Annotated in this window: 47 protein-coding genes and 1 pseudogene (2 of these 48 cut by a window edge); 18 read left to right on the forward strand and 30 right to left on the reverse strand. The window is 38.9% G+C overall.

Annotated features, from left to right (window positions below; translation table 11 throughout):
• Positions 1 to 4969 carry the 5' portion of a hypothetical protein gene (locus IPM92_13165; protein ID MBK9109279.1) on the reverse strand. 23 nt of this gene lie to the left of the window's left edge, so only the first 4969 of its 4992 coding nucleotides appear in the window; its start codon is at positions 4967 to 4969; its stop codon lies beyond the left edge, outside the window.
• Between the two features lie 137 nt (positions 4970 to 5106).
• Between IPM92_13165 and IPM92_13170 the strand changes: the two genes are divergently transcribed.
• Positions 5107 to 6144: a glycosyltransferase gene (locus IPM92_13170; protein MBK9109280.1), complete on the forward strand. Its 1038-nt coding sequence runs from the start codon at positions 5107 to 5109 to the stop codon at positions 6142 to 6144.
• Positions 6054 to 6779 carry a 16S rRNA (guanine(527)-N(7))-methyltransferase RsmG gene (rsmG, locus tag IPM92_13175; GenBank protein ID MBK9109281.1) on the forward strand — a complete coding sequence of 242 codons (726 nt, stop codon included), beginning with the start codon at positions 6054 to 6056 and terminating at the stop codon, positions 6777 to 6779. Before IPM92_13170 ends, rsmG begins: the two co-directional genes overlap by 91 nt.
• Positions 6780 to 7416: 637 nt before the next feature.
• Here the strand turns inward: rsmG and IPM92_13180 are convergent.
• A complete protein-coding gene (locus tag IPM92_13180; protein MBK9109282.1) occupies positions 7417 to 9678 on the reverse strand; it encodes a T9SS type A sorting domain-containing protein in 2262 nt (753 codons plus the stop codon).
• Positions 9679 to 10013: 335 nt separating this feature from the next.
• Positions 10014 to 11300, reverse strand: a complete 1287-nt coding sequence (locus tag IPM92_13185; GenBank protein MBK9109283.1) for an ester cyclase — start codon at positions 11298 to 11300, stop codon at positions 10014 to 10016.
• 467 nt (positions 11301 to 11767) lie between these two features.
• Between IPM92_13185 and IPM92_13190 the strand changes: the two genes are divergently transcribed.
• Together IPM92_13190 and IPM92_13195 are read left to right on the forward strand one after the other, a co-directional pair.
• Positions 11768 to 13480, forward strand: coding sequence for a hypothetical protein (locus tag IPM92_13190; GenBank protein MBK9109284.1), 1713 nt, complete (start codon positions 11768 to 11770; stop codon positions 13478 to 13480).
• Between the two features lie 141 nt (positions 13481 to 13621).
• On the forward strand, positions 13622 to 13993 hold the full coding sequence (locus tag IPM92_13195) for a cupin domain-containing protein (protein ID MBK9109285.1): 372 nt from the start codon (positions 13622 to 13624) through the stop codon (positions 13991 to 13993).
• Positions 13994 to 14418: 425 nt separating this feature from the next.
• Here the strand turns inward: IPM92_13195 and IPM92_13200 are convergent, their stop codons facing one another.
• The 4 genes from IPM92_13200 to IPM92_13215 form a co-directional block, all read right to left on the reverse strand.
• Positions 14419 to 15348 carry a transposase gene (locus tag IPM92_13200; protein MBK9109286.1) on the reverse strand — a complete coding sequence of 310 codons (930 nt, stop codon included), beginning with the start codon at positions 15346 to 15348 and terminating at the stop codon, positions 14419 to 14421.
• Positions 15349 to 15643: 295 nt separating this feature from the next.
• Positions 15644 to 16915 carry an amidohydrolase family protein gene (locus IPM92_13205; GenBank protein ID MBK9109287.1) on the reverse strand — a complete coding sequence of 424 codons (1272 nt, stop codon included), beginning with the start codon at positions 16913 to 16915 and terminating at the stop codon, positions 15644 to 15646.
• Between the two features lie 5 nt (positions 16916 to 16920).
• Positions 16921 to 19935, reverse strand: a complete 3015-nt coding sequence (locus IPM92_13210; protein MBK9109288.1) for an amidohydrolase family protein — start codon at positions 19933 to 19935, stop codon at positions 16921 to 16923.
• A 162-nt stretch (positions 19936 to 20097) separates the two neighbouring features.
• Positions 20098 to 21120 carry an AI-2E family transporter gene (locus IPM92_13215; GenBank protein ID MBK9109289.1) on the reverse strand — a complete coding sequence of 341 codons (1023 nt, stop codon included), beginning with the start codon at positions 21118 to 21120 and terminating at the stop codon, positions 20098 to 20100.
• A gap of 172 nt (positions 21121 to 21292) precedes the next feature.
• On the opposite strand from IPM92_13215, the gene IPM92_13220 reads away from it, so the two are divergent.
• Positions 21293 to 22339, forward strand: coding sequence for a glycosyltransferase (locus IPM92_13220; protein MBK9109290.1), 1047 nt, complete (start codon positions 21293 to 21295; stop codon positions 22337 to 22339).
• 33 nt (positions 22340 to 22372) lie between these two features.
• Here IPM92_13220 and IPM92_13225 read toward each other — a convergent pair whose 3' ends face one another.
• Positions 22373 to 24010, reverse strand: coding sequence for an NAD+ synthase (locus IPM92_13225; GenBank protein ID MBK9109291.1), 1638 nt, complete (start codon positions 24008 to 24010; stop codon positions 22373 to 22375).
• Between the two features lie 376 nt (positions 24011 to 24386).
• Between IPM92_13225 and dnaX the strand changes: the two genes are divergently transcribed.
• Together dnaX and IPM92_13235 are read left to right on the forward strand one after the other, a co-directional pair.
• Positions 24387 to 26090, forward strand: coding sequence for a DNA polymerase III subunit gamma/tau (dnaX, locus tag IPM92_13230; protein MBK9109292.1), 1704 nt, complete (start codon positions 24387 to 24389; stop codon positions 26088 to 26090).
• A 6-nt stretch (positions 26091 to 26096) separates the two neighbouring features.
• Positions 26097 to 27158 carry a quinone-dependent dihydroorotate dehydrogenase gene (locus IPM92_13235; protein ID MBK9109293.1) on the forward strand — a complete coding sequence of 354 codons (1062 nt, stop codon included), beginning with the start codon at positions 26097 to 26099 and terminating at the stop codon, positions 27156 to 27158.
• Between the two features lie 191 nt (positions 27159 to 27349).
• On the opposite strand, the gene IPM92_13240 is transcribed toward IPM92_13235, so the two are convergent.
• On the reverse strand, positions 27350 to 28225 hold the full coding sequence (locus tag IPM92_13240; protein ID MBK9109294.1) for a flavin reductase family protein: 876 nt from the start codon (positions 28223 to 28225) through the stop codon (positions 27350 to 27352).
• Between the two features lie 161 nt (positions 28226 to 28386).
• On the opposite strand from IPM92_13240, the gene IPM92_13245 reads away from it, so the two are divergent.
• The 4 genes from IPM92_13245 to IPM92_13260 all read left to right on the forward strand — a co-directional run bounded on the left by IPM92_13245 (position 28387) and on the right by IPM92_13260 (position 31203).
• Positions 28387 to 28911, forward strand: coding sequence for a TlpA family protein disulfide reductase (locus IPM92_13245; protein ID MBK9109295.1), 525 nt, complete (start codon positions 28387 to 28389; stop codon positions 28909 to 28911).
• A gap of 66 nt (positions 28912 to 28977) precedes the next feature.
• On the forward strand, positions 28978 to 29544 hold the full coding sequence (locus tag IPM92_13250; GenBank protein MBK9109296.1) for a nucleotide exchange factor GrpE: 567 nt from the start codon (positions 28978 to 28980) through the stop codon (positions 29542 to 29544).
• A gap of 23 nt (positions 29545 to 29567) precedes the next feature.
• Entirely contained in the window at positions 29568 to 30719 is a 1152-nt protein-coding gene (gene dnaJ / locus IPM92_13255; protein MBK9109297.1) for a molecular chaperone DnaJ, read from the forward strand.
• 19 nt (positions 30720 to 30738) lie between these two features.
• Entirely contained in the window at positions 30739 to 31203 is a 465-nt protein-coding gene (locus IPM92_13260) for a gliding motility lipoprotein GldH (protein MBK9109298.1), read from the forward strand.
• 563 nt (positions 31204 to 31766) lie between these two features.
• Here IPM92_13260 and tnpA read toward each other — a convergent pair.
• Together tnpA and IPM92_13270 are read right to left on the reverse strand one after the other, a co-directional pair.
• Positions 31767 to 32225: an IS200/IS605 family transposase gene (gene tnpA, locus IPM92_13265; protein ID MBK9109299.1), complete on the reverse strand. Its 459-nt coding sequence runs from the start codon at positions 32223 to 32225 to the stop codon at positions 31767 to 31769.
• A gap of 190 nt (positions 32226 to 32415) precedes the next feature.
• Complete coding sequence (locus tag IPM92_13270; GenBank protein MBK9109300.1) at positions 32416 to 32754, reverse strand: single-stranded DNA-binding protein; 339 nt, start codon at positions 32752 to 32754, stop codon at positions 32416 to 32418.
• 176 nt (positions 32755 to 32930) lie between these two features.
• Here IPM92_13270 and IPM92_13275 point away from each other — a divergent pair, with 176 nt between their 5' ends.
• Both IPM92_13275 and IPM92_13280 read left to right on the forward strand, forming a co-directional pair.
• Positions 32931 to 33344 (forward strand): hypothetical protein, encoded by a 414-nt coding sequence (locus tag IPM92_13275; protein ID MBK9109301.1) that lies wholly within the window; start codon positions 32931 to 32933, stop codon positions 33342 to 33344.
• Entirely contained in the window at positions 33341 to 33826 is a 486-nt protein-coding gene (locus tag IPM92_13280; protein ID MBK9109302.1) for a DUF1905 domain-containing protein, read from the forward strand. The genes IPM92_13275 and IPM92_13280 overlap by 4 nt, the downstream gene beginning before the upstream one ends.
• Before the next feature lie 12 nt (positions 33827 to 33838).
• Here IPM92_13280 and IPM92_13285 read toward each other — a convergent pair whose 3' ends face one another.
• The 5 genes from IPM92_13285 to IPM92_13305 all read right to left on the reverse strand — a co-directional run bounded on the left by IPM92_13285 (position 33839) and on the right by IPM92_13305 (position 38318).
• Entirely contained in the window at positions 33839 to 34060 is a 222-nt protein-coding gene (locus IPM92_13285) for a DUF2892 domain-containing protein (GenBank protein MBK9109303.1), read from the reverse strand.
• A 64-nt stretch (positions 34061 to 34124) separates the two neighbouring features.
• Complete coding sequence (locus IPM92_13290) at positions 34125 to 35210, reverse strand: hypothetical protein (GenBank protein MBK9109304.1); 1086 nt, start codon at positions 35208 to 35210, stop codon at positions 34125 to 34127.
• A 66-nt stretch (positions 35211 to 35276) separates the two neighbouring features.
• Positions 35277 to 36830, reverse strand: a complete 1554-nt coding sequence (locus tag IPM92_13295) for an Rne/Rng family ribonuclease (protein MBK9109305.1) — start codon at positions 36828 to 36830, stop codon at positions 35277 to 35279.
• Between the two features lie 381 nt (positions 36831 to 37211).
• Complete coding sequence (locus IPM92_13300; GenBank protein ID MBK9109306.1) at positions 37212 to 37982, reverse strand: hypothetical protein; 771 nt, start codon at positions 37980 to 37982, stop codon at positions 37212 to 37214.
• A 9-nt stretch (positions 37983 to 37991) separates the two neighbouring features.
• Positions 37992 to 38318 carry an integration host factor subunit beta gene (locus tag IPM92_13305; protein ID MBK9109307.1) on the reverse strand — a complete coding sequence of 109 codons (327 nt, stop codon included), beginning with the start codon at positions 38316 to 38318 and terminating at the stop codon, positions 37992 to 37994.
• A 214-nt stretch (positions 38319 to 38532) separates the two neighbouring features.
• On the opposite strand from IPM92_13305, the gene IPM92_13310 reads away from it, so the two are divergent.
• Both IPM92_13310 and gmk read left to right on the forward strand, forming a co-directional pair.
• Positions 38533 to 39408, forward strand: coding sequence for a YicC family protein (locus IPM92_13310; protein MBK9109308.1), 876 nt, complete (start codon positions 38533 to 38535; stop codon positions 39406 to 39408).
• A complete protein-coding gene (gene gmk, locus IPM92_13315) occupies positions 39408 to 39971 on the forward strand; it encodes a guanylate kinase (protein MBK9109309.1) in 564 nt (187 codons plus the stop codon). The genes IPM92_13310 and gmk overlap by 1 nt, the downstream gene beginning before the upstream one ends.
• Here the strand turns inward: gmk and IPM92_13320 are convergent.
• From IPM92_13320 to IPM92_13335, 4 genes are read right to left on the reverse strand one after another with little or no spacing between them, the layout of a single operon-like run.
• Positions 39964 to 40530, reverse strand: a complete 567-nt coding sequence (locus IPM92_13320; GenBank protein ID MBK9109310.1) for a class I SAM-dependent methyltransferase — start codon at positions 40528 to 40530, stop codon at positions 39964 to 39966. The two genes, gmk and IPM92_13320, sit on opposite strands and share 8 nt — an antisense overlap.
• A 16-nt stretch (positions 40531 to 40546) precedes the next feature.
• The gene (locus IPM92_13325; GenBank protein MBK9109311.1) at positions 40547 to 41680 is read right to left on the reverse strand and encodes a glycosyltransferase family 4 protein; all 1134 of its coding nucleotides are present in this window, start codon (positions 41678 to 41680) and stop codon (positions 40547 to 40549) included.
• 1 nt (position 41681) lies between these two features.
• On the reverse strand, positions 41682 to 42860 hold the full coding sequence (locus tag IPM92_13330; GenBank protein MBK9109312.1) for a glycosyltransferase family 4 protein: 1179 nt from the start codon (positions 42858 to 42860) through the stop codon (positions 41682 to 41684).
• Complete coding sequence (locus IPM92_13335) at positions 42857 to 44509, reverse strand: alginate lyase family protein (protein MBK9109313.1); 1653 nt, start codon at positions 44507 to 44509, stop codon at positions 42857 to 42859. The genes IPM92_13330 and IPM92_13335 overlap by 4 nt, the downstream gene beginning before the upstream one ends.
• A gap of 1048 nt (positions 44510 to 45557) precedes the next feature.
• Here IPM92_13335 and IPM92_13340 point away from each other — a divergent pair.
• Together IPM92_13340 and IPM92_13345 are read left to right on the forward strand one after the other, a co-directional pair.
• Positions 45558 to 46274, forward strand: coding sequence for a DUF3667 domain-containing protein (locus tag IPM92_13340; GenBank protein ID MBK9109314.1), 717 nt, complete (start codon positions 45558 to 45560; stop codon positions 46272 to 46274).
• A gap of 998 nt (positions 46275 to 47272) precedes the next feature.
• Positions 47273 to 47845, forward strand: coding sequence for a dihydrofolate reductase family protein (locus IPM92_13345; protein MBK9109315.1), 573 nt, complete (start codon positions 47273 to 47275; stop codon positions 47843 to 47845).
• Positions 47846 to 47921: 76 nt separating this feature from the next.
• On the opposite strand, the gene wecB is transcribed toward IPM92_13345, so the two are convergent.
• From wecB to IPM92_13365, 4 genes and pseudogenes are all read right to left on the reverse strand, one after another.
• Positions 47922 to 49022, reverse strand: a complete 1101-nt coding sequence (gene wecB / locus IPM92_13350) for a UDP-N-acetylglucosamine 2-epimerase (non-hydrolyzing) (GenBank protein MBK9109316.1) — start codon at positions 49020 to 49022, stop codon at positions 47922 to 47924.
• 48 nt (positions 49023 to 49070) lie between these two features.
• On the reverse strand, positions 49071 to 49793 hold the full coding sequence (locus IPM92_13355; protein MBK9109317.1) for an acylneuraminate cytidylyltransferase family protein: 723 nt from the start codon (positions 49791 to 49793) through the stop codon (positions 49071 to 49073).
• A 154-nt stretch (positions 49794 to 49947) separates the two neighbouring features.
• On the reverse strand, positions 49948 to 50250 hold the full coding sequence (locus IPM92_13360; protein ID MBK9109318.1) for a helix-turn-helix transcriptional regulator: 303 nt from the start codon (positions 50248 to 50250) through the stop codon (positions 49948 to 49950).
• Positions 50234 to 50578 (reverse strand): annotated as a pseudogene (locus IPM92_13365) (type II toxin-antitoxin system RelE/ParE family toxin). The gene IPM92_13360 and the pseudogene IPM92_13365 overlap by 17 nt, the downstream one beginning before the upstream one ends.
• Positions 50579 to 50827: 249 nt before the next feature.
• Between IPM92_13365 and IPM92_13370 the strand changes: the two are divergent.
• Positions 50828 to 51124 (forward strand): transposase, encoded by a 297-nt coding sequence (locus tag IPM92_13370; GenBank protein ID MBK9109319.1) that lies wholly within the window; start codon positions 50828 to 50830, stop codon positions 51122 to 51124.
• A 1181-nt stretch (positions 51125 to 52305) separates the two neighbouring features.
• Here the strand turns inward: IPM92_13370 and IPM92_13375 are convergent.
• The 6 genes in view from IPM92_13375 to IPM92_13400 are tightly spaced (at most 42 nt apart) and all read right to left on the reverse strand, a layout consistent with a single transcriptional unit that may run on beyond the window.
• On the reverse strand, positions 52306 to 52884 hold the full coding sequence (locus tag IPM92_13375; GenBank protein MBK9109320.1) for an N-acetyltransferase: 579 nt from the start codon (positions 52882 to 52884) through the stop codon (positions 52306 to 52308).
• Positions 52884 to 54005 (reverse strand): DegT/DnrJ/EryC1/StrS family aminotransferase, encoded by a 1122-nt coding sequence (locus tag IPM92_13380; GenBank protein ID MBK9109321.1) that lies wholly within the window; start codon positions 54003 to 54005, stop codon positions 52884 to 52886. The genes IPM92_13375 and IPM92_13380 overlap by 1 nt, the downstream gene beginning before the upstream one ends.
• A 42-nt stretch (positions 54006 to 54047) precedes the next feature.
• Positions 54048 to 55352, reverse strand: a complete 1305-nt coding sequence (locus IPM92_13385) for a UDP-glucose/GDP-mannose dehydrogenase family protein (GenBank protein MBK9109322.1) — start codon at positions 55350 to 55352, stop codon at positions 54048 to 54050.
• 10 nt (positions 55353 to 55362) lie between these two features.
• Positions 55363 to 56652, reverse strand: coding sequence for a nucleotide sugar dehydrogenase (locus IPM92_13390; GenBank protein ID MBK9109323.1), 1290 nt, complete (start codon positions 56650 to 56652; stop codon positions 55363 to 55365).
• A gap of 2 nt (positions 56653 to 56654) precedes the next feature.
• A complete protein-coding gene (locus tag IPM92_13395) occupies positions 56655 to 57191 on the reverse strand; it encodes an ArsR family transcriptional regulator (protein ID MBK9109324.1) in 537 nt (178 codons plus the stop codon).
• A 15-nt stretch (positions 57192 to 57206) separates the two neighbouring features.
• Positions 57207 to 57671, reverse strand: partial view of a hypothetical protein gene (locus IPM92_13400; protein ID MBK9109325.1) — the 3' end only. The gene runs 618 nt beyond the window's last position; the window shows 465 of its 1083 coding nt (coding positions 619–1083); its start codon lies beyond the right edge, outside the window; the stop codon is at positions 57207 to 57209.

The raw sequence follows: 57671 nt of genomic DNA on the forward strand, positions 1-57671 counted from the left end.
CAAATTCCTTTGTAAAAAATTGATCTGTTCCATTATCATACTTCTCTATAGCTTTTTTCTGACGATCCTTCACCCTGAATCTGTATAAATAAACGCCGTTCGCCAATTTCTCTCCAAACTGATCTGTGCCATCGTATTCAAACTCCGTCATATGTGTTCCTATTTGCAAGGCGCCGATTTCTTCTTTACTGATTTCTCTGACTACTTTTCCAGATACCGTCATAATCTGAATTGAATAATACTCCGGAATCTCATCACCGGTAAGTGTATACACAAATCGGGTTCTGCTCGAAAATGGATTCGGGTAATTTACAAAATTGGAAACAGAAGATTTTGTGATGATGGTAAAATCAATAATGTAGTCAAGATCTGATGCTGGATTTCCAGAGGCATCATATCCCTTTACATACAAAGTATAGATTCCATCTTTTGTAAAGCGCCCGTGAATAATGGCTTTGAGCTTATTCTCAGCACCTGCTGCGGGAACAAATTCTACATTATTCTGAGAAAAATAAATGCGTTGTGGATTTCCTCCGGGTTCTTTTAATCGCATTTCCAAAACGGAAGTGTCGTTGAGCAAAAGATCCTTGTTTTCATCCTGAATGCTAATTTCTATCACTGCCTTGCTGGAGACGATATCAAGATTAATAATTCGGTTTCTGTCAAAGGTCACATCCATATAAGGCTGTCTCCTATCTCTTCTGATAAAAAATGGAATGACTGCTGTATTATTAAATGAGTATAGTTCTGCCTGATCGCTATCAGGATTCAATTCGATAAATAGTTTATAAGAACCATATACACTGGACGTATTAAAAGAAAATGGAATTTTAAGTGTAGTCAATGATGCCAGTGGCAGCAGCCTTTTATAACTGATGGTTTGCTGATTGGTCTGACTGACTAATGTAAATTTCACCAACAAACTGTCAAAATCAGCTTCCCCTATATTTTGTGCCAAAATTTCAATATCAAAAGGATCGCCTTGATTAATGGTATCATTTGATTTTTTAAACCATAATGCCGGATGAAATGCTGCATCGGGTAAAGAAACATGCGTCACTCTCCAGTAATCCAAAACAGAAGAACTTCTGCTGCTGGTATCTTTTGATTTCCATTCGAGCATCAGTTGCGGGTAATCTCTAGTCTGAATATTACTTAAATCCTGAACAGCATCGGTAAATGGTCCACGAAGCAATGTTTGGTTTCCATTGGGACTTATTCCATAAATGTTGATTTCTTGTTGGTCTTCAGCGGCATTAAATAAATTGTAATTCCAGCTAAATTGCGACCAGGCCTTTGCTGGTCCTATGATTCGCGATTGCATAGATCCTTCCGTTTGCGGAATGCTGAAAATATGCGAAATTTCATTTTCATCTGTAAAATTTCCTATACTTTCTTTGACTTCAAAATCACTTCTGCCCTTCCGATAAACAAGAATATAGGGCACAGAATTAAAAGACTTCAAACTTCTTACCTGCTTTGCACCAAAAGACTCCAAAACAGAAAACATGTTTCTAACTCCGTCAGCTTCCCATAATTCCGGAAAATAGGAATTCTGATATTGACTCAAAGTGCTCAATACGACTACATGATCAACTGGAATAGAATTTTCCAGAAAATCCATTAGAATCGCCCGCTGTTGTGCTGTTTCGGTCTGGAATATATAAAATGGTTTTCCACCATAACGACCATCCTGGTAACTATTAAAATCACCTCCCGTCACATTCACCCACAGGCGCCCGGATATTGGATTAAACACATTGACCACCACTCCACTGAAATTATTATTGTAATTCCAATAATCATAATCAGAACTAACATCCGTTCCTACATATAATCGCGGTCTGATAAAACTTGGCAATTCAATATATCCATTGTTTGCCCTAATTTCAACATATGCAGCAGAATATTGAAATTGCCTGTCGGGCTCATTCAATTGCATTTTGTACAAATCATTTTTTTTATGTTGAAAAAAATGCGACTGATTCCAGCCGGGAGTACTTCCAGGCAAATATATAAATGAAGAATTGCGCCATGCAAATTGTCCGGCACCAATACTATCGGGTGAAACTCTCCAATAATACGCTACATTTTCCATGAGGCTTTGAGAAGGAGTCCAATGAATTACTCCTCCTGTCTGTTTAACAACATGCGATTGTTTGTGACTGCTGTTAAAATATTCTGTAGTGTCAAGTTCAAAATAATAATCGATTTCCTCCGCCAGGGTATTTCCATTACATGCTATTAATTGCGGTGAATTTGATTGTATAATGGCAAATTCTTTCGGATATACAGGTTTGGCTTCGTTGCCAAAAACAAAAAATGAATATCCCATTTGTCCATTAACTTCCAAATCATTATTGTTTTCTGCCTCAGGCAATGGACCTTCCTGAACGAGATTCTTTCCATCCAATTTTATATAAAGTCGGTTATAACCCACCGCAGTATCGCCCGAAACCGGCAACAACATACTTATCTGACTTCTCCAGCTTGGTTTGGCAATTTGTTGATCAAAGACAATTCTCCTGCTGCCATTTGGCAATTCCCTTTCAACAGTCAACTGGATGCTATCTTTTTCATAAGCACCTAAACTAACAACTTCAAAACGCAGTTCAAATTCTTTCTGCGTACTAAATACCAATGAAGGTTCTGTGCTTAAGGATCTCGAATCTAAAGTATAATCCTGTGCTTCATTAAAATTGAGCTTCACGGCCGGATCGCCATTAAAGGTCACAGAGTAGGCCTGAGTTAACAATCGTTCGCCTCCATTGCTTATCATTTGCAATATCGTTTCTTGAAGTGCTTCACCTGTTGATTTTCCATATTTTTTTCCTCCCAATTGTCTGTAAAATTCATTTCCGAAAATTCCCAATATATCCGGATAGCCCGCAGTGGTGTTGGCGACATAAACTATAGAACCTCTCTCTGGAGCGAGATTATGGTCTTCGCTGATGGACCGGTTATTGGCAAATAATGATCCGGCATAACAACCCATCGCCATGAATAAATGATAGCGATCTTTATTCATATAGGAATCTACATTTTCCAAATTAAAATCGAGACGAATGGCCGCAGAGTGGCCCATAAATGAAATAATAGCACTCCCTTCGTTGATGTATTTTCGCAACAATTCACTATTGGCAACTTCGATGGTATTACTACTTTGTTTATAAAAAGTCTTCACATCTGCGCCACTTAAATTACTTTCGATGACATTTTCCATACCTGCCAGCTGACTACTTATCAGCGCATAAATTTGGGGATCTCCACCCGATAAATGAATAACCCGTTTCAACCATTCCCGATTTTCTAAATTGTATGAGCTTGTTGTCGTAAAAGCTTCGTGAGATTTGATTTTATCTAAATACGCTTTTATTTCCGAGCCATTAATCACCGGCAATCTGCCAAAGGCACAAAATGGTTTATTTTGTTGATCACAAACAAGACTTATATCTGAAGCGGGCGAACAAAAAGTAGGAACCAGAAAATAGTCTGTGTTCAAGCCACTTTGTCTGTAATATGGGTATTCAAGTCCTTTCCCTAAAATCAAAAAATACTTCATATCCGGCCAGATCGTTCGTACATATTGACTAAAATTTTTAACAGCCAGACTATGGGTATGAATTCCAAATGCAAATGCATCATAGAGCTCTTCAATATTTACCAAAGCCACCTTGTAAGATCCGCCTTCTGCTGAAGAACGGTAACGCGCATATTCCTGAACATAATTGATTCCATTGACCGGTGACTCCAATTTTGGATGGTATAAGATCACATAGTTAAAGTTTCCACTATTAAATGATTTAATTTCCGTTTCATGTAATCCTGAAATCGGTTTTTCCTCTGCAGGATTCCAAATCACAAATTCCCGGTCATTAGAAGATGGTGGAATTGTGATGCGATAGACTCCATTGGTTTCTCTAATGCTTTTGAGGTAAATATTATTGGTAATATCATAAATTACAATTTCCGTCCCACCATCAAAATTTTCTAACTCCAGATATTTTCGAATAAGGCTCTTCCCGATTTTTAAATGGGCCATTCGTTGTTGATTAAAATCAAACTTCCTTGGATAGTTAAGTTCTATTAATGAAACGGCCAATTTGTCTTCCGGACTGGCTTCGCCATTGATATTTAGGGTAAATTCATTTTTTAATTCAAAAGCAGGAATTAATATTTCTTTAGTTCTAATTTTATAGCCTGCAAAAATTTCCGTTCCAAAAGAAACGCCATCAACTGTAAATGCGGGCCGGTGTGCGGTATTATCATCTCCGTAGCCGGTAATTCGAATCAGAATTTGTGCATCAGGACCATCAGAATAATAATTATCGAAATTTAGATTAAAGTTCCTGTTTCTAAAAATATCGGATGTGTATCCTTGTGCATTATCAAATAAAGGATATTTTTGATCACTACCAAAACCTGTACTTCTTTTAAAAGAAATTTCACTGAAAATTAGCTTTTTATTCTGAATATAATACTCATCTTTTGGCAATGGTGCAGAAAGGTCATTTAATACAAAAGTTACATCCAGTGGATCCGGATCAATATCATAAGTAAGGAAATAAACAGAAGTATCATTAAACATACTGTATTCCGGATTCATGAGTAAATCAGCTTGTTGAAATAGTGCTTCATCCAACTCAGCGCGATTTTTCAAACCATAAATTAACAGATAATCATCAGATCCCATCAGGCCCGTTGTAGATCTTATCATTGGCTTCTGTTCTCCAAATTTATACAATCGCATATGGGATGCGGGGATTGTAGCCACCGGAAAACCTGATTGTTGAAGCATTGAATAGCTGATTTTGTAGATTCCATCAGCTGGAATATTCAGCTTCCAATATTTCTGATTGGGTTTGTGCCATTCATTGCCATAGATTTCATTGCCTTTAAATGTCATTTGGGCATTAAGCCCGAAACTAAAGATAAATGCAAGGATGAAAAAATTACTCGAGCGAATCATAGAAGAAATTTAATTATGCATTATAAATTAAGCACAAACATATTAAATAAATATGTAATATTAAAAGATTCCGGACTATTTTTTTACCTTTAACACTGTGCCTTCATTTACTTACAGCTGCTCTTATTTCGGCTTTTTTGATCCAATTAGCTTATTGGTTATTGGTATTTGGGAAAATTCATCGCCAAAGAGAAAAACAAGGGGCAATTGTTTGCGAGCCGGTAAGTTTGGTTATTTGCAGCCATAAGGGACTCCAGGATTTAAAAAAGCACCTCCCTCATTGGCTTCAACAAGAGTATCCGGAATTTGAAATCATCCTGATTGACGATGGCTCAGATGATGGTACCGAGGCATATGTTAAGAGCTTGATTCAGAATTATCCGCAACTTAAATACCACTATTTACACAAAATCCAATCCGGTAAAAAATTGCCCTTACTAAGTTCTGTTGGCTTTGCTAAATATGATTGGCTGGCACTGACCGATGTAGATTGTGAACCTGCCGGTAAATTATGCTTAAAAGCAATGATGAAATCGCTTCAAAAAGATACAGATCTGGTGATCGGATATGCTCCTTACAAACCAAAAGCCGGCTTATTAAATGCATTTATCCGCTATGAATCTTGTCTAAATGCAATCCAAATGTTTGGAGCAGCAGCTTATGGATTAGCATATGCTGCAGTTGGTAGAAATTTAGTCTATAAGAAAAAACTATTGACCCCTCAAGCCATCTGTTTAGAAGTGCCCTATGGTGACGATGATTTGCTGCTCCAACATTACGCTCATCATATAACTGCCGGCTACTGTATTGATCCAAATGGCTTTACTTACACTGACGCTGAAACCCGATATATCGATTATTTTCGTCGCAAAAGCAGACATTATGCAACATCGCGGTCTTATAAGCTTTCCTCCAAAATATATTTAACACTCTATTTTCTGAGCTTGATTTGCTTTTACATGAGTGTAATAATTTTAGGATTTTCGACCAATTTAAATCTCGCCTTGAGTCTCTTCCTTTTAAAATACATCATATGCTGGCCAATGTTTTGCAATTTGGCAAAAAAATTCCATGAACCCGGATTATGCAAATTATTTCCATTATTGGAATTATTATATGTTTGCCATATTCTTTTACAATTTCCTCTCCTATTAAAAAAAAGAAAACACTGGTAATTATGGATAAAATCTCTCAATATTTTGATAATTTAAATGCGGACCAGCTAGCAAAATTTATTCAGTTAAAACCATTGTATCAAAGCTATAATGAAAAAGTAAATCTCATTTCGCGGAAAGATATGGATGCCTTCTACCTTCACCATGTCCTGCATTCTCTGAGTCTTTCGGCATTTATTTCATGGACTTCAAAATGCAAAATCCTGGATCTTGGCACAGGTGGTGGTTTTCCTTTGATTCCTCTGGCCATATTATACCCTGAAGTAGAATTTACAGGCATTGATGGCACCGGAAAAAAAATCAAAGCCGTGCAATTTATCGCAAATGAACTCCAACTAAATAATGTTCAGGCCTTTCCGACCAGAGCAGAAGATTTTGACGGCCGCTTCCATTATATTATCAGTCGGGCTGTGTGTACTTTATCCCTATTAAGTCAATACAGCAACGATCTCCTTTATAAAAAATCAATCTGCCCGCTTCCCAATGGCATTATCGCATACAAAGGTGGAGATCTCAAAAATGAAATCAACGATATTCAAAAACAACACTATTATGAAATTTGGGATATCCATTCAAAATTTCCTGAACCCTATTTTATAGAAAAAAAACTGGTTTATTTGCAAGGGAAGGAATAAATAGTTCCTGGTTGATAGCTGTTGGTTGATAGTTGAACAGGACACCTCTCGCTGAGTTTGAATAAAACAAAAATAAATCAATTTATCATCCGTCTGGAAAACAAAGTTTTCCTATCACCTCAGCGTATCCCGCTTTGAAAAAATTTGGGGTGTATATATTACACTAATAAAGCGGGAGGAGACTACGCAGAGCGAAGAAATCACTTATTCTTAAAATCTTGATTCGGTAGGGAGTTGGTTGTTGCATATAACTACTACTAACGTTCGTTAGTTTATGATACAATTATTTCACCAAATACTTTAGTTTCAGTACATTCAGTTTTACCCGCTTCTTTTTTTTATTTCACAAATCTCCTTCTGCAATTTCTCCAATTCTGTTTATTCTGATTCAGATAGAAAAGAAGTTGCCAGAGTACAGTTCCTACTTATTAAATATTACGGATACAAACAACGATGATCGCGTTAGAAATTGGATGGAATGCTTATTTACCGTGAAATAAGTCATTTATTGATTTAAATGAAATATACAAGACTTCACTTTAGTCTTTCAGGTATTCCCTTCCAAAAAAAAACAGTTTATCACATGTTTAAAACATATGATAAACTGTGTAATCGTTTTTGAAATGGCCTTATTTTCTCAATGTTTCATCCACTTTAATTGGCGTTTGAGTTCATTTGATTTTAACTCAAGGATATACATTCCCGGTGCAAGATCAGAGAAATCAAAAGTATTCCACTTTGACGCATTTAATTTATGGGTAGAAATACAATTGCCAGATAGGTTCATGACCCGAAGTGTTTCAAATGCTTGTCCTTTTTCCTGAATGACTTTCAGCTCGCCATTGGAAGGATTCGGGAATACGATAACTCCGTGCTCCGAATCTTCATCTTTTGTGCTAACTACCGTAAGCGGATAACATGCGCTTGTATCTGTACACGATTTTTTAAATAATACGAGTGCATAATTTCCGCTTTGTGTTGCTGTGAAAGTAAAATTAGTATCTCCCGGCAATGCTGCAAAATTAAGATCACAATCTACCCATTGGTATTGAGCAGTTGTGTCTGCACTTGTTAATGTATTACCATTTACGATGATCGCTGTATCTATACTAATAATTAAAGCTTCAATATTGAGTATTGAATCACAGCCCGCAGTATTTACCAGATTCTGTATGTAATTTCCACTTCGATAATAAGAACTGCCATTAACAACAATGCTGTCACAGCCATCAATCTGGAGATTTTCAGAATTGCTCGCTGCAATGGTCAAACTGATGATCAAAAGAGAATCACAACCATTTGCATTACTTAAAATTTGAGTATAGACTCCGCTGCTATCATATTTCTGTTGATTGATCAGGGCACTGTCACATTCCATAAGGCTCAGGCTACCAGTTGTACTTTGATTGATTGAAATGTTCAGAATAATCACAGAATCACAATTGAAAATTGATTTATAATTCAATACGTAGATCCCACTGGTATCGTAAGATTGTCCGTTGATGACCAATCCGTTGCATGCAGTATAAGTAAATGTATCTTTTGTGCTTTTGTGGATGGTGAGTTTGAGCAATAAAGAAGAATCGCAACCATCTTTGTTTGTAAATGATTGCCTGTAATTTCCGGATCTGTAAAAGACAACTCCATTTACTATAATGCTATCACAATCCTCGATTACCAATTCCTCACTGTTGCTGAAATTTATAGTCAGAATTAAGGTAAGTATAGAATCACAACCATTTGCATTGGTCAATATCTGAGTATACGTTCCGCTTTGACTAAAAACATCTCCATTGATGACCAAACGATCACAGCCTTTTCTGGTAATACTTCCAAAAGTATTTGGATTAATAACTACAGTAATTTCAAGGATGGAATCACAGCCATAAATGCTGCTGAAAGTTTGTGTATAAATTCCGGAAGTTTTGTAGGAAACACCATTTAAACTTACGCTGTCGCAATCACTTAATATAATTTGACTCAGGTAACTGGGATGTATTTGCAAATGTAAAGTGAGTATTGAATCGCAACCGACGTGATTAAGCAAAACTTGTTGGTAGCTACCTGAACGAAAATACTTCAGTCCGTTTACTTCAATGCTATCACAAGCACTTAAGTTCTCCGTTGAAGTGCTGCTGTTTAATATGGTTAACTCAATATTAATAGTGGAGTCACAACCCGTTGAATTGGGAATCACTTGTTTATAGACTCCTGAACTATAAAATGTTTCTCCATTGAGTGTGATGCTGTCGCAGGCAGATAATTTGAAAGCGGTGTCTGTATCAAAACAATACCTGATGCCCAAATATGGCCGGAGCAATGTATCTGCACTTTCAGAAGACCAAAAAACCATCTGACCATCATTCATGTCCTCACCGCAGACCAGGGTGTCATGATCAAACAAGGGTGTGTTAGGCGTAAACGTAGCATTCTGATCGTCCGGATCAACCATAAAAATGCTGCAATAATCATTTTTTTGCGTGTAATCTCTTAAAACAATCTGCGACAAGTCAATGGAACTGTGCCAGCCTAGTTGCATCATCCCAAACAAACTGTCCTGATGTGTTGAATCAGAACGGAAAGACAATTCCAGGGAATCTGCTGGTTGGGTTTCTTCCCAGTTTTGGTTGTTCAAATTGTAAAAAATGACATCTCCATCCCAGTTAATCTGAGAATAAAGAACGTGCACATTCAGTTGTGCAACTTTGATTTTGGCCCCTTGTGGAATTCTTGAAATATTAAATTTCAATGCAGATCTGTTACCTCTCCCTGGATTTGAAAGCGAATAATGTGCATCCTGTTCCGGGTTAATCCTGTAATTGTACTGGTGGGAGATAACCTGCGCTGTAAGGCTCATACAGCAAAATAGTAGCGTAAAAAAGAGTAGTGTTCTTTTCATATGTGAATGTTTAAATAATTACGAAATAGGATTCCCAAAAGCTTGAAACAGCTTTGCGGATAAATTTTTGAATAAAGAAAATTGTGACGGGGTGCTGTGCAAAGATACACAATTGTTATCAAATAGCACTTATGGTTCTGTATATGCCTTTACAACTTCAATTTTCGAAAATTCACAGCGGCCTGAAACTTAGACATTTTCAGACAGTTTCCAGGAAGTTCTACATATACTTAAGGCATTACAATATTAAGAAAGGGCGGTATAGGAACTCATAAAAAAGAGCCATCTGCTAGAGTGCTGCAAACGGCTCTTCTTTTTAAAAAAAAACTCAATAATTATTTCTTTGCAGGATACAACTGCTTGGTAAGGGTTTCAAAGTCAACCTCAGTCCAGGCTGCTTCGATTTTACCTTTCGGATTAAAATGGTATTCGCCCATCCATATCATATTCACATAGCGATTGGTAGCAGGTTTTCCATTAAAAGCTCCGGAATTAACACCCGACATGATTCCTCTTATAAAAATTTTATTGCCACATACGGTGACAGCATCCAGGGTTCTGGATATATCGGGAAAGGCTTTCTTCAGCGCTTTTACTCTCGTTTTAGTTTCTTCTAAAGTATTGTCCTTTCCATTAAAATGATTGATACCTGCAGGATCCCAATAACTCGCGAATTTATCTGCATCCCCGCCATCAGCGGCAGCTGTCATTTCTTTTAATATTTTTTCCATATTTGCCGCCACCCCGGCCATGAGTTGTGATTCAAAAGCTTTTACATCAAATTGTACGACACGATCCTTTATTTTAAATTTTGAATCCAATTCATCCATGACGAAAAATGGAATGGAAAGTTTATTTCCTGTAGGCTCATTCCCATTCATAGGGCCTGTATTTGTACCTGTGAAAACTCCCAATGTCACAACATGACTTCCGGTAAATTGCATTTTAGTTACCGTATGCTTCATATCAGGAAACCCTGCCTTTTGTGCAGTCAGCAATTCTTTAAATGAAATGAGATTGCCGGGCTCCGGAAAAAAAGGATTGCTGATTTTAAAATCTGCAGTTGTATATTTATCAACTTCAGCAACATTACCTGCATCCATAACCGCGTATAAATCAGTTACAGCTTGTTTGGCTTTTGCTTCGCGATTCTCTGCACCGCCAAATAATTGCGTTTCCATCGAACGGGAATCAAAAGTGAGGTTCATTGATATAACCTTGCTCCCTTTAAATAAAAATACTGCATTGAAGGGTAAGCTTACTTCGACATTGGTGGGTAGCTTATCCATGAAATTTCCTGAATTGGTTCCTTTAAAAACTCCTTTAACAGCTGCTTTTCCCTTTTCAGAAATGATTTCCTGTAATTCATGTTTTACATTAGGAAATGCAACTTTTATTGAAGCAGCCCATTCTGCCCACTGATCCAAATTTAAAGGAGCCGCAGCGTGAGAGCTTTCTCCCATAAAATTTTTATCCAGAACGCGTTTAAATTGATGGGTCTTACCTTGGTCAAACCAGGTATAATAACTGTTGACGGCTTGAACCGCATTTTTATCCTGGGCAAAAACATACTCCAAAGAACCCAAAATCAGAATAAATAAGAAGGCGTTGATTTTTTTCATATTTAATATTTTAATGATAGATGAACACAAGTTTTAAATGCTTTATAATACGGCTTCGGGCATTCCAAAAACTGCAATAAAAGTCTTGCCGATAGGTCAATTTTAAGTTAGTTTGAAGACAAATCCCCTTAAATGATTCATCATTCACAATTCAATCTTACCCTATGAAGACCACCGCATTCATCTACAAATATAAAAGAATGTGCATTTTACCTAAGGAAATTTTTAAGAATGGCAGGCAAATGGCTTTCGAAGCAATTTGAGGCCAATTTTGAGTATTAAACTTCGATAGTACTTTTTACAAATTCCAGTTAAATAAATACGCATAGCGATTATGACTGCTAGATGTCGTTTCGATATTTTTTGAAGGCATTAAGTTCTGAATCTCAAGCAGTTGACAAAAAATCCCATATTCATGGTATTTACAAGCTGCCCTCCTTGCCATTACCTTTATAAAAATTTGAACGATGTACAAAATTTGGGTCTATTTCATATTTTTATGGATAGTAGGCTGTAAAGCCAAAGAAAGCGAATTGAAGCCGGCATTTCCGCCCGCCGGAACCATGTGCGCTGCAAAAACGACTGACGCAGAATGGTACAAGGGTGAAAATAAAGCTCCTCTCTTTGATGGTCTAGGTGATCTGAATTATAGTATCACAACGAAGCATCCGGATGCACAAAAATATTTCAACCAGGGTCTTACGCTTTCCTATGCTTTCAATCATGCAGAAGCAGCGCGCTCATTTCATTATGCAACAAAACTGGATCCCGATTGCGCCATGTGTTTCTGGGGCTTCGCTTATGTTCTTGGACCCAATTATAACGCAGGCATGGAGCCAGATAATTACGAACGTGCATATACAGCCGTTCAGAAAGCTGTCCAACTTATAAAAAACGGAAGTCCGAAAGAAGCAGATCTCATCAATGCTCTTGCCCAACGTTATGCTGCCGAACCACCCGCCACAAGAGGGCATTTGGATAGTGCCTATTCGCAAGCCATGAAAATGCTCTACACTAAATATCCGGAAGATCCGGAAATCGCAGCCCTTTATGTGGAATCCGTCATGGATCTGCATCCCTGGGACCTTTGGGATAAACAAGGCAAGCCCAAACCCTGGACGCCTGAATTAGTAACGATCCTCGAATCCGTAATGCAAAAATTTCCTAAACATCCGGGTGTACATCATTTTTATATACATGCCGTTGAAGCGTCTTTTACTCCCGAAAGAGCTTTGGCGAGTGCAAAACTTTTCGACGATGGGATCATTCCCAATGCCGGGCATTTGGTACATATGCCTTCACATATTTACATCCGAACCGGCGATTATCATCTGGGCTCTATAGCCAATATCAATGCCGTAAAAATTGACAGTCAATATGTAAGCAGTTGTCATGCACAAGGTGCTTACCCTTTAGCCTACTACCCCCACAATTACCACTTCCTTGCAGCAACTGCTACGATGGAAGGCAAAGAAGAATGGGCCGTATCAGCTGCACAGAAAGTAAGCGATCATGCAGATCGCGATCTGATGAAAGATCCAATGTGGGGAACTTTACAACACTATTATACCATTCCCTATTTTGTCCATCTCAAATTTGGAAACTGGGATGAAGTACTTCAAATGAATAATTTCGATGTCAATTTGAAATACCCTCAGGCCATTAGAAATTATGCCCGAGGTTATGCATTTCTCGCTAAAAATGAAATGGAAAATGCTATGGAAGAATGGAAAATGCTCGATTCACTTTCCAGGGACACGAGTCTCGCAGCAATCACGATTTGGTATATCAACAATGTCCAAACCATAACACAACTCGCTTCAAAAGTTTTATATGCTGAAATCCTGGCCACGAAAAAACAATACCAAGAAAGCATCAAACTCCTGGTAGAAGCTGTTGCCATTGAAGATGGCATGAATTACAATGAACCACCCGATTGGTTTTTCTCCATACGCCATCATTTGGGCGCTGTACTTATTGAAGCCGGCCAATACGATGAAGCCATTCAAGTTTATGAAAAAGATTTACAATGGTGGCCAAAGAACGGTTGGGCTCTACATGGCTTGAAACAAGCCTATCATGCTAAAAAAGATCGGAAAGCTCTAGCCAAAACGGAAGTCCTGCTTGCAGAGGCCTGGAAACATGCGGACCTGCAAATCCAGGAATCCAGGTTAAAATAAAATTAGAAAACGGTTCTTGACAAACAGTTGTTAGCCACTAAATTCAATTTGAATGTAGTCCAATGAACCATAAGATAAAAGGGAAAATGCTGAAAAACCCTGCACGTTGCGAAAAGAGTAGGCTCAACTAAAATCAGTAAAATGAATCCAGTAGTCATTACAAAATTTGAAACAAAATCGCATGAACATTCGGATGAAATACGGCAACCAGACAAGACCAAAGTCGAAATCGTCCGTTTGGAAGGTTTTACCTTAGGCAGACTGACATTACAACCCCACTGGCAATGGTCTCAATGTATCAAGCCCGTGGTGAATACGCACTCTTGCCAGGTATCACATGTGGGATATGCCGTATCGGGAAGCATAATCGTGCGCATGGGCGATGTCACCGAAAAAAAAATAAAGCAAGGTGACTTTTATTCCATTCCTCCGGGACATGATGCCTGGGTAGACGGAAACGAAGAATTCATAGGAATAGAAATCATGAGTGCCGAAATATTTGCAAAACCTTAGACTGCTTGTAGAGATGGAGTCGTCTGTTAGTCTGTTAGTCTGATAGTCTGATAGTCTGATAGTCTGATAGTCTGATAGTCTGATAGTCTGATAGTAAACAACAAATACTAACAAATTCTAGTTTAAAATATATTTTGACTTTTGCACTTTACTTGTTGATAGTATATTGCTTTGAGATGAGAACTGAATACTAGAAACTGCTTACTCCATTGTCCCGAAGAGACAAAATGGTAATGTCCTCAAAAATAGTTGGTGATTTATTTTACAATCTTCATTAGATTGCGGCCATCAACTAGAAGAGGAAGTAGGCTCTGCTGAGGAGCAACCTGCCAGCAATATGGTTGATGCATATACAGTATAATTAAGTGGTTCTCAAACGAACCACTTTTTGTTTATATACTGGCATGCTTAATGGCTAACAAAACCTATTTCCTTGATGCATTTTTAAAGTGCAGGTACCATTTAATAAAAGACTTTCGGTTGCTTAATGACAGTCCTCTATGTATACTTAAAGTGTCTTTTAAATGCCCGAAAAAAGATTCAATGGAATTAGTATTTTTCGGTATTTGAGGGTTGCTTAAATAATGAAACATATTGGGTATTGCTTTGCGAATCATTATTGCAGTTCTTCTTAGATCCTTGTGACGATACCATTTTCTTCCTGTATCAGGATTAATCTGCTGTTCATTTATGAAAGCTTTATATCGATCCAGCCATCCTTTGAACTGATTTATCCAAAATATACTGTCATTGTGAGTTTTGATTAAATGCAAAGTGCTTACTATTCGCTTGAGCTCTATAGAGCCCTCAATTACAGGCTTTCTTCTAAGCCATGTATTTGTCTCTCTTTGAATATGAACCAAACATCTTTGAATGATTGCGGTGGGACATGCTTTACGAATTGCTTTTAAAATAGATGGATGACCGTCACAAGTAACGGAGTTGATTTGAATTCCCATCAACTGGATATTTTCTATGTCTTCCCTAATTTCAAAATATGATTCTTTGTTTGTAAAGCGATAAAACTGGCAGTATTTGATATCAAAATCATAATACAGCACTAAACATAATTCACCTTTAAAGTAGGTGCCATCAATAATTAAATGAGCCTCATTATGAGCTTTAATTTGAAAAACTGGAGATTTGTTTAAGTAGTGTTTAAACTTGCGTTCAAGTGTAGCTTTGCTATGTCCACTATCTTTAATAAGATAGCGATAGGTTAATCTCTCTAAAATCCATTTCCGAAACCAAACTAATTCATTATTTAACTTGACTGATTCATTTCTAGCAGTAGATAAAACACCACAATTTTTACATTTATATCTCTGTTTTCCATCTTGTTTTCCCCATTTGATGGTATCTAAAAATCCGCATGACCAGCATCTTTTTTTTTGGCTTTTTCATATACAAATAGAGCTTATTGAAACCACTTTCAATAAGCTCTATGTAACATATTGATATTCAATATGCTTACAATGGTTTTACCAACTATTTTTGAGTATTATACCGACAAAATATTGGTAAAAACTGAAAAAACTTCACCGCGTGCCGTAGGTCGCTGCATGGATGATGAAATATAGAGCAGAGATTATAGTTTTTTAAAACTTACGAACGTTTGTTAGTTCTCTCAACTAACAACTGACAACTTCCTTACCTCGGTTTGCCGCTAAATCTCCTGTAAAGTTCTTTGTGTTTATTATCCAGATCGATTTCTCGTCCTTGTATAAATGCCTGAATGATCTTTTGAGATTTCATGTCGAGTGCGTCGCCATCGCTGATAAAAAAAGTAGCATCTTTTCCTGGTTCGATACTTCCGCAACGGGAATCGATGCGGAGAATTTTTGCAGCATTCAAACTGATGGAAGCAAGGGCATCCTGATAACTTAATCCGTAAGCCAGACAATGTCCGGCTTGAAAAGCAAGATTGCGCTGCTCCCAATAACCATCCATACTCAGACAAAAAAGGATTCCTGCTTCTTGTAAAATTTTTGGCAATAAATAAGGCATGTTCACCGCTTCATCAGCATGTGAAGGCAAACGATGTGTTTGCGCAAGGACAACTGGTATCCTGTGCTCTTTTAAAAAACTCAATATATGTCCGGCACCTTGGGCACCTACCAATACCACTTCAACATTATACTCTTTTGCAAATTGAACCGCATGTATCATGGCCTTTGGGGCGCCTGCACGGATGAATAATGTTTTTTCTTTAGTCCATAATTTTCGCATCCCATCATAACCTAAATGAACTTCGGTGGGCGCTTTTTCTGATGCATACGCTTTAGCCAGATCAAAATAATCGCGAAGGGCTTTGATTTCTTTCTGATAAGAAGATTCGGCAGAAACTTCTGCATTGACCCTGCGACTGATACCGGAAGGATTGGGCCATTGAATAAAAATGCCTTCATCCGCTGCATATACGGCATCCTCCCAATTCCAAGCATCCAGTTGAAAAACCGATGACTGGCCCGATATGATCCCACCTTGCGGAGCAACTTGTGCCATTAAAACACCGTTGCTTCTCACCGTAGGAATAACCTTACTGTCGGTGTTGTAGGAAGTTAACGAACGTATGTTCGTATTGTAGGTTCCAAACTCGCGAAAATCGAGTGTGGCTTTTACCTGTTCGATTTCAGCCAATCCAAGGTTACTCGCCATTGCTATAAAACCTGGATAGAGCTTTTTGCCTTTGGCGTCAATAACGCGTTGGATCTGATTCGTTTTGGAAACATCCTCTCCCACGTAAGATATTTTACCCCGCTCAAAAATCAAGACTCCGGAGACGATGGTTCGGCCATTTCCAATATGAATTTCAGCACCGGTGATGGCAATGGGCTCTTTCTGCACAGTTCCCGGTGCAGGTTGCGCAGATAATAAATGGATCGAAAAAAAATAAATAGAAAAATATTTTATAAACTTCATTTTGGTTAATGCTCTTTGGTTAATGAATGATCTTCATCCTCTACATCATCTTGTCCCACAGAATCACAATGATACATACGCCTTCTTTTGGAACTGAATTTTTGAGATTTCTCGCCATCGTTTTTGGCTTTGATCATTTTTTGAATCAATCTATTACGCTCTTCCGCAACTTCTGATTGCAATCGAAAATCTTCATTTCGATCAAAAAAGCGAATGCCATCCACAAAAGTCATGTCGGCTACAGCTCTGATCGAAAGTGGATGATCGCTCCATAAAACGAGATCCGCATCTTTACCTGTTTTGACACTGCCCACCCGATGATCCACATGTAAAAGTTTCGCGGGATTTAAGGTTACAAATTTCAAAGCCTCCTCTTCCGGAACGCCGCCATACATCACTGCTTTGGCTGCCTCCTGATTGAGCCTGCGTGCCATTTCTGCATCATCTGAATTAAATGCAGTGATGACCCCTCTCTCAAACAGGATGGCACCATTGTAAGGTGTGGCTTCATAAACTTCGAATTTATATGCCCACCAATCTGCAAAACCGGCAGCTCCCGCTCCATGTTTGCGCATGATATCTGCAACTTTAAAACCTTCCAGAATATGCGTAAACGTGTTGAGTACAAAACCAAATTTTTCTGCCACCTTCATCATCATATTGATCTCAGATTGCACATACGAATGACAAGTAATGAATCTCTTTTTATTGATGATTTCGGCCAAAGTTTCCAATTGCAGATTCCGCCTTGTTGTGCTGGGTTTCGTTTTTAGTGCAAGATCATATTCTTTGGCACGTTGGAAAGCGTCCATGTAAGTTTGTTCAACTCCCATCCGCGTATCCGGAAATCGATCGCTGGTATTGCCGCCACTTCGCTTCACATTTTCGCCGAGCGCAAATTTGATAAACGGATCTGCTCCTTCAAATTTCATTTGCTCCGGACTGTATCCCCAACGCAATTTAATAAGTGCCGACTGTCCGCCAACAGGATTACAGGAACCATGTAGCAATTGCGATGAAGTCACACCTCCAGAAAGCTGTCGGTAAATGTTGATGTCTTCACAATCTATGACATCCCCAATGCGAACTTCAGCTGTGACAGAATGCGAACACTCGTTCACTCCGCCCTGAATAGCGATATGCGAATGTTCGTCGATAATGCCAGGCGTAAGATGTTTTCCCGTGCCATCGATTACCGAAACTCCGGAGTAGTTCAATCCTTTCCCAATGGCCTTTATTTTACCGGATTCGATATAGACATCGTGTTCCTTCAAAATTCCTTCCTTCTCGTTAGTCCACACAGTAGCATTACGTATGAGGTACTTTTGCTGCAATGGTTTCTGATGCCATCCAAATGCAGTGAAAGGAAAGCTCACTTTAGCCACACTATCTTTTGGATCCTTTTTGGATTTTTCCTTGTTGTCTAAACTATCCTTTAATGTGCCCGTTTTAAAGAATTGAATATCTTGCCACATCCCATTTTCCAACTGGGCCCTTCCAGACCATTTTTCATTGGATGTTCTCCAGGCGGATAATAAGATGACTCCCCTGGTGTTCCCTCTGTTCAATACGCCGTTCAAATAAGACTGATCAATTTTGGCATTCAAGGAAACTTTACTGCTATCATCCGTCAAAAGTTTTACCTGAGCTTTGTGATCGACCGTACTGATTTTAAATTTAAACCGGGAAGTATCGATTTTAAATTCATATTCACCTTCTATAGACGCTGTCGCAAATGTGGTTTTATGCTGAAATCTGCGGCCATCGACCCAGGTTTCCAGAATTTGAGTTTTGTCGTCAAACAACTCGCCATCTGTTATGAGAAATCCCGCTGTTTTTCCTACATGTAAACTTCCTGCTTTATCGCTGATCTGTAAATACTCTGCCGGACCGGCAGTAAGTGCATATAAAGCTTGTTTGTCAGATAGTCCCTTTTTTACAGACTTACGAACGTTTGTTAGGAATTCTTTGAGGTCTGGCAGCCCTTCACTTGTAAAAACAAATGGCAATTTGTTTTGCGCCAGCATTGCTGGGTTGTATGTAGCCAACTCCCAATGTTTCAGATCAGAAAGGTCTATTTGGAGCGCGTCGTAAGGATCTTCCAGATCATAAGCCGCAGGAAAATTGACAGGAATTACAAACCTCATGTTGGATTGTCTTAAATCCTGAAGTTTTTGATATTCTTTACCGTCGCCAACTACAATATAATTTACATTGAATTCTTTTCCAATTTTGGCAACGCGCAAAGCATTAAGTGGATTTCCAGCAATAAAAAATTGGGGTAATTTTTGCAATTGATTCCAATATTCAATAGATAAATTGATCTCCTTGGGTTTGATGGCATTTTCATAATGCAGTCCATCCAGGTAAGTTTGCCGCAACAGTGCAATACTGCCCATTAGGGAACCAGGATAAAACTGAGTAGAACTGCCTTTCTGAAAACTCAATACATGGCCTGAAGCATTTTTTAGAATGATTTCGTTTTCTTCGCCAGATCTTAGTTGAATCACACAAGCCTTTCCTCTTGAGATTCCATCCGCCTGATGCGTTTGGACCAAAGCAAAACCAGCCTGTCGGTATTTACTTGCCAGTTCCTCGTTATACCTTAGTAAAGCTGCTGCATCCACATCACTTCGCAGGGCTTCATTCCAGCTGAAACTTCCTTCCCTTTTACTTACATAATTGTTTTCCGTTTGATTTCTTTTCTGTTCGGGCATTCCATAACTGCAGAGAGGTTCAATAAAAGCCGGGTAAATATGTTTTCCTTCAAAATCCAGAACGAGCATGGAATCTGCAGCCTGAAGATTTTTTCCTATCGCAGAGATGATCCCATTTTTGATCAGCATTTGCCCCCCGTGAAGCAGGGTACCGCTATCCTGATGGATAACTGCATTTTGTATCAATATATAGCGATTATCCGGATACCTCACTCCATTCACTGGAAAGGTCATCTGAGCATGCAAGCCAAGGCTTGTTAACAAAAGTAACAGGCTAGAAAAAAGTTTCTTAATGTTTGACATGTATTTTAAAAATTCTGAAAAGAAACGCTAAAATATCAAAAAAACGAATAAAAGCGCTGTATTGGACTCCCGACTTCTATATTCAAGCTATATCTTATTACTTGAATGGTCCATCAGAAAATTCATTAGTGATATTTTTGGCAGAAATTTCTAATGATTCGCTCATTCATCCAAACTATATTCTCCATACTCCTTCAAATAAACATCTACTAACAAAATAAATAAGGAGATAATAATGGGCCCGAAAATCAAACCGATAAACCCAAATAATTTTAAGCCTGCTATGACACCAAAAATAGTAATCAGGGGATGTGTGTCGCCTATGCGTTTTTGAATGGCCAGTCTAAACAAATTATCAACGGAACCCACGATGGCAAAGCCATACAACAAGAGAAAAATTCCATAATTATTTTGGCCGTTATAAATCAACATGATCGAGAGCGGGATGTAAACAATCATTGCGCCAAGAAAAGGAATGAATGAAGCAAAAAATGTCACCACAAACCATAAAAAAGGTTCTTCCACTCCTGCTATCCAGTAGCCAATGAAAGCTACTATGGATTGACATAAGGAAACCAAAGGAATGCCTATTGCATTTGAAAAAACCAGAGAATTAAGGTGTTCGCGGAAATAGTTTAAATTTTTAATTTTCAATGGGAGCCATGAAGTAAATACATGTTCCATTTTCGCGCCACCGGTAAGTAAAAAGAACAAAACGAAATACATGATTGCAATTAAACCCAAACTATTAAAAGTTGCAGTAAGTAAATCACTCGATTCGCGCAAGACAAAATCACTAAGGTTACCTACATATTCTTTTGTTAAAATGGACACGTTGTATTTAAGCTCAATTTCATGAATAAATTGCTCAATAGAAGACCAAATGGCATTGGCATCCTTTACTTGTGGCAGTATTCTGGAACTCAACATCCGGATAAGAGAATTTAACGGAAGGACGATGATCAGCAAACTCAGGATCATAAGTACTAATGCAGACAGGCTTTTGGGAAAATTCCAGCGCGATATTAAAAAAATATAAGGCCTGCGCAAAAGAATGTATAAGGTATACGAACCCAAAAATGCCGGTACAAATAAATGTAGCTGCCAAAAGATCAATCCCCCCAATAAGAGGATGAGCACTAAATGAAAACTCTGCCTGATGATGCTATTCGGAATTTTATCCATATTGTTCTGATAGTTGCCTGTAAATCTAAGGCGTAAGTTTTAATTATAATAAATTCGATACAAGAAATTATAGTGAAATAAAATTCCATTCATAAAAAGTCAATAAGACGGTGTGAAATTGCCTTACTTTGTACTCATGCGTACTGTTTTCTTTAGTTTCAATTTCCCACCTTTGAGAAATCCAAGGGCCTTTAGAATAGAGAACCTCATTCGCAGCAGGTATTCCGATCAGGAATATTTGGTCATTACTTCCAGGTTTGCAAATGAGAAAAATATAAATGAAAAAAATATCTATAGGCTTGGAATCAGCAGAAACATTCAAAGTCTCCGACGCCAGCAGTTAAAAAAGTATTTCCTGCTTCGGTTTTTACACCGGCTTATCTGGCCTGATGACAAAATACTCTATAATATTTGGAGTTTAATTTATTATATTCTTTTCTTACGCAAACGCGATGACCATATATACACAGTTTCTAATCCCTTCAGCTCACATTTCATTGGATACTTTCTCAAAAGATTTCTCAAACATGTTTGGACCATCGATGTAGGAGATTTATTTTATCTTCCAGATCAATCTGCATCTTATTTCAAAAAATGCAATCTCTATTTTGAGCGAAAAGTAACAAGCACATGTGATCACCTTCTTGTCAATGCAGATTCAATGCGAGCATATTTTGCAGACAAGTACAAATTGGATCGAAATAAAATTCAAGTAATCCCTAATGGAAACAGACTTGATTTTCCAAAAATGAATAGGTCGAAATCTAAAACGCTTCAATTGACATTTATTGGCAATACCTATGAAAGTCTTCGCGATGGACTTGCGGAAATAGATATTTTCTTGCGATTATACAACGAGCATCCGGAATTGAATATGAACATACAATTGTTAGGAATGATGTATCAGCCCTTGTTGCAAAAAATAAATGCTTGTCAAACTTGGATACAAACGAGCGTTTGTAATTCGGATGAAAAATTACTGGAAGCCTATGCTAAAACTGATATATTATTGAATTTTGCTAATAAAAATTATCCAGGTATTCCCAGCAAGCTCGAAGAATATATCGCCAGCGGAATTCCCGTCATCCATTTCTGTTGGCAGGCCAATGATCCCGGAAGTATTTTTTTAAAACAAAGTAATCATCCCTTTTTGGAGTTCGTGATTGGGCAAACGCCTGTGTTGGAATTAAAAATTTATCTTGATAAATTTAAGGATTAATTGAAAATTTATTACGTTCTCAAGTTATTTTTCCTACCCCAAATACTTAGCTTCAATCGGCAACCTCCTTCCCAGACCAAATGATTTGGAAGACACGCGAAGTACGGGCGGGGATTGAAATCTTTTGAACTCCGAGCGGTTGACCATTTTAAGGACCCGGTAAACCAATGTTGCATCAAATCCCATCGAAATTATTTCGCGTGGACCTTTCCTGCTTTCAATATAGTGGTATAAAATCTGATCGAGTAAGTCGTATTCCGGCAAAGAATCAGAATCCTTTTGGTTGGGGCGCAATTCTGCGGAAGGTGGTTTGTGAATGGTGTTGCGCGGAATAATTTCTGCCTCTTTGTTGATGTAGCTTGCCAATTGATATACCTGCGTTTTATAAACATCCGCAAGAACTGCCAGGCCGCCGCAGAGATCTCCGTATAAGGTACCATAGCCTACTGCCATTTCACTTTTATTAGTCGTATTGAGCAGGATGTACAAAAATTTATTGGAGAAAGCCATCAGCAACATGCCTCTAACACGCGCTTGCATATTTTCTTCGGTCACATCTTCCGGTAAATCTTTGAAATGTTCTTTTAAAACATCCCGATAGGATTGAAACACTGGTTCAATAGGAATGATCTCGTATTCGATGCCCAAATTTATGGCCAACGCTTTTGCATCATCTACCGATCCTTGCGATGAATAACGAGATGGCATCAATAAAACTTTGACATTCTCTTTACCCAATGCCTCTACTGCAAGAACTGCAGTAATGGCAGAATCAATTCCGCCAGACAATCCGAGAATCGCTTTCCTGAATCCCATTTTATGGAAATAAGCCCGAATGCCCAAGACCAATGCCTGATAGATCAAAGGAATTTTTGTTTTATCCTGTTCTCTGGAGACTTTGCCTTCTTGCACTTCCTCCAAATTATAAATTTGAAATGCAGATTTAAAAAATGGCAATTCATCAAAACATTTCCCATCCGGTGAAAGCACCGCAGAACCGCCATCAAAAATGATATCGGTTTGAGCACCAAATCCATTGACATAAAACATAGGAATACCATACTTGAGCACATTGGCGCGGATCACATCCAGCCTGTTCTCTGCATGTTCGAAATCGAAAGGCGACGCTGATAGATTTAAAATGAAATCCGGTTTTTCGCACATCATCAGATCCATTGGACAAATCGTGTACATCGGATTGCTGTTGCCGAGATTCCAAATGTCCTCACAAATAGTAACAGCAATGCGCTTTCCTTTAAAAGTCACCGTTTTAAATTCACGGTTCGGCTCAAAATATCGGTACTCATCGAAAATATCGTAATTAGGTAATAAGGCTTTGTGAGCAATGTATTGCACTTTGCCTTCATATAGAAAAAATGCAGAGTTAAACAGATCTTTACCTTCTAATTCAGGATTGACAGTAGGCGCACCAACCACTATTGCCAAATCATTACTCATGGCACATAGCTTTTGCACAACGTCCATGGATTGTCTGACAAAATCTTTAAATTCCAAAAAATCACGTGGCGGATACCCGCAAACCGCCAACTCACTAAAACAGATCAGATCGGCTCCACCTTCTTTTGCCAACAAAACAGCTTCCGACATGGCTCTAAAATTAGCATCAAAATTTCCGATGTGATAATTCAATTGTGATAAAGCGATTTTCATAAATTGCAAAATTTAAAAATGGAACACAAAAGAAAGTTGGATTCTCATTTTAAACTGTAAATGTAGTTTATTTACCATCAGGAATAAATGCTACCAACTGCCTGAAGCACAATTTCCTGAATTTTCAGTTGGTTTGTGGGGTATCTATAATCTGCCTGCATTTTGTGAATTCTTTAATTCTGTAAATTCTGCTTCTGACAAAATAAGTTATTCCAGATAAACAAAGATAATCCATTGGCACCCGCGGATTTTCACAGATGATCGCAGAAATAATAGTCAACAATAATTCCGGCTTTGGCAATCATTCGTTTCGAAAGCATTTGAAAATATATTAACAAGGCCACCATTTTTGCCTACTTTTGCCCCACATCATTATATGAGCCACTTCGTAGTATCCGCCAGAAAGTACAGACCCTTAAAATGGGCTGATGTTATTGGACAAGAGCATGTGGCACATACACTTAAGAATGCCTTAGCCAAAGGACAGATCGCCCACGCTTTTTTGTTTTGTGGACCCAGAGGTGTTGGTAAAACGACCTGCGCACGCATTTTGGCCCGCGTTCTGAATTGTACCCAGCCTACACCGGATTGGGAACCCTGCAACAGCTGCGATTCATGTATGGCTTCCATGGAAAATGCATCCTTCAATATTTTCGAATTGGATGCGGCCAGTAATAACTCTGTAGATGACATTCGTGAATTGGTCGAACAAGTGAGATATCAACCTCAAGCCGGTAAGTTTAAAATTTATATCGTCGATGAGGTACATATGCTCTCTACCGCTGCATTCAATGCTTTTTTGAAGACACTGGAAGAACCGCCACCTTTCGCAAAATTTATCCTGGCCACAACTGAAAAACATAAAATTATACCTACCATTCTGAGCCGTTGTCAGATTTATGATTTCAGAAGAATAGGAGAAAAAGATATCGTTCTGCAATTGCAGAAAATTGTCGAAAAGGAACAACTGAAAGCTGAAGAAGAAGCGCTCTTTCTCATTGCCCAAAAAGCAGATGGTGCGATGCGAGATGCACTCTCTATGTTTGATCGCATTAAAAGTTTTTCGGGAAATGAAATCCTTTACAAAGATGTTCTCGACAATCTAAACATCCTTGATCACGATTATTATTTCAAATTTGTGGATGCTTTTTTACGTGAAGATGCTTCCGCAAGTATGTTGTTGCTCGATGATGTTTTGCGTTACGGATTTGATCCCGAAGTATTGCTGGAAGGACTTGCCGGACATATACGCCAACTCATGGTGGTGAAAGACTTGCAAATGGCCAATTTAGTCGAAGGAAGTGAAGCCCTCAAACAACGATATAAAAATCAGGCAGAGGCAAATACAGTTGCTTCACTGGTGACCTGGCTCGATCTTATCAACGAAGGAGACGTGAATATGGTGCGCGCCAGAAATAAGAGATTGCATACCGAAATACTGTTGCTCAAATTAACATACGTTTCACGCAAAAGGCAAATCGCTCAAAATACTTCACCGACAAGTGAAGAAAAAAAAAATCCTCTGAGCTCCGCAACTAATATTCCTATCCCATCAGAAGAAACTGCGCCAATTTTAAAACCCGCAAAAAAAGAAATATCTAAAAACCCGATGACCACAAATGGTCTCAATATTCCCAAACTTGGTAATATAGATCAACTCAAATCAAAAATCATTGAAGAAGAAAAACTACGCAAAGAAAATCTCATCGCTTTTAATGATGAATCTGCTCTTACTTTCTGGAACCAATTGCTCGAATCAGAACTCCCAGCTTCGTTAAAAGCATTTATGAAAGTAGCAGTTTGTGGCGTTGAAGCACACGCAATGCGCATTTTGGTTGGCAATGTCATTGCACGAGAAACTATCCGCGCAGAATTGAAACTGGATGATCGCATACGTCAAACTTTTGCTGATAAAAACATTCGCGTTTATATAGAAATTGATCCATCTTTAGCCGAACAGGAAAGTAAAAAACCCATCAAGTATTATTCTGCCATTGAAAAATGGGAATTAATGGTTCAAAAAAATCCCAATCTTGCCAAATTCAAAGAAAAATTGCAACTCAAACTGGACGAAGATTGATTTTTTATGTGGTGGCCAATCCTAAAATACATTTTCTTTTTTTTTGACGCTGAGCGTGCGCATTACTTAGCAATGAATGTAATGTCATGGTCGATAAAAATTCCGGTGGTTGGACCATTGTTGATTCGTTCATTTACTTTTGAGCATCCGAATTTGCATGCTGAGCTCTGCGGAATGAAATGTAAAAATCCTATTGGACTTGCGGCCGGTTTCGATAAAGATGGAAGGTGGTTAGACTTATTGCCGCTATTGGGATTTGGACACATTGAAGTAGGCACGGTCACCCCTCTATCACAACCAGGCAATCCGAAACCCCGGTTATTCCGTTTAAAAAAAGATGAATCCATTATCAATCGCATGGGTTTCAACAACCTTGGCGTTGTGCATCTTGCAAGCCGACTGAAAGATTTTCATAAACCAGAAAGATTTATCATCGGTGGTAATATTGGAAAAAATAAAGATACTCCTGCCGAAAAAGCTACAGAAGATTATTTGATCTGCTTTCGCACACTCTTCCCCTTCGTTGATTATTTTACGATCAATGTGAGCTCTCCTAATACTCCCGGATTGCGCCAACTGCAAGAAAAAGAACCCCTCGATCAATTATTATCTGCAATCCAATCCGAAAATTTAAAACAATTAGAATCCAAACCTCTTTTTTTAAAAATTGCACCCGATTTGGAAAACAATGCTTTGAATGATATTCTTGAAGTGGTTCAGAAAAATAATTTTTCCGGTATCATTGTAAGTAATACTACGATTACAAGACCTGATATCCTCAAAGAAAAAAAATATATTCGGGAAGCAGGCGGACTAAGTGGTAAAATAATCCGGGAACTGGCAGAATCCAAACTGGAATATTTGAAACAACATGCAGATGCCAAACTCAAATTTATAGGCGTGGGTGGTATTTCAAGCGGTACCGATGCCAGAGAAAGACTTCAGGCCGGGGCTAACTGGATTCAAATATATTCAGGGCTCATCTTTAAGGGTCCTTGGATGGTACGCAAGATTAAAGAGGAGTTGGTGGCGGGAACGGTAAAAGGTAAAAAAGCTAAAAATGATTAAACTAACAATTGTTAGTATTAAATAAAATTTACTTTTAATTTTTCATCCTTTCTTTGTATCAATTCACAAAAACCATCTTCAGATTGAAGAGAGAAGGTATGCAGATCTATTTAAAACCGCTCCAAAACCTTAAGCTGCAATTTGCGAACGAATTTAAGACTAAAGACTGGAATTAAAAAACTTCAAAATTCCTAAACACTTGCGAGAACATTCGCAGCTTTCTCCAATTCCTTTTGTTGGTATAACTCCATTGCTTTTTTGTGAAGTACTTCTATAGGTTGATTGATGTATGAATAGAGATCCGCGTTTTCTTCTAAAAATTTGAGAGCCTGTTGGCGATCTGGAAATTGTTTCATTCCAGCCAAAGCACCAATAAAATTTGCCGACAGATCGTGACTTTCTTTGACGTGTTTTGGAAGATTTGGATAACCGACCACCGGTAAATGTTGAGATTGTGGCAATGAAATCAAAGCATCTCCACTGGCCCGCACATAATAAGCGCGACCCATGCGCCCCATGAGATCGAGTTTATGTGGATCTATTTTATGCTGGTCGTCCAAAACGTTTTCGGAAATATGCATGCGCACAACTTCGCACAAAATCAAATGTCCGGCGCCGCCATGATCTCCTAAAGTAATGATCTCCGTAACCCGACATTCCATATTGATGGGCGATTCTGCGACCAGCGCAGGTCGGACGAGATCCGCTGTCGCCGGCGTAAGTCCCGATTGTTCAAATTCGGAAGTTCCCTCAGGAAAATCAACAGAGCATACCATCATTTGCCTTACGATTTCATAATTCACAACATTTACCACACATTCTTTTGATTTTTGAATATTGTGCAAGGTATCTTTAGTCGTATTGCTTTCCACTCTTCTGTTGGATGAAAATACCAATATGGGTGGATTTGAGCTGAATGCATTGAAAAAACTATAGGGTGCTAGATTGTTTACCCCGTTTTCGTCTATCGTACTGACAAATGCTATGGGTCTTGGGGCCACAGCACCCAGTAAATATTGATGTAATTCACTTGTGGGTATTGTTCCCGGTGTTATTATTTTTTTCATGATATAAATATAGGATCGCAAATAATGACTTGAACATATAAACCCTTCAAGCCCGGTTTTGTTCTTTAATTCGCTTTGCTAAGTTTTAGCACAATTGTGTGGAATTCAAATAGCTTGCCTACCTTTCGCATGATAATACAAAATACAATTTGAAACTAATTATGAAAAAGCTACTTATTGCCACTTCTGTAAGCGTTTTTATCGGTTATTTGATTTATTATTTTTTCTTTAAGACTATGATGGTTTTAGGCCAGCAGGCTCCGGATATCCAGGCAATTGGCCGCGACAAACAAATCATAAAACTGGAACAATTCAGAGGCAAATACCTATTATTAGAATTTTGGGGATCCTGGTGCGGACCTTGCAGAAAAGAGAATCCTATTTTAGTGATGATGTATGAAAAATATAAAACCAGTCAGTTTAAAGTGGCCAGTGGAATTGAATTTCTCAGCATTGCCCTCGAAAAAGATAAAGACGACGCTGAAAAAGCTATTTTGAAAGATAATCTCAACTGGCCACACCACATTATTGAAGATAAATTATTGGAAAGTCCTACGGCAATTGCCTATTCTATAAAGTCCATTCCTGCTAAATTCCTCATTGGTCCCGATTTGAGAATTATTCTTTCTGATCCCACAATTGCAGAATTAGATGCTTTTTTGGCTTACCAACTCAAAAAAGACTGACAAATTGACCTGTTTTTTGAATTGGCAACATTATTGACCTTTGCAAATTCGTGCTAATTAATGATTATGACAGAAGAAAAAAATCTACCCATCGAGGATTTGTTGACTCAGCAAGAAACTAAGATTGAGGAGACTCAAATACCAGAGGCTGAGGGGTTGAACGGAGTTCCGGAATCTCAAAGCTCAGATAAAAATCTTATTGAGGAATTGACAGAACAAAAGGAAAAATACATTAGGCTTTATGCTGAATTTGACAATTACAAAAAACGAAGCCTCAAGGAAAAAATTGAACTCATCCGAAATGCAAGTCAGGAATTGATCCAGGATCTTTTGGTGGTGCTGGATGATTTTGACCGTGCCAAAAAATTATCGACTGAACAACAAAACGAATCTATTTATCCTGAGGGAATGAAATTGTTGCATCACAAGCTTTTGGGTATTCTCCAAACAAAAGGCCTGGAAGATATGGATTCTCAAGGATTGAAATTTGATCCAGAATTTCATGAAGCCATCACTGAAATTCCAGTCCAGGATGAATCTATGAATGGAAAAATTGTTGATACCATTGAAAAAGCGTATTTACTCAATAAAAAAGTAATTCGATTTGCAAAAGTCATTGTTGGAAAGCAGTGATCTCATAAGTTTATAAATATCAAATGCCGAAAAGAGATTATTACGAAATATTAGGAGTTGCTAAATCATCTGATGCGGATGCTATCAAAAAAGCATATCGCAAGGTGGCGATGCAATTTCATCCGGACCGTAATCCCGGAGACAAAGCAGCTGAAGATAAATTTAAGGAAGCCGCAGAGGCTTATGAAGTGTTAAGTGATGCTGACAAAAAAGCCAGATACGACAGATATGGGCATGCCGGTGTAGATCCGAATGCAGGATACGGAGGTGCTTCCGGAATGTCGATGGATGATATATTCAGTCATTTTGGGGATGTTTTCGGCGATTCAGGTTCACCTTTCGAGTCGTTTTTCGGAAGAGGTGGCGGAAGATCTCATACCGGAAATCGAGGCAGTAATTTACGCATCAAAGTGAGTTTGACTCTTGAAGAAATCGCAAGCGGAATTACTAAAAAAATTAAAGTAAAAAAACAACTCACCTGTAAAACCTGCCATGGTAGTGGTGCCAAGGATAGCAAATCCATAAAAACTTGTAGCACCTGTAACGGACAAGGATATGTGCGCCAAATTAAAAATACATTTTTGGGACAAATGCAAACCACGACAAGCTGTCCCAATTGTAATGGAACTGGCCAAACGATTGCTGCAACTTGTTCCGGTTGTCGCGGTACCGGACACGAGGTAGGAGAAGAAACCATTGAGATTCAAATACCAGCTGGTGTAGAAGATGGTATGCAACTATCATTGCGCGGAAAAGGAAACGCGGGTAGTCAGGGAGGTCCATCAGGAGACCTGTTGATAAGTATCGAACAAAAGCCCCATGAGCAATTTAGTCGTGAAGGAAATAATATATACTTTGACCTGTACTTAAATTTTGCTGATGCAGCATTAGGTTGTCAGGTAGAAGTACCCACTTTACAAGGTGCTGCCAAGATTAAAATCCCCAACGGGACACAGGCTGGTAAAATTTTTAGATTAAAAGAAATGGGTTTACCCTCCGTTCAATCATATGGTAAGGGCGATCAGCTGATTCATGTTAATATCTGGACTCCAACTTCATTGACCTCAGAAGAAAAAACACTTATGGAAAAGTTGAGAAGTATGCCAAACTTCCAGCCCAATCCAACCAAAGCAGATAAAAGCTTTTTTGAACGGATGAAAGAGTATTTTAGCTGATCGTTTTAAATTTTATTAAATGAATCGCTATTTCTTTTCCGCCTTATGTGTATTATTGTTACAAGCCTGTACTTCAGAAACTATCTTCCAACAAAAATATAAACTGGATCATCATTCCTGGAAAACCGAACAAGTGTTAGTTTTCAATTGGGATATCAAGGACACCACGCTTTTATTCGACATAGAACTTGAGATCGACCACGATGCAGATTTTCGTTTTCAGAACCAATACATAAAAGCCAAAACAAAATTTCCAGATTCTACAACAAAGGAACAAATATTGAGCCTTGAGTTATTTGATGATACCGGTCGCCCATATGGAAATTGCGTCTCATCGACATGCAAAACACCCATTTTGTTGCAATCCAGAATAAAATTTCAAAAATCGGGGACCTACCAACTCCAACTCAGCCAGAACGGACGAGAGCCCGAAAGCCCGGGTATCCATGCAGTTCAACTAAAAATCCTCAAGTCGAAAGTATAATACGAAAATTAATTTCCAGCACTAAGAAACCAAACCCTACCCAAATCATCCCGCAAACTAAATAACCCCGAAGGGGTAACATAACGCTAACATGACAGAAAACAGACATGACTTACACTAACCTGACACCAAGCAGCAACACAATTCCTACCCAAATCATCCCCCCAATCCAAAAACCCCGAAGGTGAAATAACTCTAACGAAAACACAACACTACCCAAATCATCCCCCAATCCAAAAAACCCCGAAGGGGTGAAATAACTCTAACGAAAACACAACACTACCCAAATCATCCCCCAATCCAAAAAACCCCGAAGGGGTGAAATAACTCCAACGAAAACACGACACTACACAAATCATCCCCCAATCCAAAAAACCCGAAGGGGTGAAATAACTCTAACGAAAACACGACACTACACAAATCATCCCCCAATCCAAAAAACCCCGAAGGGGTGAAATAACTCTAACGAAAACACGACACTACACAAATCATCCCCCAATCCAAAAAACCCCGAAGGGGTGAAATAACTCTAACGAAAACACGACACTACCGCTGACATAACTCTACAACCAATCAAATAAATACTGCTCCTCATGCTCAATTTCAAACTTCTTCAGCAATCCGACATACTCAATTTTAAACGACTCTTTACGATGGTGGGCCTCTTGATTTTCAATATATCTAAATACCCTCTTCACTTCTGAGTTAGCATAAGAAAAAGCACCATAGCCCTCTTGCCAGGAAAATTTATACGGAGAGAATTGCTGCTCATTAATAAATAGAGTTGTATTGTTTTTGATATCTCTGGCTAAATCTGAAATACGCATAGACGGCTTTAGCCCTACAAAAACATGCACATGATCGCTCACACCATTGACAATAATTGCCTTTTGGCCTTTAGCCTTAATGATACCCGACATATACTTAAAGACCTCTAATCTCCAGGGCTTTTGCAATAGGTTTGCTCTATATTTTACAACAAATACATATTGAATAAATATTTGTGAATAAGTTCCTGCCATTTCAAAAAATTATAATATCAGCTAATCGATGCTGGATAATTTTTAACTGCATTTAAAAACAGAATTCCAAATTAAAAAATACAGAATTTTCACGACTTTAAAATTTTAATACTAATGAATTTACGCCATCCTTATAATTAAAATAATAAATGCCGGACACTGGCCAATGTCCGGCATTTTGGTTGCTGACTTAGGATTTCTTACCCAACATCAGCATTTCGTTTAAAACGATTTCTGTGATGTACTTTTTGTCGCCTTCTTTGGAATCATAATTTCGGGAAGTCAGTTTGCCTTCTATGGCGACTTCACTTCCTTTCGTTAAAAATTCCTCGACGAGGTCAGCAGATTTTCCCCAGGCTACTACATTATGCCACTGCGTGTCAGTGACTTTTTTGCCCTCTTTGTCATTGTAGACCTCATTGGTTGCAATTGAAAAGCGGGCCATTTTGTTGCCTTTTTCAAACTGTTTGATTTCAGGATTGGCGCCAAGATTCCCGATCAGGCGCACACTGTTTCTAAGGTGATTCATACATGTTAAATTGTAAGTGTTAATAATAAAATTGAATCTGATCAGATCGAAAACGCTGCAAGATCTTTTGTGTTTTGAATTTAAAAAAGGAATAAACGTTTATAAACGGATAAAATTTATAAAAAAATAGGGGCCTTTTTTTCAAATATTTTATCTTTACTAGCTAATACACTACTATGAACACGCTAAGAACTTGCCTTCTTTGTGGAGCCACCCTCATGGGTAGATCCGACAAAAAATTTTGTGATGACCATTGCCGAAGTCAACATTACCACAACCAACATCGCAATCAGTCTTCACTCATCCGTTTTATCAACAAGCAACTCAAACACAATCGAAATGTTCTCTTCCATTTTTATCATTCCAAATGCACCCCTGTGATATCTCTTGAAGCCCTCAAAAAATTAGGCTTTCTGCCGGATTACCACACGCATATTTATATGTTAAAAAATGGAACTGAACTCAAAATGTATTACGATTTTGGATATTTATTAAAAGACCCAAATACCATCCGGATCTATAGTCCGGTAAAATCCAGGGCTCTTATAAAATGGTATGATAAAATTTCAAACACACATTCAGAAATTTGAGAGAAAAAGGAGAAAAATCGGCATGGACCTATATCGAAATCGCTCCTGAAATTGCTCAAAAAATAAATCCGGGGGTAAAAACATCCTATCGGGTAAAAGGCTCTTTAGATACACTTGAGGTATCAGGATTGAGTTTGTTGCCTATGGGTGGAGGCTCTTTTATTCTTCCCTTGAATGCTGATTTGCGAAAAAACTTACGCAAAACAACTGGCGAATTGCTGATCGTCAAATTAACAGTTGATGCTTCTCTTTATATGTTAAACGCTGAGCTACTGGAAGCTCTTGAATCTGAATCCAAAGCCTTAATACATTTTAATTCACTGAGCAAATCCCATCAGAATTATTTTTCAAAATGGATTGAAAGCGCAAAAACCACAGAAACTCGCTATTCAAGAATTGAATCCTGTTTCATCGCAATGATCAAAAAACAATCCTTTGCAGAAATGTTGAGAGAAAGAAAAAAAGATAAAGATGGTTTCTGAATTTAAAATCAACTAGTTTTCGTCATTTTTATCTTCTTCTTTAAGCGTTGATATTCCGAAAGGTAAATAGAGTGGACAAAACTTTAAATAAGATGTCAGTAAAAAAACCGCTCCTAAAATTAATGCGACGCTTGCTGCGAGCCCACTGATTTGATTGGTCATGTACAAAGCGACAATTAAGATCGCAATCCCGGTTCTGATGAGGCGATCCACATTTCCCATGTTCTTTTTCATATTCCGATTTTTGTCAAATATAATATATGAAACAATGCAAAATTGCAACTAATGTTACAATTCTTCATTTAATCATTGACTGCAGTCGTTCATCTAAAATATCATCCAATGGTTTTCCCAAATCGATGCCGTAATAACCATGATAATCCTTTGCCCTGTTCAGATCTTCCTTGAGTTGTATAGTTTCCTGTGTTTTGGTATGAAATAATTTTTTTCTTTGCAATTCAGCTGCTAAATACTCTTGTTCAGGTTGGCCGGGAGTTGGTATTAAAAATGCAGACTTTCCTAGTATACATAAATCCAATAAACTCGAATAACCCGATCTGCAGATAATTTGTTCAGAACTACACATCAAAACATTGAGTGCTTCGCCTGATAAAAAGTCGCAAATTTCAATCTGGTCTATTAAGTTTGGAAATTTTTGAAATAAGTCATCCCCTGTTCTGGTACCTCGAACCAAAACACAATTGGTTGGCAGCATATCCGGCAATTGCTCTAAAATTGTATTTTCGAAATAGGTCCGTTGTGGTTCCGGGCCTGACAAAATAAATGCATACTGATATTTAGTAGGCAGATCCATAGCTTTAAATCTGGAAAGTATGCCGATAAAATAATGTTTGGAAGATTTAAAAAGGTGAGACAGATCACCGCTCAAATTTTTATCACCGGCTATATCTGGAATCCAAATTTGGCGAAATCGCAAATAAAAAAATTTCATCCAAACATCGCTTACCCATTCAAAAAAACGGTTGTGTAGGTTAAAATGAAAATGGTGGGTTATAATAGCTGAAGGAATACCAATTTGTGCAGCACCTAATCTTGCATCGGAAACGATGAGTCCAATTTGTTCCTCCCGGCAGATTTTACGAACAGCAAAAAATTCTTTGATAATGGCAATATGCATTTGAATCAGGTGCAAACCCATATTCAAGTACATATTTTTAAAAGGATAGGTTATACCGTAATCCGGTAAAGTAAATATTTTCAGATCTGGAAATTCAAGGCGAAGTAAATCGTTGCCAGCGCCGGAAGAAGCTAATACAACGGGGTATCCCCTCTTCAGAAAATATTTGACCACAGGAATGGTCCTGGTTACGTGACCGAGACCCCAATGTTGTGGACAAATCAAGACTTTTGGCAACCCTTCCATTTCTTTGAATATATTTTGGCGGTTGTAAATATAGCTTGCTGAAAATAGTTGGTATTTTAAATTTTCTTAACCTTTGAGGCGAATCTCTTCTTCTGGCCCGTCAAAAAACCTGAATTCGATCATTGGTAAATCTGGATTTTCCCTTACGCTGATCCATTTCATATATTTGAAAAACCATTTGAAAGAATAATTGTAGAGACCCCTTTTTAAAAATGCGGCAATAAAGGGATGCACTTCAAGATTGAGATGTTTGGTGGGTCTGGTGGTTTGGATAAAATCCAAATCTTTTTCAATTTGATCTATTAAAAAAATCGAAGCATTCGCTTTTCCGGTTCCTGCACACGACGGACAAATTTCAGAAGTATCAATTTTCAACTCTTGTCTCTCACGTTGGCGGGTGATCTGCATCAATCCAAATTTACTCAGTGGTAGAATGGTATGTTGCGCCCTGTCGTATTGCATATATTCACGCATGGCATTATACAATTCTACTTTGTTTTCTGAATTTTTCATATCGATAAAATCGATAATGATCAATCCACCGATATCTCTCAATCTCAACTGCCGCGCAATTTCCTGGGCAGCTTCTCGATTGACTTGTATGGCTGCATTTTCCTGGTCCTGACGCTGTGATTTAGGCCCACTGTTGACATCGATCACATGCATGGCTTCGGTATGTTCAATGATGATGTAGGCTCCGCTGCTTAATGTTGCCGTATTGCCAAAGGCTGCTTTAATCTGGCGTCTGATGCCATAAGTTTCAAAAATGGGTTTAGTGCCTTTGTAAAATTGAACGATGTTTGATTTTTCGGGAAGATTATTCTCGAGATATATTTTAATGCCTTCGTAAATATCCCGATCGTTAACTATAATTTTTGAAAAACTACTGTTCAATAAATCGCGAATAATACTCGATGTCTTGTCCAGTTCGCTCATGAGCTTTACCGGAGCTTTTGCCTTAAACATTTGAGCATGCATTGCTTTCCAGCGTTCGCACAGATTATTGATCTCTTCGTGCATTTCAGCAACCTTTTTTCCTTCAGCTGCGGTACGAACTACAATGCCAAAATTTTTTGGCCTGATGGATTCTACCAGATGAAATAATCGATTTCGTTCGTCGGAATTTGCAATTTTCTTGGATATCGCAATCGTATTATTAAATGGGGTAAGCACCAAAAATCTGCCGGGAATCGTGATTTCACAAGTTAAACGATGTCCTTTAGTCGAAATGGGTTCTTTCAGAATCTGGACCAGTAAATTGTCCCTTTTATCGAGAATTTGAGCAACTTTCCCATTTTTGGGAATCTCAGATTGCAAAACAAATTGATCTAATAATCCTGCGGTATATTTTCCTTCTACAGATTCCTGGGTATACTTCAAATTTGAATTGAATAGCGGACCCATATCGGTATAATGTAGAAAAGATTCCTTGCGGTGACCAATATCCACAAATGCCGCGTTGAGTCCGGGCATAAGTTTTTTTACCTGTCCGAGAAATATATCACCGACATTGTATTGTGTGTTTGACTTTTGCTTGTGTAGCTCAACGAGCATTTTATCTTCAAGCAAAGCAATCTCTACAGAACCTTGTTGTGCAGAGATAATAAGTTCTTTTTCCATGCACCATTTATAAATGATGCGGAATGTTGGCGAACATCACAGCATAGAGCATACTGATATGGATTTTCAATAGCAAACTTGAAACACCTTAATTAATCATGAATGGTTCCTGGGAAAAGGCCATCAAGATATTTGCTGTCAATGGTTCTCGGATTGGGAATATTCTAAAAATCCATAAAAGCTACTACTCTGTCAGGCCAACAGCCAAACAGCGCAGTCATGAGTTTTAGAAGAAGTGTTTTCCATCTGTGGAAATCGCAAACATTACGCAGAATAATGAATCTACCTGTTCTTCTTCTTGTGCCTGTTCTTTCTCAATCGCTTTTTCCGCTTGTGCGTAGCGATTTTATGTCTTTTTCTTTTTTTACCGCAAGGCATAAATTATTGTTTACAGTGAATTATATATTTTTCAATCTCTTGTTTTCTTTGTGTCTGCTCTAAAAGTGCAACCATTAAACAATTTGCTCTTTCATGTTCAGATTCGGCATCCAATACTTTTCTGATTCGCGCTTCTGCTTTGTCAAACTGACCGGTTTGCATCCCTAATTCCGCCAACTGAATTTGCAAAGGAACATATTGCGGATACTTTTTCTCCAAATCCAGCAACATTCGAATGCCTTTCATCGGTTCACTTCCCGGCAGTTTTACATACGCAAGGGCTCTGTACATTTCAAAATCGGCCTGATCCGGTTGAAAGGATAAAGCTTGTTCAAAACTACTCACCGCCATTTGCTGACAAAACAATTTCTGCTTTTCATCGGTTTCGCTTTCCAAACCATATAAAAAAGTTGTTCCCGCTATTTTCCAGCTTTCCGCTGTCTTTTCGATTTCTGCAACTTTTTGCGCGTAACTTCCGGAAATACTATAAGCCTCTAAGCCAAACCAAAATCCGGATATTTTTTTTAAAAGTTCCAGCTTGTCGGCATCTGAAGCTGCAGCAGAAATTTTTGTATTCAGTATATTAAGTTCAGCTTTCTGAACTTCATTTAGCTGCTTTATTTTTTCCTGGATCAGATTTTCAACTCCTGTTGCCTCAAGACCTTTCATACGTTGTCCAGAGGATTTCCTTATTTCCGGGGTTATCGTACTCAAACCAAAATAAGTTAGTAAAAGTAGCCCTAGAAAAATGATTCCTAATTTTATAGGATTCATTTAAAAGAATTATAAATCGTCTCCCTCGTCATCATCCTCCTCGGTATGCTCCGGTTCTTTACCCGATTTCACATGATCCACAAAGATTTTAGCCGGTTTGAATGACGGGATAAAGTGCTCCGGAATCTCAATAGCTACGTTTTTCTTAATATGGCGACCAATTTTTTTAGCCCTTTTCTTGACTACAAAAGATCCAAATCCCCTAATATATACGTTTTCACCGTGAGCTAAGGATTGTTTGACTTCCTTGAAAAACATTTCCAAAGACACCAAGACATCAACCTTGGGTACCCCGGATTTTTCTGAAATCAATGCTACCAGATCAGCTTTTCTCATTTGCTTGATATTTAGATAGTTATGAATAACCGCCCTAAAAGAGCGTGGCAAATTTCGCAATTTAATTTGGTTCTCAAAACTTTTATAGCTTTTTTTATTTTAAATTATATATTATAACTTTTTCTATATCAACAAGATAGCTAAGGTTTACGGGGCTTTGAGCCATGAATTACTAACGAAATAATCCTACCTTAGCGGCTCAAAAAAGAAGAATATGTTATTATCGATGACCGGGTTCGGAAACGCAAAAGGACATTTTGAGGGTAGAGAAATCGTTATTGAACTCCGTTGTATCAACTCAAAAGTCAGTGACTTCCGCTTAAAATTACCCAATAGTTACCGCCAGCACGAACTCGATATCCGTAAAATTCTGAATGATAAAGTGATCCGGGGAAAATTAGATCTCAATATTTCCATCGATTCCAATGGTATGAGCGAAGAGTTTACGCTCAATAAACCATTGTTTATGAATTTTTACAATCAGATTCAACAACTTTCGACATCTATTGACCTGAGTCACTCCGATATCCTTAACGCCATTCTCAAGTTTCCAAATGTCATCTCGGCTCAGGAAACCTTGATTTCGGCCCAACAGTATAAATATACAGTTGACTTATTATTGGAGGCTATCGAAAAATTAAACGATTTCAGATCTATTGAAGGGACCATGATAGGCAATGATATGGCCCTTCGCACACAATTCATTCTAGACCATTTACAAAAAGTAGAAGCACTTGATACAGATCGCCTATCGATCTTGAAAGAAAAACTCAAAAAAACCATTGAATCCAATCTTGATTCTGAAGCTATCGACCGCAATCGTTTTGAACAGGAAATTATTTATTATCTCGAAAGACTTGATATCACCGAGGAAAAAGTTCGACTCAAACAACACTGCGTATACTTTTTGGAAGAATTAAATATTAATGGTATTATTAAATCCAGAAAACTCAATTTCATAAGTCAGGAGATCGGTCGCGAAATCAATACACTCGGATCCAAAGCTCAGTATTCACCTATTCAAAAATTGGTGGTCAATATGAAAGATGAGCTTGAAAAAATAAAGGAACAAATGTCGAATATTCTTTAATGGAAAGCGGTAAAATCATCATTCTCACGGCTCCATCCGGGTCCGGAAAAACAACCCTGGCCAGATTTCTGTTACAAACATTTGATCAGCTATTGTTTTCTGTATCCGCAACGACTCGCCCTGCCAGAGCCGGCGAAACTAATGGGAAAGATTATTACTTTATGGACAAGGATCAGTTCCTAACGAACGTTAGTAATCATGCATTTTTTGAATACCAGGAAGTATATACAGATCTTTATTACGGTACACTGAAGAGTGAAATGAGCAGAATCTGGAGTTTAAGTAAAATTCCATTACTCGATATTGATGTCAAAGGAGCCTATAATATCGAAAGTTATAACAACTATGAGACCCTCAGTATTTTCGTAAAAGCATCCAGTATTGAAGTTCTTAAAAATAGATTGGTTTCCAGAGGTACCGATTCTATAGAATCCATTGAAAAAAGATTACAAAAAGCTAATTCCGAGTTGGATTATGCCAGGCATTTCGATTATGTAATTACCAATGATAAATTAGAATTAGCGCAGCAGCTATTAAAACAAATTGTCTCAGATTTTATTTAGTCTCCTTCCTGATCAAATATATATACTCCGTTGCAATGAATTTCGTAAAAGATAATTCTGGGCTGAGCCTGAAGACTCTTTGAAAAAATGGAAATTTAAATAAGGCTATTTTTAGGATATGGTGTTCCTTGAACCACTGCTCCAAATCTACTTCTTTTTTATCCGGAAATAAAAATCGAAACACAAAGTTACTGGGATTAAACTGGCTGATCACCAGCGCTTTTGTAAAATTTTCTTGTATGCGTTCCATAACTATTTCTTTCTCCCGGATTGGCATATGATCGATAACTCCTAATAAAAATATAATATCGAATTGCCCCTGTTTTAATTCAAAGTCCAGGATGTCACTGCAAACAAAATTTTCCTTGTTTTCAAAAGGAAGCTGATCTACACCTGTGTAATGACAACTTTGATCTATTAAAAATTCGCGAAGCAACATTTCGCCACAACCCAGATCCAAAACCCTTTCATGAGCAATCGGAAATTCCTTCAGTATCTCTTCAATCCTGTTTTTATAATACGATCTATTTCTTTGAATTTTTTTAAAAAAAATACTCATAGATGTTCCTCCGTGTTTAATTAGATTTCTTCATCGCATTTTCGATGATTTCATCATAAGCTGCAAAAATGTGTTTCGATTCAAATTCATCCAAAACACATTGTCGGCATCTCTTTCCCATAGCCGACAATTCTTCATCGGACAAAGTCATGATCCTTTTCATAGCTATCGACAAAGCTAATGCATCTTTGGGTGGAACAATAAATCCATGCACATCCTGTACGATCGTTTGTTTGCATCCGGCCACTGATGTCGTAATCACAGGTAATTCCATTGCCATAGCCTCCAACATCGCTTTCGATCTACCTTCCCGATATGATGGTAAAACAAATACATTTGCCTCAGACAATCTTTTTCGTACATCTTGTTCAAATCCAAAAAAGTAAAATGCCCCTTTATTTTTATAGCCATTTAAAATAGAATGCGTATTGATATCCATTGAATTATGGTCATGGGCACCAACAATCCAAAATTGAATTTCAGGATGATCCTGTGCCAATATTTCCGCTGCAGATAAAAATTCTATGATCCCTTTTTCCTTTCGAGTTCTTCCCACAAAAATGAAAACAAATGGAGTTGAAACTTTTCTCTGCCTTTCACATTTAAAATGTTCTGCATTTACCCCACTTCCAGAAATGACCTTACCCCGGTTTTGCCCAATTAATTTTCGATTTCGAAACCACCATAAATCTTCTTCATTATGAAACACGATCTCTGTGTTCTTGCTTAAAGCCCATTTATAACATTGCAAGATCACATTGCGCAACAAGTTTGGTTTGCCGGCTGTAAATCCCAGACCGGTAAGATTTGAAACGGCCTTAATACCAAGCCATCCTGCAGCCAGACTACCATAAATATTAGGTTTGATGGTATAATTCAATACGATATCCGGTTCTAAATTTTTAAAAATTCTATACAATTCGATTAAACATAAAATATCACGAAATGGATTTAGTCCTTTCGCCTCTAACAGCTGTAACTTCTGAAAATGAATCACTTCAGGAAATTTCAATTTCGAAGTATAATGATCTTCCGGTGCGTAAACAAACACGTAATGGCCCATTTCTGCTAGATGCAGGATCAATTCCATTCTGAAATTATAAATATTCCAGCAAGAGTTCGCTACGATAGCTATTTTACATCTTCTCATGTCAATTTCGCATACTTTGAAGTATTGATGTAGCCATATCCAAAGTGATATGGTTGCGCTTATACTTCTCTATAAAATCAGGTCTCGACAACAATTGATATTTATCGTTTTCCAGATAGTTTACAACGGCATCCACATCTCCGGGATTAAAAATAAAATAATTACTTTTTATTTCTTTTTCAATAAATTCTTTCGCATATCCCTTTACTCCTGCCAAAATCGGCAGATTACCGGATGCATATTCAAAAAGTTTAGAGGGCAGTACTTTTTCCAATGATTTAAAATCATTCAGGTGTAAAAACAAATAATCTGATTTCAGATAATAATGAAGTAATGCATCTCTATTGACAGGGAGATGCCATTCTACATTGCTCACTTGAAACTCGTCTAAAGCTGTTTGTAATTTATTTTTAGCAGAACCATCGCCAATCAATAAAAACGTGAAACGTCCCTCAAGTTTTTTTGCAAGTGCCGGCACTATGTGATGCAATCCCTGTGCTTCTCCAATATTACCTGCATAACAAATCAGTTTTTTTCCCTCCGTATTTACGGAATCTTTTTTCCAATTTAAAAATGCATCGTCAATTCCATTTGGATAAAAACTGGTGCTACCTTTAAATCCTTTGGGAATATTGCTTTGAAAACCACCAGAATTGATGTTAATATGCGATGCATTCATCAAACAGGGTTTTTCAAAAAAATGGCGTACAGTAAAGCTTAGCAACTCATTTAATAATGGTATCCTTATAAATTCTTTTAAGTTCTCAGCAAATAAATCTCTTAAATCAATATAATACTTTATTTGTCCTCTTTGAGAAAGTTTATAAGCCAGATATGCAGTAAATAATTTTGATGAAGAAGCAAAAATGAAATCAGGATTGATTTTTTTTACCAGCACTTTTACCTGTCTCTCGAATTCGTAAAAGGATCGAATCTGACCCCAGAAGCGGTTGCCGTGTTGAGATACATGGAGCCTGTAAATGTGCAAATTGTCCTTTTGCTCGAATTCCAAAGCTGTTTCCTTGAAGTTTGAATATCTGTTTGGTTGTGTACAAAACAAATGAATTTCAGCATGGCCATCAACCATATCCGACAATGCAAGTGAAAGTGCATGATTCCTGAAAGAACCTGCGCTTAGATCCGGCGGATAGTGATAGGTTAAATAAACAATTTTTTTCAAGGCTTCCGGCTAATTTTGGTTTGGAGCTGTCCGCAAAAATACACCATTATGCGTTCTGCCTTTCTCGAATCATTAAAACCAAAATTTTGAAGATACGTTTGTTTGGTAATGGATTCTGCACCAAAAAAATGGAAAGTGATCGCTTTTTCTACCAAATGAATACTTGCACTATCGACCTTGATTTCGCCTACTGCCCCATCAAAATGAAAGATCGCAATTCCTTTTTGATCTTTAAGCTTTGTACTTTCAAATGTATCCCATATTTGCAAGCCATCAATTACTTTTTCAATCCTTCGATGGTGAACATGTCCCTGATACCATCTGACTTTTGAATATAATTTTTCAGGCCCGCTTTCGATGCATTTCACCTTTGCCCTTCTCCCCATTCTAAAAGCTGACCATATTTCCGATTGATTATCTTCCAAATTTTCAACTATCAGATTGTGATTTGAAGTTCCTCTTTGCTTTAAGCGCTCTTCATTACCCTCATAAGTAGAAATACCCGGATCAATCAGTATGGGCTCTGTACCCAAGTATAAACAGATGTTCAAATAATCTGCATGTTGGTGCCCAGGCTGATGCTGCACCAAAAAAGGAGCAGTGCGCATCAACAATTGATAAGGCTCATTATGCAGCCATCTGTAACCACTATCTGATAGGTGGAGATTTTTATGATCCAAACCCATCTCCATAGCGAGCTTGCGAATCGCCATCCAATTTTCAAGAGGCCAGGCAACAGAATCATTGATCAGGGGAAAAATGTTGAATCCTAGAGTTATACTATTCATCCAGGTATACATCTTACCGGCATAACCTTCCAATATCATCAGACGCTGAGCATCATATTCAGAATTACGTAGCAGTTGAATGATTCCGGAAAGGCGGCAGAAAATAGCCGCATGATAACTCAGACATAACTCATAGTGAGCACCATCATCCAGAATTTGTGAATCCAGTTCTTTTATCAGATTATTTACAAAATAATTTAGTTTGGTAGGATGCCTTAATGCCATGTGGGCGAAAACTAACGAGAGGTAGTTTTCCATTAAATGATTTCCCGACAGATGTGTTTCCAAATTATCCTCTAAGTAGGCTATTTGAGTTTGTATAGCAGTTTTGATGATGGGATCAGATGCAGGGTATTTAGACAAAAATTGCAAGCTGTAAATGATTCTCATGGATACGGGATAGGGTTCCTGTTTCAATGATCCTTGAATCAGTTGTTGAGAAAGATTCAACAACCACTGCATACGCAAGTCCGAAGCAAGAGAATCATCCATCAAAACCTCGAGATACTGTAAGTGGTAATTCCACAATTTGCCATATCCCTGAAAACTCCAATCGGGACATCCATCAAAACGCTGTGCCCGATGAAAAATGATAAATCCGCTATTTTCCCGGTATTTTGCCTCCATCGGATACACCAAACTGCTAACGAACTCAGGATGAAGGGAAAATTGATCGTATTTGTTGTAATTTTTGAATTTAATAAAATGTTTTTTGATCAAGCGATACCACAATAAATGCAGGAATTGCGACCATTTCAGGCGCCGTAGCGTATTGAAGTATAGCAAAAATGTGCTCAGTGTAAAATTTTTATGCTGTTTATTATCATTAATGATGAATAGCAGCAGTCGTAAGTCCTGCATACTTTAGACAACAAAATTAGAATTTAATTTTAGTAATGAGATCCAATATTACTTCGGTATTTAATTCCCTTATGTCAAGAAAACTACGACTCATTTTTCAAAACAACAATTTGTTTAAAGCAGCTCATGAATTTATCTCTTCGAATTCAATAGGGTATTCATCAACTCAAGGTCTCCATCTTGCCTTAATTCCCAATTTATAAAGCATTTATACAAGCAAGCCAGCTTGCATCTTTATTTTAAAAATGGAAAATATGGGCGTTCGCAAAATTAAAACCATCAAAGTATTTCAGAGATTTATTTTTTTACATATTTAAGGAAACATATATCCTGCCAACACTTCATAAATTCAGAAGCGTTTTATCGGTTATAGCCGCGTTAGTCCTGATACCAATCAATTTAATAAATAAATTAAATTCATTACTTTCTTAAAATTTGGCTATGAGCACAATATTGATTTGAACAGCCCATCAAAACAGTAAAATTCACTCAAAACTTGCTAAAAAACAGAGTGTTAATGAAATGGATTCAAGTAAAACAGATTAGACTGTTCCTAAACGTACAATTTTTAAAAAATTGATAAGCCAAGGATCATTGAGTATGAAAAGTCTTTTGAGAAATACCTTGGCAAAGTAAAGGATAAAGAATTGCTTCAAAAGTCGAGAAAATAATCTAACCAATTGAAATTTCTAATTCATTACGAGCGCTTAAGAACATATCAAAACTAACGGGATCAAATCATACTTTCGGGTAAAATAGGAGAATACAGACTGGGTTTTGTAAGATTAATGAGAACAAAATAAGTTTTATCATAATTACACCTAAAAATGATATTTACAAACTGTTTCCATAAAGCGGAGCACGGTAGCTAACCATGTATTACCTCCATGCCAATGATAAATTTATCATTCACGTTTGGCAGAAAATATTTAACTTGGCTTTTGCAAGGAAATTGGGGGAGTGGATCGGTAGCAACACTGGCAAATTAGCGGTCATTTTGACGAACTGACTGCAAACAAACAAATTGACAAAATATTTTGTAAATAAAATGAACTGTAAGAACTGTAACAACGAATTAGATTCAAATTTTTGTCCAAATTGCGGACACCCGACAAAGCTTAAAAGAATTGACAGACTTTACATTATTCACGAAATTGAACACGTATTGCATTTTGAACGTGGAATTTTATATACCATTAAAGAACTACTTACAAATCCAGGCCAAAACATAAGGAATTATCTTTCAGAAAACAGAAGCCGACTTGTTAAACCTATTATTTTTATTATCGTAACTTCATTGATCTACTCTTTATGCAATTACTTTTTTCATTTTGAAGACGGTTATGTAAAATACTTTGACAACAAAAAATCAGCAACGACAGAGATTTTTAAATGGGTTCAAGAACACTACGGTTATGCAAATATTATTATGGGCGTTTTTATTGCATTATGGACAAGACTATTTTTCAAAAAGCACAATTTCAACATCTTTGAAATCCTAATTCTACTTTGTTTTGTGATGGGAATGGGAATGTTAATTTATTCCGTTTTCGGAATTATTCAAGCTTTGATACACATTAAGATCATGCAAATTGCGGGTGTTATTGGATTTATTTACACAAGCTGGGCAGTTGGACATTTTTTTGGAAAAAGTAATATTATCAATTATGCAAAAGCCTTCTTTGCATACATTTTAGGAATGATATCATTTTCCTTGACTGCATTACTTTTAGGATCATTCATTGAATTTCTAATAAAACATTAACAATATGGAAAATAAAAAAGGAATAAGCTTATTTTTTATATTTATAGCATTTATATTGGGTTGGATATTATTTAAACATTTTGACTTTATAAATCTTAGATTTGAAGATCCAGCTTTAGACTTTCTTTATCTCATCATATTTATAATATCAATTTACTTTATCGTAAAGGACTATAAAAAACGAGCTGAAAAATAAAAACTACCACTAATCAAGTAATTGTTTCTGCCAAAAGAAAATAACAGGATACGTCTCTCAGATCACCGAGTACATGTGCCTCGTAGTTGGCATGGAGTAAGTTTTCAAGTAGTATTCAATCATCGATTCATACCCTCGTTATTCCAATCGTTTCAAAGTGTTGGTTGTGCTAAATATGTTGCTCTTTCCAAATGTCTCTCCACCCAAACTCCTGCCCACCCGTTACGATGCTTTCAACGCTATGTCTTTTGGCACAACAATCCCCGAATAACGAAGTTGTTCAGCAATCTCTTTAAGGCAAACATCATTATATTATTATGGGCAAATCTAATATTGTCAATCTTTCATGGGGCGTTTACTTAATGTGTTCATTACCTTTCAACATTAGCCTCATATACAACCGCTTCGCCTGATACCTTGACTAGTTTTTAAGTTTCCTACAAAGGCAAATCAACAGTCGATTAAAGCAAAAGAATTAAAGTCATTGATAATTATCTAATCATCTTCGAAAAAATAAATAATTTAATACATATTTTGACCATTTGGGATCCCTGACAAAATCCAAATTAATTGAAAATGTCATCGAAGAATGGGGTTCGCCACGAGCAGAGCACAGAGATTTCTCATCCAAAAAACGTGAATTATTTTTTACCGGTGCATCGGGAAATTATTTTCTCTAATTCAAAATTAAATTTTAGCTTTGGCAACAATTGATTTGTCGGTGCAACGTATATTGGCATGCCGTTTCCGTTTATCCTAAAAATCGTTTCAATCTCAAGACAATAATTTAATTGCGACCCATATGAAAAAACTAATTTCCTTCATGCACATTTCGCTTGACGGCTTTGTAGCAGGACCCAATGGCGAACTTAACTGGGTTAAAGTTGATGAAGAAATTTTTAATCATGTTGGTCTCCGGATTCGCGGAGGTGACACTGCTCTTTATGGACGGGTCACATACCAAATGATGGAAAGTTACTGGCCTACCGCTGGAGACAAACCGACAGCGAGCCAACACGAAATTGAACATTCTAAGTGGTATGGTAAAGTTCAAAAGCTTGTTCTATCAAAAACAATAGAAAATACGGGTTTGATCAATACAACAATTTTGAGTGACAATCTACCAGACAGAATTAACGAAATAAAACAACAGCCAGGTAAAGACATTTTGCTTTTTGGTAGCCCCACTGCAACTCATTCACTGATCCAATTGAATTTAATTGACGGCTTTTGGCTTTTTGTAAATCCGATTATTCTCGGCCAGGGCATCCCCTTGTTTGTAGACATTCAAGACAAAATAAAACTAAAACTACTCTCTAGCAAATCCTTTACTTCCGGTGTCGTCGAATTGAATTACTTGGTAGATAGGCCATAACAACTCATTGCTTACGGCTGACTTTCAACAAATTTTAGAGTATTGTCAGATCAGTAAACTCAGTTTCAAATGATACTCACATTTTCCCTCTCAACAATACTTCCACAATCCTCTTCCCGGCATGACCATCCCAGAGTTCGGGAATTTCAGATGGTAGGGTCTGACCTGTTAAAATTCCCAGTACGCTTCGATGAACTGATTCCATAGATAAATCTGAAATCATCCTGTTGCTACCTACTTCTACTGTTACCGGCCGTTCGGTCGTTTTGCGAAAGGTGAGACAAGGTATTTTTAGAAAAGTAGATTCTTCCTGAATGCCGCCGGAATCCGTTAGAATAAATCTACTGTCGTTCAATAAAGAAATGAATTCTATATAACCAAGAGGTTCCGTGAGAAACAATCCTTTTTGTTGCTCCAGACTTGTCCACAGTCCAAATTCCATCAGCCTGTTTCGCGTTCGGGGGTGAACCGGAAAAACTACCGGGATTTCCTTCAAGATGCATTCAACAATTTGAATGATTTTACGAAGTCCTATTTCTGTATCGACGTTGGTGGGCCGGTGCATGGTCATCAATGCATAAGATCCACGCAATAATCCCCATCGGCTGCAATGTTCCTGATGTTGTGCAAATGGCAAGATACGGATCAGAGAATCGATCATACAGTTTCCTACAAAATGTATTTTGTGCTCAGGAATATTTTCCTGCAAAAGATTTTTGGCACCACTTCCTTCCGTTGTAAATAAAACATCACTCAACTGATCGGTAAGGATTCGGTTGATCTCTTCCGGCATATTACGATCCCAACTCCGAAGTCCGGCTTCTACATGTGCTACCGGTATTCCACACCTAACACTTGTTAGTGCACAGGCCAGGGTTGAGGTTACATCACCAACGACAATGACAAGGTCCGGCTTTTCAAGATCCAGTATGCCTTCAAAAGCCAACATAATATCTGCCGTCATTTGTGTATGGCTACCGGATTTGACACCTAAAAAATGTCTCGGCTCATTCAATTGCAATTGTTTGAAAAAGATATCGCTCATGTTGACATCCCTATGCTGCCCAGTATGCACGATGCAGGAATCCCAATCAGGTATTTCCAAAATAGCCCTATGTATAGGAGCCACTTTCATAAAATTGGGCCGCGCGCCGACTACCTGAATTATTTTTTTCATGAACAGGCTACCATATTTTTGGTTTGAATTCTTTCATTTATTTCAGATTTAAAAATCATTATTCAGTTTATTAATAGTTTGTTTGTTCATCATAAATTCTGCAAACTCCCAGTCCAATGCATCGTTGATGTCTAACGAACGTTCAGGTGGCATGATATAAGCTGCACAGGAGTTATTTAATATGGATCCTGATTGAATGAGCTGCATTCGGCTCACATATACCGATCCATTGCGTACATATACTTTTTGAAGCAAGTGCCTGGCCATCTTGTCCGCTTCATTTTCAAAATATGGAATTAATTTTCCTTCCTGAATACATTTTAATTTTGATGGGTGTAAATCAAATTCAATTTCTCTGACACTGGCCGCACAATCTGCATTCAATTTTTCCATGGCTTCAATACAAGCATCGATATCTATGCCTTTTGTAAAAGGACTGCTCGGTTGGATAATGACCACATAATCGGGAAATGAATGACCTAACATTGTCATTTCCTGAAGTGCATGTTCTACATATTCTATCGCCGGAGAATCATCTTGTGAAATTTGCTCTGGCCTTTTGATGGCGCATATTTGGGGTCCATAAGCCAAACTTAATTCAAGTATAACATCTGCATCTGAACTTAAAATAATTTTGCTTAAGCTTTTTGATTCCAGTGCTGCATCCATAGCATATTGCACCAGGGTTTTTGCTCCCAAATAGCGCAAATTCTTACCCGGTAAGCGTTTTGATCCCGATCGTGCAGGTATGATGGCTAATATTTCCGTCATTATTTCATAACTTGAATAAGACAGAAACTTCAATATGTCTTTGATCACAAAAAACGTGCATCCAATCTTCAAATTTATATCCTGCAAAAGCAGAAGATTGCTTTGTTTGCATCCAACTCAAATTATATGCCGCTTCCTTCACTTAATCTGTAGTTTAGAGTTTGATTGAAAGTTTGAGTTGCCCGCCTAATCCTAATTCAACTATTTTTTGGAGTGTCGAAATCCTAACTTCCTTAACATCATTTTCAACTTTGGAAATATACCCTTTGTTTGTTCCACACCTTTCTGCTAATTCCTCTTGTGTAAGACCTTTTTCTATTCTTGCTTGTTGCAATAATACACCGATTTTAAAAGATTCAAATCCTCTTTCAAGTTTATTTCTTTTTGACGTTCCCTCTTTTCCAAATTGTTCTTCAACAAATTGATCCAGGGATTTTAAATTATTTTTCTTTTTCATATAATTCTCTTATTTTATATGCTTTCAAAATTTCGGACTTGGGGGTTTTTTGAGATTTCTTTTGGAAGGCATTAGCTAGAACAATTAATTTCCCTTTATCAAAGAATCAAAGTATTCTAAAATTATTGCTTCCATGTTTAATTCGTATTTCATAAAGACCCTTTGTACCTTCCAGGTGCTTTAAATAGTCTTCGGGAACATACTCAATTTCTTCGATTAATTTTAAAGTCCAAATAATCTTTTCTTTGACCTTTTGATTTTGAATTTTATAAAAGTTAGAAAAGTAATCTTTATATAAGAAAATCTCTCTAATCTTCCTTTTGCTCATCTTGTGCAAAGATAACACAAGTTGTCCAAATGTACAACCTCAATTATAAAGTCAAAGAAACTTTTGCAATTAAATTTCTCTTAACCCAAAATTAATTAAAACTTGATTTCGGATTATGTTGACTTTAGGCAACTTACTTTAATCAATGAGGTTAACCAATTAATATTACAAATAGCTGGATTACTCTTTTGCTAAGCCAAATGGTATCCTTTTATCGTAACGGACCAAATCTTCGCAATTTGGTGGCCTATGAAGCGTAAAATTCTTGGATATCTCCATGTGTTGCCATTTAGCACCAGAATTGAGAATCAAATTGATTTGCATCATTCATTAGTTATTTTATCAAATAAAATTAGATGGTCAATCTTCGAAGAGGAGTTTTCCAAATTGTATTCTCCTGGAATGGGAAGGCCTGCAAAGCCAATAAGATTGATGACTTCATTATTGATATTAAAACATTTACGAAACATAAGTGACGAATCAGTTGTGGAACAATGGGCAGAGAATATGTATTATCAATATTTTAGTGGGGAGCAATTTTTGTAGCCAAAGGCAACCATGCGAATTCAGGCCCGTCATGAGCTGTTTCACTTCCTCAGCAACAGCCGATCGGTCCACCAGCAACTGATACTGCGTTTTATTACTGTTTAAGAGAAGGAGGAATGCATAAATACTCAATGGACAAGGACAGTGATGGCTTAATCCCCCCCCCCCCGCCAGCGCGCCGGCCTCAACCCCCCCCCCCCCCCGCGGGGCCCGCCTTCCCCTTCCGCGCGGCCGCCGGAGCAGGGGGGGGGAAATCCTTCGCCCCCCCTGGCGCCCCCCCCGGCGCCCCCCGCCCCCCCGCCCGGGGCCCCCCCCCCGGGGGTGGTTCGCCGGCGCCCGGGGGGGCCGGGGGGGGGCGTCGGGGGGGGAAGCCGGGGCCCCCCCAAGCCCCCCCGCGGCGCCGGGGGGGGCGGGGGGGGGGGCCCCCCCCTGGACCAGGATTCCCCCTCCGCCCCCGGGGGGGGGGGGGGGCCCCCCCCCCCCCCCCCCCCCCCCGGGGGGGCGGGGGGCGTAGTTTAAAAAGGAAAGGGGGGCCGGGGCTTTTTTGCTCGGGGGGGGGGGCGCCCCCCCCCCCCCCCCGGGGGGGGGCCGAAGCCCCCCGGGGGGGGCCCCAAAGCCCCCCCCCCAACCCCCCAAGGGGCCACCCCAACCCCCCGGGCCGCCGGCCCCCTCCTCCCCCCCCCCCCCCCGCCCCCCCCCCCCCCCCCCCCCCGGGGGGGGGTCTCCGGGCTGCCGCCCCTGTTCCCCCCCCTCTTCCCGGGCGGGTTTGCCCCCTTGGGGGGGGGGGGGGGGGGGGGGGGGCGGCCGCCCGCGGGGGCGCACCCCCCCCCCCCCCCCGCCCCCCCCCCCCCCCCGGGCGCCTTTTTCCCCGGGGTTAAAGGGGGGGGGGTGCCCCCAGAAGGGGCGGGGCCCCGCCCCGGCCCCGGGGGGGGGGGGGGGCGGGGCGCCCCGGGGCGGGGGGGCCCGCACCCACCCGCCGCCGGGCCGCCCCCCCCCCCCCCCGGTGGGGGGCCGGGGGGGGGCCCCCCCGCCCCGGCGGCCGCCCCCGGGGGGGGGGGGGGGTTTTTTTTCCGCGGGCCCTTTTTTTTTCGCCGGCGGGCGGGCCCCGCCCGGGCCCCCCCGTGGGCGCCCCCCCGGGGGGGGGGGGGGGGGGGGCCCCGGGCCTAGCGCAAATTTTTTACTCATGAATGTTTATCTACTTGTCCATTAATCAACTTATACTTTTCTCCGGATTCGGGACATGTGGCCTCACCTGCAGCATCAAATACTAACTTATGTCCGAAAGCACTCATCCAACCTTTTTGCCGGGCAGGATTTCCAATGACCAATGCGTAAGCAGGTACATCTTTGGTAACTACCGCACCAGCTCCAATAAATGCAAACGCACCGATTTCATGTCCGCACACAATGGTCGAATTCGCTCCTATGGTTGCACCCTTCCTAACGAACGTTCGTTCGTATTGACCTCTTCTGTTGACAGCGCTTCTCGGATTGACCACATTGGTAAAAACCATGGAGGGTCCCAGAAAAACATCATCTTCACACACGACGCCCGTATAAATCGAAACATTGTTTTGTACTTTGACATTGTTTCCCAAAATAACTTCCGGAGAAATTACCACGTTTTGACCCAGGTTGCAATTTTCTCCAATCTGACATCCCGACATGATATGTGAGAAATGCCAGATCCTGGTACCTTTTCCGATGCTACAAGATTCGTCAATAACGGCCGATGGATGTGCGTAATATTCTTGTTCCATTATGAATCCTTTAAGAAAGCAAGCACTTCGCCAATAATGACATCCTGAATTTCAGCTGTGAGTTCCGTATGCATAGGCAATGATATAACTTCCTTACATAATAATTCCGTAACCGGAAGTTTTTCAATGCCTCCCGAATACGCCTGGTAAGCTTTCTGATGATACAAAGGCACCGGATAATAAATCGCATTGGGTATGCTTTTAAGATCCAGATATTCTTTGAGTGCATCCCGCTTTCCGTTGGTTACGCGCAAAGTATATTGATGAAAAACATGACGGGAATGTGCATTGCGATAAGGCGTGATCAATGCCTGATGACCGCTAAATGCCTGATCGTAATAATCGGCAGCAGCTCTTCGCGCATTGATATAGGCATCGAGATATTTTAATTTGACATCAAGTATGGCCGCCTGCATTGCATCCAGTCTGGAGTTCACTCCAACTACATCGTGATAATACCGCGTTGCACTCTGGCCATGATTGGCAATCATCCGGAGTTGGTTGGCAATTTGATCATCTTGCGTAAACATAGCTCCACCATCGCCATAACAACCAAGATTTTTAGATGGAAAAAAAGAAGTACAGCCAATGTGTCCAATCGCCCCTGCCATTTGAACAGTTCCATTTTTAAATGTATAGGCTGAACCTATGGCCTGCGCATTATCTTCAATGACAAAAAGATGGTGTTCTGATGCAATCTGCATGATGGTCTCCATGTCGGCACATTGGCCGAATAAATGAACGGGAACAATGGCTTTGGTTCGCGGACTGATATTTTCGCGGATGGCTTCCGTGTTTATGTTAAAATCATCTACATAAACATCGACCATGACCGGTTTTAGCTGTAATAAAGCAATGACTTCTGCAGTAGCTACATAAGTAAATGCAGGAACAATCACCTCATCCCCCGGCTGTAGTCCCAATGCCATGCAAGCAATTTGTAATGCATCGGTTCCATTTGCACATGGGATTACATGTTTGACCTGCAGATAGGCCTCCAGATTTTGACGGAATGCATTGACTTTTGGACCACCGATAAATATTGTAGAATCGAGCACTTCGTCCAGCGCCGCTTTTATTTCCGGTTTTATTTTTTCATACTGGGTGGCGAGATCCACCATATGCAACTTGATACTCATGATTCTTATTTTATTCTTAAATAATTAATGTCTGCCCATACTTATATACTCAAATCCCAGTTCTGACATCCTGTTATGTTCAAAAACATTTCTACCATCAAAGACCACTGGTGCTTTCATCCTTCTTTTCATTTCTTCAAAATCAGGAGATCTGAAAACATTCCATTCGGTTACCAGGATCAAAGCATCTGCACCATCTAAAGCGTCGTACATATCTTTTGCAAAATAGAGTTTTTGATGGTAAATGGATTTCATATGCTCCATGGCTTCGGGATCATAAACGCGCAGTTCGATACCCCAGTCGAGTAATTCGTTGATGATTTCCATTGCAGGTGCTTCGCGGATATCATCGGTATTGGGTTTGAAAGCAAGGCCCCAAACGGACATGGTTTTGTTATGCAATTGGCCCTTGAAATAATTTTTAATTTTTAAAGCCAATAATTTCTTTTGTTGGTCATTGACTTTCATAACTGCCTCCAGAATGTGAAAAGGGGAATTATGTTCCTGCGCGGTTTTGTGCAGTGCTCTAACATCTTTTGGAAAACAAGAACCGCCATATCCCACTCCGGGAAAAAGAAATCTTTTGCCGATGCGATTGTCGGAACCAATTCCTTTGCGAATCAAATCAACATTGGCCCCTGTTTGGTCGCAAAGATTAGCCAGTTCGTTCATAAAACTGATGCGCATGGCAAGGTAGGCGTTGGCCGCATATTTGGTGAGTTCAGCGCTTCGAAGGTCCATGATAAAAATGGGATTTCCTTGTCTGACAAAAGGCTCATATAGTTCTTCCATTTTTTGAGTAGCCCTGGCAGATTGGCTTCCAATGACAACGCGATCCGGTTTCATAAAATCGTCAACGGCAACTCCCTCTCTTAAAAATTCTGGATTACTTACGACATCAAACAAATTTTGATCAAGTTTATTACTCAATATTGAGTAAACTTTTTCTGCTGTCCCAACGGGAACCGTACTTTTGTTGACGACGATGGTATATTTTCGGATCCGGTCGGCGATATTCTGTGCCGCCGTTAAGATGAATCTCAAATCAGCAGACCCATCCTCATCGGGTGGGGTTGGTAAGGCTAAAAACAAAATATCTCCAAAAGCAACGGCCTGATCGAGTTCCGTAGTAAAATGTAGTCGGCCTTCCTTGACATTTCTCTCAAAGAGGATGTCGAGACCAGGTTCAAAAATGGGAATTTCGCCTGCAGACAAGCGTTCAATTTTTTGGGCATCGATATCCAAACATAAAACCTGGTTGCCGGTCTCTGCAAAACAAGTTCCCGTTACCAATCCGACATATCCCGTTCCTATGATGCTGATTTTCATTTCTTGTAGATTAAAGTCTCCAATAGGTGCTGTTGACTTCGGATTTATTGTATAAGCCTTTCAAATCAATGATGATAGGTTCTTGCCGCATCATTGAAATAAATTTATCTGGTGCCGTTTTTTTATAGATATCATGCGCTACTGCCAGAATGATGGCATCGTAATCGCTTTCCGGAGTGTCTTTGATTTCAATTCCATATTCATGTTTGACCTCTTCGGCATCTGCATGTGGATCTACTACGTCCACATTGACCGAATAGCCTCGCAATTCATCAAATAAATCGGCTACTTTCGAATTGCGGATGTCGGAAACATTTTCTTTAAAGGTGATCCCGCAAATCAATACTTTGCATTCGCTGGGATTTTTGCCTTTGGAGATGAGCAATTGAACGAGTTTTTTAGCAACAAAAGCCGGCATTCGGTCATTGATTCTGCGACCGCTCAGGATCACTTCAGGGTCATAGCCCAATTGTTTGGATTTGTGAACCAGATAATAGGGATCAACGCCGATGCAGTGGCCACCGACCAGGCCCGGAAAATATTTCAAAAAATTCCATTTTGTTGCAGCTGCATCGAGTACTTCGCGGGTATCGATTCCCATTTTATCAAAGATGATGGCCAATTCATTTACAAACGAAATATTCAGATCCCGCTGACTGTTTTCAATCACTTTAGCGGCTTCTGCGACTTTTATACTGGGTGCTTTATAAACGCCTGCAGTAATGATACTACCATAAACTGCGGCGATTTCCTCCAGGGCTTCCGGATCGCTTCCAGAAACAATTTTTAAAATGCTTTCAAGAGGTTTGGATTTATCGCCCGGATTGATGCGTTCCGGAGAATAACCCATTTTGAAATCCTTGCCCATCTTCAGTCCGGAAATCTGTTCCAAAATAGGTAGGCAATCCTCTTCGGAACATCCGGGATATACCGTCGATTCATAAATCACATAATCGCCGTTCTTTAATACCTGGCCTATTGAGTTTGATGCCGAAAGCAGAGGTTTAAGATCCGGTACTTTGTGATGATCAACCGGTGTGGGGACAGCAACAATATAAAATTTCGCAGACCTCAAGACATCCACATCTGTTGTAAATTCCATCTCTGCATGCTGAAAAGCCTCTCTTTCGATTTCGCGGGATGGATCCTGGCCTGACTGCATCAGTGCAATGCGCTCCGCGTTGATATCAAAACCAATCACTTTCATTTTTTTGGCAAATGCAAGGGCCAGCGGCAGTCCCACATACCCCAGGCCAACAACGGCCAGTTTCTCTTTTTTTTCAATCAATTCCTCGTACATCTTCATTTTTTTCGTTCCCACAACAACAGAGGCCTTTCGTCCTCTATGAGTTTATGTAATCTTTTATCCTTTAATTGGTTGAATAGGATGAAACGGAATTTCCGGCTTTTTAGTTTTTCCAGTTTTGAGAATTGTTTCAGCATGGATTTCTGATCGGGTTTGCCAACAAGAATAAGATCCACAATATCCGTTGGAATACCCTTACATAAATCGCCGGAAAGATAAATGGCTTGCATCGAATTTAAAAAGGGTTGCAGGGTTTCTAATATTTCAGGTATTCCTGCTTCTTTTCTCACAATTTGCTGCAAGTCCTCAAAATAAGCGTGATTTGGGTTAGCCCTGTAAAAACGTCTGTTTCCACGGGTAACCGACAAGAGTAAACGCGCCCGCAATAAACGATTTAATTCGATCCGGATACTGTTGGTCGATTCGCCCAATTCTGCTTCCAGACCCCTCAGATAGGCTTCATTTTGGGCGTTCAGAAAAAACGTATGCAAGAGTCGGATACGCGTTTTAGAAGTAATGAGGGTTTCAAGCATAAATGAGTAACAAAATTACTCGAAAATTCGAGAATCTCTGATCATTTTTCGAAATCCGATAAAGATGAATCCTACAAACAGGCCACAAATAAGTCCCATCAATATAGCTCTTGGCCAACTCATTTGATAACTCTTCAAGGGTAGTATAGGAAGATCCACGGCTTGAATGAATGGCGTTTTATTGATGAGTGCAAAGGAGGCCATTTCTTTGTTCTTCATCGCCTCCGCATAAACCAATTGTAAAATGCGGATATCCTGATCCAGTAATGTTTTTGGCACATCTTCAGAGAGAAGCCAACTTCCTCTATAACTGTCTTTGAGATCTGCAAGTTTGTATTGGTGTTTGTCCAAAAGTGCTTTGAGCGAATCTGTTTTCTGTTGCAGACCTCTGTAGGTGTCTTCTTGTTTTTCGACCGTTTTGTTGATATAAAACTGGCTCAATTCTTCAAATAAATTCAAGGCTAGTTCATGGGCTAAATC

This window comes from Saprospiraceae bacterium, assembly GCA_016719615.1.
GTDB lineage: Bacteria > Bacteroidota > Bacteroidia > Chitinophagales > Saprospiraceae > Vicinibacter.

Coding starts and splice junctions, on each gene's coding strand:
- rsmG (MBK9109281.1), top strand. CDS start 6,054: ATGCAAATTATTTCCATTATTGGAATTATTATATGTTTGCCATATTCT.
- IPM92_13180 (MBK9109282.1), bottom strand. CDS start 9,678: ATGAAAAGAACACTACTCTTTTTTACGCTACTATTTTGCTGTATGAGC.
- IPM92_13185 (MBK9109283.1), bottom strand. CDS start 11,300: ATGAAAAAAATCAACGCCTTCTTATTTATTCTGATTTTGGGTTCTTTG.
- IPM92_13190 (MBK9109284.1), top strand. CDS start 11,768: ATGTACAAAATTTGGGTCTATTTCATATTTTTATGGATAGTAGGCTGT.
- IPM92_13195 (MBK9109285.1), top strand. CDS start 13,622: ATGAATCCAGTAGTCATTACAAAATTTGAAACAAAATCGCATGAACAT.
- IPM92_13205 (MBK9109287.1), bottom strand. CDS start 16,915: ATGAAGTTTATAAAATATTTTTCTATTTATTTTTTTTCGATCCATTTA.
- IPM92_13210 (MBK9109288.1), bottom strand. CDS start 19,935: ATGTCAAACATTAAGAAACTTTTTTCTAGCCTGTTACTTTTGTTAACA.
- IPM92_13215 (MBK9109289.1), bottom strand. CDS start 21,120: ATGGATAAAATTCCGAATAGCATCATCAGGCAGAGTTTTCATTTAGTG.
- IPM92_13225 (MBK9109291.1), bottom strand. CDS start 24,010: ATGAAAATCGCTTTATCACAATTGAATTATCACATCGGAAATTTTGAT.
- dnaX (MBK9109292.1), top strand. CDS start 24,387: ATGAGCCACTTCGTAGTATCCGCCAGAAAGTACAGACCCTTAAAATGG.
- IPM92_13235 (MBK9109293.1), top strand. CDS start 26,097: ATGTGGTGGCCAATCCTAAAATACATTTTCTTTTTTTTTGACGCTGAG.
- IPM92_13240 (MBK9109294.1), bottom strand. CDS start 28,225: ATGAAAAAAATAATAACACCGGGAACAATACCCACAAGTGAATTACAT.
- IPM92_13245 (MBK9109295.1), top strand. CDS start 28,387: ATGAAAAAGCTACTTATTGCCACTTCTGTAAGCGTTTTTATCGGTTAT.
- IPM92_13250 (MBK9109296.1), top strand. CDS start 28,978: ATGACAGAAGAAAAAAATCTACCCATCGAGGATTTGTTGACTCAGCAA.
- dnaJ (MBK9109297.1), top strand. CDS start 29,568: ATGCCGAAAAGAGATTATTACGAAATATTAGGAGTTGCTAAATCATCT.
- IPM92_13260 (MBK9109298.1), top strand. CDS start 30,739: ATGAATCGCTATTTCTTTTCCGCCTTATGTGTATTATTGTTACAAGCC.
- tnpA (MBK9109299.1), bottom strand. CDS start 32,225: ATGGCAGGAACTTATTCACAAATATTTATTCAATATGTATTTGTTGTA.
- IPM92_13270 (MBK9109300.1), bottom strand. CDS start 32,754: ATGAATCACCTTAGAAACAGTGTGCGCCTGATCGGGAATCTTGGCGCC.
- IPM92_13275 (MBK9109301.1), top strand. CDS start 32,931: ATGAACACGCTAAGAACTTGCCTTCTTTGTGGAGCCACCCTCATGGGT.
- IPM92_13285 (MBK9109303.1), bottom strand. CDS start 34,060: ATGAAAAAGAACATGGGAAATGTGGATCGCCTCATCAGAACCGGGATT.
- IPM92_13290 (MBK9109304.1), bottom strand. CDS start 35,210: ATGGAAGGGTTGCCAAAAGTCTTGATTTGTCCACAACATTGGGGTCTC.
- IPM92_13295 (MBK9109305.1), bottom strand. CDS start 36,830: ATGGAAAAAGAACTTATTATCTCTGCACAACAAGGTTCTGTAGAGATT.
- IPM92_13300 (MBK9109306.1), bottom strand. CDS start 37,982: ATGAATCCTATAAAATTAGGAATCATTTTTCTAGGGCTACTTTTACTA.
- IPM92_13305 (MBK9109307.1), bottom strand. CDS start 38,318: ATGAGAAAAGCTGATCTGGTAGCATTGATTTCAGAAAAATCCGGGGTA.
- IPM92_13310 (MBK9109308.1), top strand. CDS start 38,533: ATGTTATTATCGATGACCGGGTTCGGAAACGCAAAAGGACATTTTGAG.
- gmk (MBK9109309.1), top strand. CDS start 39,408: ATGGAAAGCGGTAAAATCATCATTCTCACGGCTCCATCCGGGTCCGGA.
- IPM92_13320 (MBK9109310.1), bottom strand. CDS start 40,530: ATGAGTATTTTTTTTAAAAAAATTCAAAGAAATAGATCGTATTATAAA.
- IPM92_13325 (MBK9109311.1), bottom strand. CDS start 41,680: ATGAGAAGATGTAAAATAGCTATCGTAGCGAACTCTTGCTGGAATATT.
- IPM92_13335 (MBK9109313.1), bottom strand. CDS start 44,509: ATGCAGGACTTACGACTGCTGCTATTCATCATTAATGATAATAAACAG.
- IPM92_13340 (MBK9109314.1), top strand. CDS start 45,558: ATGAACTGTAAGAACTGTAACAACGAATTAGATTCAAATTTTTGTCCA.
- IPM92_13345 (MBK9109315.1), top strand. CDS start 47,273: ATGAAAAAACTAATTTCCTTCATGCACATTTCGCTTGACGGCTTTGTA.
- wecB (MBK9109316.1), bottom strand. CDS start 49,022: ATGAAAAAAATAATTCAGGTAGTCGGCGCGCGGCCCAATTTTATGAAA.
- IPM92_13355 (MBK9109317.1), bottom strand. CDS start 49,793: ATGACGGAAATATTAGCCATCATACCTGCACGATCGGGATCAAAACGC.
- IPM92_13360 (MBK9109318.1), bottom strand. CDS start 50,250: ATGAAAAAGAAAAATAATTTAAAATCCCTGGATCAATTTGTTGAAGAA.
- IPM92_13370 (MBK9109319.1), top strand. CDS start 50,828: ATGAAGCGTAAAATTCTTGGATATCTCCATGTGTTGCCATTTAGCACC.
- IPM92_13375 (MBK9109320.1), bottom strand. CDS start 52,884: ATGGAACAAGAATATTACGCACATCCATCGGCCGTTATTGACGAATCT.
- IPM92_13380 (MBK9109321.1), bottom strand. CDS start 54,005: ATGGTGGATCTCGCCACCCAGTATGAAAAAATAAAACCGGAAATAAAA.
- IPM92_13385 (MBK9109322.1), bottom strand. CDS start 55,352: ATGAAAATCAGCATCATAGGAACGGGATATGTCGGATTGGTAACGGGA.
- IPM92_13390 (MBK9109323.1), bottom strand. CDS start 56,652: ATGTACGAGGAATTGATTGAAAAAAAAGAGAAACTGGCCGTTGTTGGC.
- IPM92_13395 (MBK9109324.1), bottom strand. CDS start 57,191: ATGCTTGAAACCCTCATTACTTCTAAAACGCGTATCCGACTCTTGCAT.